Annotated in this window: 34 protein-coding genes; 19 read left to right on the forward strand and 15 right to left on the reverse strand. The window is 63.8% G+C overall.

What is annotated here, in order from left to right; genetic code table 11:
• Both KA184_03685 and KA184_03690 read right to left on the reverse strand, forming a co-directional pair.
• Window positions 1-1,034, reverse strand: a 1,034-nt coding sequence (locus tag KA184_03685) for a hypothetical protein (protein MBP8128657.1), incomplete at its 3' end; no start/stop codon positions are given.
• A gap of 414 nt (window positions 1,035-1,448) precedes the next feature.
• Window positions 1,449-2,279: a DUF998 domain-containing protein gene (locus KA184_03690; protein MBP8128658.1), complete on the reverse strand. Its 831-nt coding sequence runs from the start codon at window positions 2,277-2,279 to the stop codon at window positions 1,449-1,451.
• Window positions 2,280-2,648: 369 nt separating this feature from the next.
• Between KA184_03690 and KA184_03695 the strand changes: the two genes are divergently transcribed.
• The 3 genes from KA184_03695 to KA184_03705 all read left to right on the forward strand — a co-directional run bounded on the left by KA184_03695 (window position 2,649) and on the right by KA184_03705 (window position 5,859).
• Window positions 2,649-3,806 carry a hypothetical protein gene (locus KA184_03695; protein ID MBP8128659.1) on the forward strand — a complete coding sequence of 386 codons (1,158 nt, stop codon included), beginning with the start codon at window positions 2,649-2,651 and terminating at the stop codon, window positions 3,804-3,806.
• Between the two features lie 344 nt (window positions 3,807-4,150).
• On the forward strand, window positions 4,151-4,906 hold the full coding sequence (surE, locus tag KA184_03700; protein MBP8128660.1) for a 5'/3'-nucleotidase SurE: 756 nt from the start codon (window positions 4,151-4,153) through the stop codon (window positions 4,904-4,906).
• A 134-nt stretch (window positions 4,907-5,040) separates the two neighbouring features.
• Window positions 5,041-5,859 (forward strand): DedA family protein, encoded by an 819-nt coding sequence (locus KA184_03705; GenBank protein MBP8128661.1) that lies wholly within the window; start codon window positions 5,041-5,043, stop codon window positions 5,857-5,859.
• On the opposite strand, the gene KA184_03710 is transcribed toward KA184_03705, so the two are convergent.
• Together KA184_03710 and KA184_03715 are read right to left on the reverse strand one after the other, a co-directional pair.
• Entirely contained in the window at window positions 5,779-8,565 is a 2,787-nt protein-coding gene (locus KA184_03710) for a beta-propeller domain-containing protein (protein MBP8128662.1), read from the reverse strand. The two genes, KA184_03705 and KA184_03710, sit on opposite strands and share 81 nt — an antisense overlap.
• Window positions 8,566-8,744: 179 nt before the next feature.
• The gene (locus KA184_03715; protein ID MBP8128663.1) at window positions 8,745-11,171 is read right to left on the reverse strand and encodes a TolC family protein; all 2,427 of its coding nucleotides are present in this window, start codon (window positions 11,169-11,171) and stop codon (window positions 8,745-8,747) included.
• Between the two features lie 367 nt (window positions 11,172-11,538).
• On the opposite strand from KA184_03715, the gene KA184_03720 reads away from it, so the two are divergent.
• The 5 genes from KA184_03720 (at window position 11,539) to KA184_03740 (ending at window position 15,217) form a co-directional block, all read left to right on the forward strand.
• On the forward strand, window positions 11,539-12,846 hold the full coding sequence (locus KA184_03720) for a hypothetical protein (protein MBP8128664.1): 1,308 nt from the start codon (window positions 11,539-11,541) through the stop codon (window positions 12,844-12,846).
• Between the two features lie 117 nt (window positions 12,847-12,963).
• A complete protein-coding gene (locus tag KA184_03725; GenBank protein MBP8128665.1) occupies window positions 12,964-13,611 on the forward strand; it encodes an NAD(P)H-hydrate epimerase in 648 nt (215 codons plus the stop codon).
• Entirely contained in the window at window positions 13,611-14,189 is a 579-nt protein-coding gene (gene thpR, locus KA184_03730) for an RNA 2',3'-cyclic phosphodiesterase (protein ID MBP8128666.1), read from the forward strand. Before KA184_03725 ends, thpR begins: the two co-directional genes overlap by 1 nt.
• Window positions 14,164-14,511, forward strand: a complete 348-nt coding sequence (locus KA184_03735; GenBank protein MBP8128667.1) for a YggT family protein — start codon at window positions 14,164-14,166, stop codon at window positions 14,509-14,511. Before thpR ends, KA184_03735 begins: the two co-directional genes overlap by 26 nt.
• Before the next feature lie 82 nt (window positions 14,512-14,593).
• Window positions 14,594-15,217: a protein-L-isoaspartate(D-aspartate) O-methyltransferase gene (locus KA184_03740; GenBank protein ID MBP8128668.1), complete on the forward strand. Its 624-nt coding sequence runs from the start codon at window positions 14,594-14,596 to the stop codon at window positions 15,215-15,217.
• Between the two features lie 16 nt (window positions 15,218-15,233).
• On the opposite strand, the gene KA184_03745 is transcribed toward KA184_03740, so the two are convergent.
• From KA184_03745 to KA184_03770, 6 genes are all read right to left on the reverse strand, one after another.
• Window positions 15,234-16,337 carry a radical SAM protein gene (locus tag KA184_03745; GenBank protein MBP8128669.1) on the reverse strand — a complete coding sequence of 368 codons (1,104 nt, stop codon included), beginning with the start codon at window positions 16,335-16,337 and terminating at the stop codon, window positions 15,234-15,236.
• The gene (locus tag KA184_03750; GenBank protein ID MBP8128670.1) at window positions 16,322-17,491 is read right to left on the reverse strand and encodes a glycosyltransferase family 9 protein; all 1,170 of its coding nucleotides are present in this window, start codon (window positions 17,489-17,491) and stop codon (window positions 16,322-16,324) included. The genes KA184_03745 and KA184_03750 overlap by 16 nt, the downstream gene beginning before the upstream one ends.
• Window positions 17,492-17,571: 80 nt before the next feature.
• Window positions 17,572-19,650, reverse strand: a complete 2,079-nt coding sequence (locus KA184_03755; GenBank protein MBP8128671.1) for a glycosyltransferase family 39 protein — start codon at window positions 19,648-19,650, stop codon at window positions 17,572-17,574.
• A 141-nt stretch (window positions 19,651-19,791) separates the two neighbouring features.
• Window positions 19,792-20,208 (reverse strand): GntR family transcriptional regulator, encoded by a 417-nt coding sequence (locus KA184_03760; protein ID MBP8128672.1) that lies wholly within the window; start codon window positions 20,206-20,208, stop codon window positions 19,792-19,794.
• Between the two features lie 154 nt (window positions 20,209-20,362).
• Complete coding sequence (rsmI, locus tag KA184_03765) at window positions 20,363-21,103, reverse strand: 16S rRNA (cytidine(1402)-2'-O)-methyltransferase (GenBank protein MBP8128673.1); 741 nt, start codon at window positions 21,101-21,103, stop codon at window positions 20,363-20,365.
• A 35-nt stretch (window positions 21,104-21,138) separates the two neighbouring features.
• Window positions 21,139-22,137 carry a GHMP kinase gene (locus tag KA184_03770; GenBank protein ID MBP8128674.1) on the reverse strand — a complete coding sequence of 333 codons (999 nt, stop codon included), beginning with the start codon at window positions 22,135-22,137 and terminating at the stop codon, window positions 21,139-21,141.
• 158 nt (window positions 22,138-22,295) lie between these two features.
• On the opposite strand from KA184_03770, the gene KA184_03775 reads away from it, so the two are divergent.
• Together KA184_03775 and KA184_03780 are read left to right on the forward strand one after the other, a co-directional pair.
• Window positions 22,296-22,751, forward strand: coding sequence for an acyl-CoA thioesterase (locus KA184_03775; protein ID MBP8128675.1), 456 nt, complete (start codon window positions 22,296-22,298; stop codon window positions 22,749-22,751).
• A gap of 17 nt (window positions 22,752-22,768) precedes the next feature.
• Window positions 22,769-23,713 (forward strand): sugar phosphate isomerase/epimerase, encoded by a 945-nt coding sequence (locus KA184_03780; protein MBP8128676.1) that lies wholly within the window; start codon window positions 22,769-22,771, stop codon window positions 23,711-23,713.
• Between the two features lie 24 nt (window positions 23,714-23,737).
• On the opposite strand, the gene KA184_03785 is transcribed toward KA184_03780, so the two are convergent.
• From KA184_03785 to KA184_03805, 5 genes are read right to left on the reverse strand one after another with little or no spacing between them, the layout of a single operon-like run.
• On the reverse strand, window positions 23,738-24,466 hold the full coding sequence (locus KA184_03785; GenBank protein MBP8128677.1) for a hypothetical protein: 729 nt from the start codon (window positions 24,464-24,466) through the stop codon (window positions 23,738-23,740).
• Window positions 24,463-25,170 carry a hypothetical protein gene (locus tag KA184_03790; protein ID MBP8128678.1) on the reverse strand — a complete coding sequence of 236 codons (708 nt, stop codon included), beginning with the start codon at window positions 25,168-25,170 and terminating at the stop codon, window positions 24,463-24,465. The genes KA184_03785 and KA184_03790 overlap by 4 nt, the downstream gene beginning before the upstream one ends.
• A complete protein-coding gene (locus KA184_03795) occupies window positions 25,170-26,204 on the reverse strand; it encodes a hypothetical protein (GenBank protein ID MBP8128679.1) in 1,035 nt (344 codons plus the stop codon). The genes KA184_03790 and KA184_03795 overlap by 1 nt, the downstream gene beginning before the upstream one ends.
• Window positions 26,201-28,405 carry an MMPL family transporter gene (locus KA184_03800; GenBank protein MBP8128680.1) on the reverse strand — a complete coding sequence of 735 codons (2,205 nt, stop codon included), beginning with the start codon at window positions 28,403-28,405 and terminating at the stop codon, window positions 26,201-26,203. The genes KA184_03795 and KA184_03800 overlap by 4 nt, the downstream gene beginning before the upstream one ends.
• Window positions 28,402-28,773: an SCP2 sterol-binding domain-containing protein gene (locus KA184_03805; GenBank protein ID MBP8128681.1), complete on the reverse strand. Its 372-nt coding sequence runs from the start codon at window positions 28,771-28,773 to the stop codon at window positions 28,402-28,404. Before KA184_03805 ends, KA184_03800 begins: the two co-directional genes overlap by 4 nt.
• A gap of 337 nt (window positions 28,774-29,110) precedes the next feature.
• Between KA184_03805 and KA184_03810 the strand changes: the two genes are divergently transcribed.
• From KA184_03810 to KA184_03850, 9 genes are all read left to right on the forward strand, one after another.
• Window positions 29,111-30,184: a CofH family radical SAM protein gene (locus KA184_03810; GenBank protein ID MBP8128682.1), complete on the forward strand. Its 1,074-nt coding sequence runs from the start codon at window positions 29,111-29,113 to the stop codon at window positions 30,182-30,184.
• 11 nt (window positions 30,185-30,195) lie between these two features.
• Window positions 30,196-30,981, forward strand: a complete 786-nt coding sequence (locus tag KA184_03815) for a hypothetical protein (GenBank protein ID MBP8128683.1) — start codon at window positions 30,196-30,198, stop codon at window positions 30,979-30,981.
• A complete protein-coding gene (mqnC, locus tag KA184_03820; GenBank protein MBP8128684.1) occupies window positions 30,963-32,102 on the forward strand; it encodes a dehypoxanthine futalosine cyclase in 1,140 nt (379 codons plus the stop codon). The genes KA184_03815 and mqnC overlap by 19 nt, the downstream gene beginning before the upstream one ends.
• A 16-nt stretch (window positions 32,103-32,118) precedes the next feature.
• Window positions 32,119-32,919, forward strand: coding sequence for an ABC transporter substrate-binding protein (locus KA184_03825; GenBank protein MBP8128685.1), 801 nt, complete (start codon window positions 32,119-32,121; stop codon window positions 32,917-32,919).
• 50 nt (window positions 32,920-32,969) lie between these two features.
• Window positions 32,970-33,506, forward strand: coding sequence for a hypothetical protein (locus tag KA184_03830; GenBank protein MBP8128686.1), 537 nt, complete (start codon window positions 32,970-32,972; stop codon window positions 33,504-33,506).
• A 3-nt stretch (window positions 33,507-33,509) separates the two neighbouring features.
• Window positions 33,510-34,502 (forward strand): hypothetical protein, encoded by a 993-nt coding sequence (locus tag KA184_03835; GenBank protein ID MBP8128687.1) that lies wholly within the window; start codon window positions 33,510-33,512, stop codon window positions 34,500-34,502.
• A gap of 160 nt (window positions 34,503-34,662) precedes the next feature.
• Window positions 34,663-38,802, forward strand: a complete 4,140-nt coding sequence (locus KA184_03840) for a PD40 domain-containing protein (protein ID MBP8128688.1) — start codon at window positions 34,663-34,665, stop codon at window positions 38,800-38,802.
• 80 nt (window positions 38,803-38,882) lie between these two features.
• Window positions 38,883-40,481 (forward strand): hypothetical protein, encoded by a 1,599-nt coding sequence (locus tag KA184_03845; protein ID MBP8128689.1) that lies wholly within the window; start codon window positions 38,883-38,885, stop codon window positions 40,479-40,481.
• A gap of 177 nt (window positions 40,482-40,658) precedes the next feature.
• Window positions 40,659-41,797: SGNH/GDSL hydrolase family protein (locus KA184_03850; GenBank protein ID MBP8128690.1), on the forward strand; the 1,139-nt coding region annotated here is incomplete at its 3' end.

Here is a 41,797-nt window from a genome sequence, read left to right on the forward strand (position 1 = left end):
ACGGTTCCCTTCGTCGTGTAGCTGACCGCTTCGGAGGCGGGTCCGGTTGTGAACACGCTATATCCCGCGAGCGTGCAGTCTTCCAGGTCCACATGCAAGCGCCCGATATCCCGGTGGTTCTCCGTGCATATAATGCCCGTCGCTTTTCCGCCCATCTCGGGCTGCGTGAAATTGAGAACAATCATGCGGCAGTTGACGAATCGGGCGCGGGCGCAGTAACTCGCGTAGGACATCTGGACCGCGTTGTCAGGATGCACCATTGTGCAGTCTTCGTAAATCACGTGCGGCAACTCGGGCATCTCCTTCTCCCATCCCCCGACGAGCACGGCTGCCGTGTCGCCTACCCAGTCGAGCGCGAGGAAGTAACACCGGCGAAACACGCTCGGTTCGCCTTCCCGCACAACCGGATAGCATACGCCGCCGCCAAACGCGCGCCCCGTGCCCACACAATCCTCCACGACCACCGTGAACCCTTCGCCGCTCCTGTCGGTGAGGTCCCAGAAGAGGCCTGCGTCGCCGCCCGCGGTGTACAGGTTCCGCAATTTCCACCGGTCCCATATGATGCTCGAAAACGTCTCTTTGTTGTTGCCCGACGGCCAATGTGCGTTCGACGCCCGAATCGTACTCCACCAATCCCAGCTCTTGAAGCCACACTCCGGGTCGCCCGAATCGATCACGACCCACCCCGTCGCCCCCGACCCAAGCCGCCCGTCACGGTCGCCCACCAGTTCGTTGTACGCGCCCGCCGCACCCGTAAACGCGGGCGCCAGATTCGCCTCGATATACGTGTCGGGCCGAATCAGAACCCTGTGGCCCCCCTGCCCGTCAGGAACGGCGTCCAAACCGGCCTGAATGGTGTGGAATGCCCGCTCCCATGTGCTCCCGTCCGAATTATCGCCCTGTTTCGACACGTAGATGGCCGTGCCAGCACGCCCGGCGCAATCCGGCGAAAGCGGCTCCCCCGGCTCGGCACAGGCGCCCTGCGCGAACGCGGCACACAGAAATGCCAGTGCAACCAACGCCAAGGTCCTCATGAGACGGTCCTCCGCTTGTTCGATGCGGCCTATCTTATCACTCGAGGATACAGGGACGAGAGCGCTTCGCGAAACCAATCATGAGTCCGGCTGCATGCCGTCGCGAGTCATCGTTCCGGCACGGTGACTGGCGCCCTACCGGTTACGAGGCAATTCCGCGGGTTCGCTCAAACGCATCACGATGCTGCCGTTCCCGTGCGCGCCAGTCTCTTGCGGAGAAGAGTGCGGCCCCATGCGCCAAAGCATCAAAAACCTGACAAGAAGCGTCCTGGATGGGCCGGCCGTAATCCTGCACGGCCGGGCCGATGGCAAGCGTGCCGCTCCCAAGGGACCCGCATCGCGCCGGGTTCCCATGAGAACAGGGCCTGGTCCCCGGTCTGGGCGTGATGTTGAGACCGATGCCGTCCCGGCTCGTTACTCCGTGCAGCCCGCGGCCCCGGGGGCGTCCTCCCGCGCTTCCTGGCCGCCCTCGGGGGGCAATGCGGATGCAAACCAGATCACGAAGATTGTCAACGCCCAGATGGACACATGCTCCAACAGCGGGTAAGATTCCAGCCCGTGCACCGCAGCCTTCAAACAGGTCTCGATTTCGTTTCCAGACGCACGCGCGGCCGCGTGTATCGCCGCATAGACGGATGCCCATTCGATCTTTAAACCCACGGCCACAAACACCGGCACGCATAAGATGAAGGGCCCCACCAGTCTCAGATACGGGTGCGTACCCCGTTCCGCAAAGGTTCTTCTCTTGAGCTTGTCCCGAAGCAGCAGCGCGCCATGCCAGACCACGCCCAGCGAGAAGCCCACAGCAATCAGGACGGCCACATTTTCATGAATCTCCCGCCATTGCAGACTCCCGATAACGGTCCCGCGGGCATCCGGGAACAAGCCCGTCAGCACGATGGCGGCGCAGCCCACCAGGAAGAAGAACGCGCCCAGCCGCGCCCCCCGGCGCGAGACCTCCATGACCCGCCGGCGGATATACAGAATGACCGGGGTCATGGCCAGCCCGCAATAGACCATCGCTACGGAAAACAGCCAGAAGTACTCCGGGTTGTGCCGGTCGTCGAAACTGCCCAACGCGCTCAACGTGTGGGTTTTGACCGAATAGTCGTGCTCTGCCGGATATCCCAGCCACGCGCCAAACACCAACCCCCAGTACACCACTGCAAGAGCCGCCAGATGCCAGCGAATCTCCGCCGGCCTGTGCCGGCCCGACAAGAACCGTTTCACCGTTTCCATCAGCATGCCTCGCGTTTCAGAACATCGGCCCGCATAACATCTGCACTCATTGACCCGCCCAAGGATGTCATGGTTACACCCTCGAGCGGGTCTGGCCATAGAAGCCGGCGCCGGAATCGTGAGGTTCACAGGGGTACCCGATCAGAATTCGCAGTTTGACGACCGCCGCCCCGGCAATCATCCCGTGCGCCGCTTCTGCCCCGTGCTTCCTCGGGCGTGGCGCCAAGCGCGTGGTCACCCGAGGCAGGTTCTGCCCACATGAAAGAATCCGGGCTTGTACAACGACTATCCAGTCGCGGCGAGCCGCGGCCCATTCCGCGCATGGTGCTGAGAAAGTACAGGCACGCGCCAGACGCAGCGGCCGGGAGGAATCCCTTGGAATCACTGACCAGGATTATCGCGACCGAAACGGGGTGGAATGTGGAGCGGCTTGCCGCATTCGCCCGCGGCAATCTCGTTGAGTTGCGCATGCGCGGGGACCTCGCATTGTTGAATTACCAAGAAAACATCCCGAACGAATCATGGAATGATTTTAATCGTCAGTGCCGGGGCGTCATCCTGGACCGTTGCGCCCGAGAGGTCGTTGCCCATCCGTATGACAAATTCTTTAATCTGGATGCCCATCCAGAAACCGAATTCGGCGTGCTGCCCCTTGCCACCGGATACGAGATAGCCGAGAAATACGACGGCACTATGATTACCGCGTTCCGCTGGCAGCGTCAGTTGGGGTTCGCCACACGGGCATCCTTTGACAATATGCAGGCCAGACTTGCGGATAAGGTATATCGGTCGCGCTATCCGGGGATTGCGGACATCCCCTTCGAAGCCTATACGCCGGTCTTCGAGCTCATTGCTCCGGAGAATCAGCTGATTGTCCCCTGCGGCGAAACGGACCTGATTCTCACCGGCGTGCGTGACATGGCAAGCAACACCATGCTGCGGTACGGGGAAGTCGTCGCTTTCGCGCGCGCCTACGCGCTTCAGCCGCCAGCACTCGTGGAAGTGGATTTCGAGACGCTCTACTTGCGCGCAAGGGAAAACGGAAAAGCCGTGCTGGAAGAAGGTTGGGTCATCCGATTCGGTACGGGGCTGTATGTGAAGCTGAAGACCTGGCAGTACCTGACGCAACGGCACATTCAGGCGCTCGGGCTCACGGGGAGACAACTGCTCAAAACGTACTGCGCGTCGAGCGCGGATCAATGGGCGGCATTCCTGAGCGCGTTACCCGCCGGGACGCAAACAGCGGTGCGCGTTTTCGGCGCCGCGGTAGAAGAGAAGATTGGCGGCGTCGTGGACCAGGCCAAGCGGTATTACGGTCAGTTTTCCGGGATTGAATGCCAGAAAGACTTCGCATGCGCTATCCGGGAACAGGTTCCAAAGCAGTACGTGAATGTGCTGTTCCATCTTAGGACCGGGAAACCGCTGGAACCGCTGATCCGGAGAAATCACGAGACCTTCTTCCCGGATTGCGCGGGCATGGAGGCCGTAACGCCGGAGATGCTGAAGGAATGGGCGTTCCAGCAGAAGGACTGACGAAACCGCAGGCCATGCGCCGACCAGAACATGACGCCCAAACTCGGGGGAACCGTATCGGACGGCTCCCAGGCCGCCACCACCGCGGCATACAGTTCGAGGAAACGCGCGCACCCCTGCAACGCCAGTGTAAACCCCAATTGCGAATCCCACGGTATTCCGCGCATGGGATATTCCGAGGCGAGGCGCGGCAATCCCGGGCAGGTTCCCCGCCCATGCGCACGATCGCGTCCCGGTTTCCGCGAGATATTTGATTGGCTGCCGCCACTATGCTATAAAATGCACGCTCTGGCGGCGAAATGCGCCAATTCCAGTCGACGGTGCGGTTCTACAACGGGGTTTTCATGACCCAACCTCTGATTCTTGCCACGAATGACGATGGTATCCGTGCGCCCGGTCTCGAGGCGTTGGTCGAGGCGTTGCGTCCGCTCGGCGAAGTGGTCGTTTACGCGCCCGACCGGCAGCAAAGCGCCGTGGGTCACGGCGTTTCGCTGCACAAGCCGCTGCGTGTCGCGCCGCTGCGCGAGGGCTGGTTCATGGTGGACGGCACGCCGACGGATTGCGTCATGCTGGCCATACGGCGGCTGCTCGGGCGGCGCCCAAACCTCGTGGTTTCCGGAGTGAACCCGGGCGCGAACCTCGGCGATGACGTAACCTACTCCGGCACGGTTGCGGGCGCGTATGAGGGCATGTTGCAGCGCGTGCCCGCCTTCGCTATCTCAAACGTGGGCTACCGGCCGCAATACATTGAGACGGCGGCCGCATTTGCGGGCAAGCTTGCGCGTTACGTGCTCGACTGCGGCCTGCCCGAGGACACCGTGCTGAACGTAAACGTGCCGGACCTGCCGTACGGGCAATTGGCCGGCGCGGCAATCACGCGCATGGGCCGGCGGCATTATCAGGACGAGATCATCGAGCGCCGCGACCCGCGCGGCCAGATGTACTATTGGATCGGCGGGCCCGAACCGACGCATTACCCGGAAGAGGGCACGGATTTCGAGGCGATCGAGAAGGGCGTGATCAGCGTGACGCCGCTGCACCGCGACCTGACGCACCACGCGGCGCTGCACCGTTTCTATGACCCGAGGATTGAACTGTGATGCGCGCGAGCGCAATGAACACGGGCGGAACGCCCACGCCACGGGGCGCAACGCGGGCATCTCGCCCAAGCGCTGGCACGGTCCCCGCGTTCGCGGGGGAGCACGCCCCGGCCACAACAAGGAATTGAGAACACATGTTTGTCTTAATGCGGCGGGCCTATGACTGGGTCCTGAGCTGGGCTGGAACGCCTTACGGCGCTATCGCGCTGGCCGTGTTGTCGTTCGCGGAAGCGAGCTTCTTCCCGATCCCGCCGGACGTGCTGCTCATCGCGCTATGCATCGGCAGGCGCGAGAAATCGATGTGGTACGCGGGCGTGTGCGCAGCGGCTTCGCTGTTCGGCGGCATCTTTGGCTACATCATCGGCTGGGGCTTCTGGGAAGCCGCCGACCAGTTCTTCTACACCTACGTCTTCTCCGAGAGCAGTTTCGCCTCGGTACAGTCGTATTACCAACAATATGACTTCTGGATCGTATTCATCGCGGCGTTTACCCCAATCCCGTACAAGATCATCACCATCGCGGCGGGCGTATGCGAAATCAATCTCGCGATGTTCCTGGTCGCCTCCATCACCGGCCGCTCAATGCGCTTCTATCTCGTGGCGGGGCTCATCTACTACTTTGGCGCGCCGATCAAGAACTTCATTGAAACCCGCTTCAACACCCTCACCGTCGTGTTCGTGGTTCTGTTGATCGCGGGTTTCGCCGCGCTGAAGTACTTCCGGCACGATACGCCGGAGAGCACGCCGCCCGGTGAGCGGAACGTCCCCTCCGTTCAGGAACAGCAGCCCCCCGGGCCGCCGCACGCGCAAACTTCACATGCAGGGAGCCCTGGCGGCGAGAGCTTTGCGTTCCCGCCGCGGATGTTAGCTCGTTCAGCGCGCCAAACGCACGAGGCCCGAGTAGCCGAGCGGTACGTACGCTGTTGTCTCGCCGAATCGCGCGCGCAACGGTGAACTCATGACCTGCGTCAGATCGGCAAGCGCGCCGCCGTCGGCAAAATCATAGCGGGCCAGCGCGCGGCCGCCCGCGTCCACGTAGAGTTTCGCGTCATCCGCATCGGTCAGACGCACCCACCCGTCCGAGACTTTGATCTTCGGGCCCGCTTCGATATCGCCGCCTGCCGTGACTCGCAACCCCAGAACCTCGCAGGCGCTGCCGTACTGCTCCACATACACCCAGGCGCCCCGGGCCAGCAAGCTGTTCATGGAGCCGGGCAGCGCAAACGTGTCCAGCAGTTCCACCGCCTCGCCGCCATCCCAGCGCACGCACTTAACGCTCTGCGCGATGTCGCCGCTCAGTTCGTATTGGTAGTCGCGCACCAGGAGCAGGTCGCGGACCAGGTCATAATTCACATACTCGCCAGGCACATTCGCGGCGGGACCGGCCACCGGGGCCGCGATGTCCAGTTCGCGCATGAAATAGGCGGCAAGAGGCTGTCCAAAAAAGGTGGTGCCCGCCGTCTCCTTCGTGCTCAGGTACAACCGTTCGCCAACGCTGTTCAGGCTCACTACGAAGTCATAGGCCAGGCCGATCGTGCGCACCCACGCGCCCGACTGGAGGTCGAATACGGCGATACCCTCCGAGGGCTGACCGCCGCCAAAGACCACGTCATAAGAAGCGCTCGTGCATCGCAACGCAAGTTGGCCGCCCGTCTTGAAGACCGTTTCAGAAGGCTGATACCACGGATACCACCAATAGGCATACGGCATGCTCTTTTCCGTGGCGGAACCCGCGGACCCTTCCGCGGCGCCCGGCGCGTCCGCCGCGCCGTCGGCCATCGGGGGGCCGTCCCAGCCGTACCCCCAGCCCCAGAACGGAACCACATCGACACGTTGGTCGACGCGCACAACGGGCGTAGCCGGGTCGGTGCAATTCACGATAACCACACGGTAGAAGGAGGACGTTTCGTCCCAGTCCGTGGCCACCAACACCAATTCTTGCCCATAAACAAACGTATTCGCCACGTTGTAGACGTCGAGTTTGATTTCGCCCAAGGCCGCGCCCGCGGCGTCGACCGTGCGCACGGCCGTCGTGGCGTCGTCAAAACGCGAGACCACTTCCACGCCCAGGCCGTCGCTTAGTTCCTGAAAATCCGCCACGTATTCAGCCAGAGTAATGCGGTTCGTGACTTCCGGCGCGTTCGGGTCCGACGCATCGATAACGGCCAACTGCTCCGTCGTCACGCCATAGAAGGCGTCGCTATAGGCGAATGAGCGCAGGATCTGCCCGTCCACGTCCACGTAGCCATACTCTTCCAGGCTGCCGGGCGTCCAGCCCACGAACTGGAGCCGGTCGAACCCGCCCGCGCCTTCGCTCCACCCACTGAACGGCACGACGAGCATGTCGTCGAGCACGGTGAACGCCTTCACGTCTTCGAACGCGCTCGACCACGACCACCCCTCGCCGAAACTGACCGTGTCGACTTCCGCGGGAGCGGCAGGGTCGCTCACGTCATACATGCTGACCTTGACGCGGCGGCCGTCCACGTCGTCGACGCCCAGCGCAATCAGGCGGTCGCCCCGCGGTTCGATATGCGTGGACCAGCCCGGCACCTCGAGCAGACCCGCCACAACCGGGTTCGCCGGGTCTGAGAGGTCGAGCACAAACAGCGGGTCCTGCACGAAGTACGTTACGACATAGGCGCGCGGCCCATCGAAGCGGGTGGCGAACAGCGTTTCGCCCGCGGCGTCCGGGATAGTCGCTTGACCCATCACCAGCAGTTCATCCGGATTCGCCAGGTCCACGGTCGTTACGAAGACATCGCGCTGGGGCCACCAGGTATTCGAGACCACGCGCAGCACGCCATTGTACGCGTCCATCTTGAAACGGTCCGCCACCTGCCCGTGCACCTGAATGGCATCGCGCACCTCAATGAGCCCCGCCGGGTCGCTGATGTCAAGGTACGTGATGACCGAATCTCCCGTATTCCAGTCCGACGCAGCGACGAAAAGGGCGAAATTCGTCGCCTGAATCACGTCACCATAGCCTTCGAAGCTCATCTGGTCCGCTTGATAGATGTGTTCCGGGTCCGCCACATTGAGGCTGGTCACCCACGAAGAACTGCTTTTTGTTTTCATCACCACGTCGTCAACCCACGCCCATTGATACTCCGCGCTGATGGCGTACAGCACGTCTCCGACGAGCCGGCTGTCCACGAAGTCCCCCGCAAGGTCGAATTCCCCGATGATGGCTGGCTTCGACGGGTCTGCCACGTCGAGAACGTAGACCCGCGACTCTATGTCGTAACTCAAGGCATCTCCCACCGTCACCACGCCGCCCGCGTAGGCGACCAGCACATAGGCGCGGTCCCCGACCAGGTACAGGTCACGCGGATAACCGTACGTGGGCGCCTGCGAAACAAGCGTCTCGCTGTCGAGGTCGACGATGCTCAGGCCGCGGTACTGGTTGAGGACATACAGCCAGTTGCCGTCCCGCCGGATGACATCGGGCTCGACCACCTCCCGTTCGGCCTCGCCTTCCTCGCCCGAGGAATCATCCACGCCGCCCGGCTGACCGTAGGGCGGCCCGTCGGTCATGTTTGAATTTCGGTAGGGATCGGCGCTCAGGAAAGAGAAATGCTGCGGGTTCCACCAGGACGGACACCCTGTCAACACACCCACAGCGAACAGAGAGACCACAAGCACGCCACGGCATGACATGGCCAAACGCTCCCTTCGAGGGGCATGCTTCTTTCGACACGCCCCCGCAACGAACTGCACCATTATACACTACCTGCGGGGAAGCGGAACGTTTCATCGAATCCGCGGCCAAGGCGCCCCGTAGTCCGCAACACTGCCCGGCGACCCATCCCGGGGTAGCCCGGCGCCGCCCGGCCCCTTCAGGGCGCGGCGGGTGCAGCCTCGCCTTCCGCGAAGTAAGTGTCGATTCGCTCGCGCAATGATGCCCGCTCTTCGCCGCCCGCCATGAACCCGAAGTAGGCGATGGCCCGGTCGAGTTCCATCAGGTCGATGAAGAACTGGTAGATGGACCCGGCGGCCGCCAGTTCGGCGGTAAGCGCGACATTCTGCGCATCGAGCAAGTCAATCGCGGAAGCCCTGCCGCGCGCGTAGCTCTCGCTCACGAGGTCGAGGTTCTTGCGGGCCGTTTCCTTGCGCTCCTGCGCGCCCGCGATATTCATATAAGACGCGGCGGCCTTGTGCGCGGCAACGCGGATACGCTCCTCAATCTTCTCCTGCACGGCGCTGCGCTGCAGGTGCAATTCCTCGAGTTTTCTCTCTGCTCGAAGCCGCTCCGCTTTCCGCGCGCCCCCGGCATACAACGGCAGCGACGCATTCAACCCGATGGACCAGTCCGTGTCCTCCTCCGGCGCGGGCATGAAGAGTCCCGTCAGCGGCGACGCGTCCGCGCCCTCGCCGCCGAAGGCAAGATTGCGTTTTGCCTCAGCCTGTAACCCGACGGACGGAATGTAGTACGCCCGTTTGGTGGCGGCGAGAAAACGTTCCTGCGCGGCGATGCCTTCGTCCAGTTGCACGAGTTCCGGGGACCGGGTCAGTCCGTCGCGCACCATGAAATCGCGGAAGCGGTCGAAACTCCGGGGCCGGTCGAGATAACGCACCGCAAATTCGCGCACGGGCAACAGCAGTTCATCGTCGATGCCGACTTCCTGCGTCGTGAACCCCTCCTCCTGTGGCAGGTGCAGGATACGGTTGAGGTCAATCTCAGCGGCCTCGCGCATGGCTGTCGCGTTGGTCACTTCAATGCGCGCGCCCGCGAGCTCGCTCTCCCATCGGTAGACTTCGCCGGGACCCGCCGTGCCGACGTCCTGCCGCACTTTCGAGAGTCCGAGATGAGTGCGGGTCAGGCGCAGGTTGTTCTTCTGGATGCGTTCAAAGGTTTTCGCGCGCAGCACATTGAAGTACGCGACCGCCGCCCATTGCGTTATGTCCAGTTCCAGTCCCGCGTAATCCTGGCGCAACGCTTCCTGAAGCCGCCTCGATATTTCCAGATTCGCGTGGACCTTGTCATCGTACAGCAGTTGCTGCAGGGTAAGCGAACCCGTCCAGCTCCGCTCCGGCTGGTACGGCGTCGCCGTATCCTCGTCAATCATGATTCCCGTTGTAGACGCGCCCAGGTGCGGCTTCAGCAGGGCGCGCGCCGCCGCGATGTTCTGCGCGCCGCCTTCCACGGCCTGCTGTTTCGCCGCCAGCTCCAGATTCGCCGCCAGGGCCGTCTCGACCGCGCCGCGCAAGGTGAGTTCGCGCAGCGCAAGCTGAGCGTCCTCCTGATACAGGTTCGCTTCCGCCAGAGTCGCATATGTCGGCTCATAGCCAATGGCGCGCGCCGTCGCCATGTTCAACGAAAGCCGCCCGCCCTCCGGAAACGTGACGGGCAGGCGTTCCGGAGCTTCCCCGTCCAGAATCCGCTGCACGTACAGCGCCACGCGCCGCGCCAGGCGCGTGTCGTCCGCCCCGGGGTGCAAGGACAACAAGATGCCGCGGGCAACCTCGGCTTCGCCCAGCAACGAGAAGCTGGGCAGTCTGCGCTCAATCAATCCGCGCACCAAGGCTTCGAATTCCGGGCCGGGCATGCGCAAGAGCGGAGCCACGTATACGGCCTCCGTACCCTGCGGCAACGCCGCCAGCGCTTCCGATGCCGAGACGTCGACAGGGACCACCGCGATGTCCAGCCCCAGCCCTTCCGTTGCCTGCAGCGCATTGGCCGGAATCGCGGGAATACCCTCGATGAGTTCCCGCGCAGCCAGGACGGCGACCTTAGTGAACGGGACCAGGTCGCGGAACGCCTCCAGGTCGCGGCGCAACGGCGCGGGCATGGTCAGATACACCAGATTCCTGACTCCACTGGCGCCGCCGTCACGCGGCAGCCCCAGCAGTTCGCCGTCCACCACCCGCGCCGCGACCACCGGCTTCGGCAACGGCCCGCGCAACGACGCATTCGCCGAAGCCATGAGGCCTACAGCGATCACAATGTCCACCTTCGGTTCGCGCAGCAGACGGTCCAGGTGCGCCTCGACGCCCGCCATTGTCCAGTCTCCCTCCAAGGCATACGCCTCGGGGAAGGAAACGTCATAGGTCACCTCCAGCAGCGCTGGAATCTCCCGTTGCAGCGTGTCGCGCAGTTCCGCCCGCTCGACAGGACCGTCCGACACTGTCCCTATCGTCACGGGACGCGCCTCCGGCATCCACTCCGGCAAGGGCGGCAGGTCCACCAACCCCTCGACGAAAACACTCTCCGGGTTTTCGGGCGACGCGGGAACGGACGGTGTTTCGGGCAAGGGCTGCGCCAAGAGGGCAGCGCCTCCGAAGAGCAGGCAAACAACGGCGACAACGACAGCACCTGAGCGGCAGACACGCATCATGACAAGCTACCTCTTTCGGGAATGGGCCCATCCTAGCGCGGCGAGGCCGGAACAGTCCACCGCCATACCTCGCGCCCGGGTAAACATACGTTTGTTTGGATGCCAGGCAACGCGCATGCACGGCCTATTTCTCCGCATATTATGGTAAATCGTGATTTTTACAAGCAAACTGCGGCAGGAGAAGTCACGCGGAAACCCACACCGACAACTCACGCGTCTAAAATAGCCCGGGAATCGCCATTGCCATGGCCGGCGAATAGAAGAGACTGCCGGCCGCCGCTGGAGGGTCGAAAATATGGTTCGCGCCTTGCTTCCATTCCTTTTGCTCAGCGCCTTGGCGCGCGTCGCACCGGCGCAGCCGTTGACGCTGGAACAGAAGGCCGCCCTTTTTCAATACGATATGGAGGCGCGCTTCCTGTTCGACGGGCAAGCGTTGTGCAAGCTGAAACTGCCCGCGCCGCAGCGGGATTTCCCCGCGTATAACATGCCGGACAACGCCTATATGACAGGCATGTATCTTGGCGCTTTGTCCATGAAGTATGCCGTGACCGGGGCCGACGCCGACCGCATGGCGGCGCGGGGTTCCTTGCAGGCGCTGCATCTGCTGGCTACCGTCAGCGGCAAGCCGGGCCTGCTGGCCCGCGCGGCCTGGCCTGTGGACCGTCCCATGGATGACGACGGCGAGTGGCGCATTTCAGCGGATGGGAGATACAGGTGGCGCGGCGACGTGAGCACCGACCAGATGGACGGCGTCTTTTTCGGGTTATCGCTCGCCCATGACTTGATTGCGGACGAGGCAGACCGGGCGCTGATTGCGGCGGACGCCGCGGCGCTTGCGGACCACGTGCTCGAGAACGGCCTGCGCATCATCGACGCGGACGGCGAACCGACCACCTGGGGCAAGTACAACCCGCAGTATGCACGGCTGCTCGAACCGATGAACACAATCCTGCTGCTCCAGTTGCTCAAGGTGGCCCATCACGTCACGGGCGAGGCGCGGTTCGGCGAAGCGTACCGCACGTGGGCCATCGACAAGGGCTACGCGCGCACGGCGCTGCGCGCGCGAAGGTCGCTCGCGCCGACAGTCCCCGGCGCGGTAAATCACTCGGACGACGTACTCCTCTTTCTGGCCTATGAACCCTTGCTGCGCCTTGAGACAGATCCCGAGTTGCGCACGGCGTATCTGGAAAGTTTCCGCCGCTCGTGGGAGGGCGCGGGGCGTTTCCCCGGCATGAAACCCGAGGCAAATCCCCTGTACTCCTTCCTCGCCGCGAAATACCTGGACGACCCGTCTCAGGTGGCGCCCGGCATCGATACGCTCCGCTGGTTCTCCCTCGACATCAAGTGGAACCGTGATACCATCGCGCGTTACGAGCAGCAGTTCCATTTTACATTTGACCCCGCCGTGTGCAGCCCTGAGCCCGCGCCCAAAGCGCCGGTGCCCATTGATCGCCGCGAAAAGACCTGGTCCGCCTGGGTGCAAGACCCCTACAACAGCGCGGGGAATCGTTCGAACGAGGAACCCATCGAGTACAATGGCCACGACTACCTGCTCGCCTACTGGATGGGGCGACACCTTGGCTTCATTCGGGCCGGGGAATGACCTGGTTCGCCGCAATCGGCGCCGGTTCGCGGCAGATGGAACCGCCCCGCATGATTCAGGCAGTATCTTGCCCGGCTGGAATGGAATTCGCGAAGAGGGTTCCGGAGGCTGCAGGCCGTGCGAACATTGACAACGGCGCAAATTCGCGAGGCGGACCGGCGTTGTATCGAGGACATCGGCATCCCCGGCGCCGTATTGATGAATAACGCCGGCATGGCCGTTTACGGGCACTTGCCGCCAACCGGACCCGCGGGGATTGTGTGCGGCAAGGGCAACAACGGCGGCGACGGCTATGTTGTAGCGCGCCTCGCGCTGCTCGCGGGCAGAGATGCGCGCGTCGTGCTCGTGGCGCGGCCCGAACAGGTCGCGGGAGACGCCGCCACGTTTCTACGCGTGTTCCAGCGCCTCGGCGGCGTGGTGCAGGCCGTCGACGACGAGCGCGCCGCGGCACGGGCCGTACGGGGCCTGGCCGGGTGCGCGGTGCTCGTGGACGCCCTGCTCGGCACCGGGATCAGCGGCATTGTGCGCGGCCCCATCCGCGCGGCCATCGAGGCGTGGCCCAAGGCGCATACCGTTGCGGTGGACATTCCCTCGGGGCTCGACGCCGACACGGGCCAGCCTTGCGGCTGCGCCGTGCGCGCGGATGCCACGGTCACGTTCCAATTTGCCAAGCGCGGGTTTCTCGCGCCGGAGGCGCAACCCTATTTAGGGCGTCTTGTCGTGGCCGATATCGGCATTCCGGAATGCTGCGCGGAAGGGTTTTAATGCGCTGCTTTCTTGCGATAGCACTGCCACCGGCCGTGCGGCAGCACTTGGCCTCGCTGCAGGAGCGGCTGCGGCGCGCCCGGGCAAGCGTATCCTGGCCCCGGGCGGAGAACTTGCATCTCACGCTGCGGTTTCTGGGCGAGACCAGCGAGGAGCAGGCAACGGCAGTCTCGGACATCCTCGTTCCCGCGCTTGCCGCGTGCATCAGGCCCCAATTGGCCGTGCGCGGCGTGGGCGCATTCCCGCGCCTGGACCGGCCGAGCGTGATATGGACAGGCGTGGAAACGCCGGGCGCGGCGCTTGCGGCCATTCAGGCCCATTGCGAAGAGGCCGCCAGAACAGCCGGTTCAAAAGCGGAGAAGAAACCTTTTGCCGCGCACATCACGCTGGGGCGTGTGCGCGATCAGCGCCGTCTTCGGGAACTCGTCCGGTGCCTTCGCGGAGAACACGATTTCAGCGCGGGTGAATTTGCCCCAGTGGCTGTGACATTATTCGAGAGCGACTTGACGCCCGGAGGCGCGCTGTATACCCCCTTGCGAGAATTCCCGCTCTATGCAGCATCTGATGACCCTGAATAGCCTGCTGGCCACGGCGCAGCGCGCTTTCCCTCCGGAACTTGTGGAACCGGAACAGGTGGCCATCGCGCCCGCGGCCCAGATCATCAGCGCCATGACCGGGATTCTGCTCACGCTTTACATGATGGCGATATTGTTGCGCTGGCTCGGCCCCTGGCTGGAACTCAGCGATCGCGCTCTCTTGATGCGAGGGGCAGCCCGTATAACGGACCCTCTAATCAGACTGATGCGGCGGATCTTGCCGCCGATGGGACCCATGGATTGGGGGCCGCTGGCCGCGCTCGTGGTGGTCTGGCTGGTGCGGTTGCTCCTGGTCCGGTACTAATGCGCGAGCGGAACGCCGCATCGCGCATGTGGGGTAGTGCTGCCGTATGTTCCGAACGTCGCTGGATGCCCTGCGCGAGCAGATGGTCGAAACGCAGATCGCCAGGCGCGGCGTGCGTGCGCCGGAAGTGCTCGGTGCGATGCGGACCGTTCCACGACACTTGTTTGTGCCGGCGGAATACGAACGCGCCGCCTATGAAGACCACCCGCTCCAGATCGGCTTCGGCCAGACCATCTCGCAGCCCTACATGGTTGCGGCAATGACCGAACTGCTCGAACTGCGGCCCGAAGACCGTGTGCTCGAGGTCGGCGCGGGCTCCGGCTATCAGGCAGCCGTTCTGGCAACCCTTGCGCGTGAAGTCATCAGCATTGAGCGCCATCCCGGATTGGCGGAAAGAGCCGCGGACCGGCTGGCCGGGCTCGGCTACGACAACGCCGTCGTATACTGCGGCGATGGATCACTCGGCTGGCCCGACGAAGCGCCATATGACGCGATACTGGTCACCGCGGGCAGCCCGTGCATACCGCACGCGCTCAAGAACCAATTGGCGCCCGGCGGGCGGCTTGTTTGTCCCACAGGCTCTCGGGACGTGCAGCGACTTATCAATATCGTGCGGACGGAGACCGGTTTCACGGAAACGTATGGGATAAGCTGCATTTTTGTGCCGTTGATCGGGGAACAAGGCTGGCCCGAGGACACTTTCTGAGGCAGCATATGCCTGTTCAGATGGTTTTCACGCCCCCGCGCCGCCAGGTAGTCCAGCGCGATCCCACGAGATTCCACAACGGAAAGTTGAGACGCGGTTCGTAGTAGCAGACGTAGTAGTTGCGCGTGCACCGGTCGCAGTCGCGCAGTTCCCGCAGCTTGGCCTGATACTCCGGCGAGGCAAGCGTCTCCGCGACGGGGCGGCCGCTCCAGTCGAACCCGTCGGTCCAATTCATGCCTTCGAGGCAGGGGAAAAGGGCGTTCCCGTAACTTTCGAGGTGATGGCAGCCATAGATGCATGCCGCGCGGCGCAACAGGAGATTTTCCGGTTGCAGCATGAACGCCAGATAATTGCGCAAGAAGGTCTTTGAATTTACCACGTGCGGCGCCGCAATCAACTGGCCGACCGCGGCCGTCAGCGTCTGCTGTTCCTCGGGAGACAAGCGCCTGCGATAGGGGTCCGCCGGGTCCGTCACTTCGAGTCCGGGATGGTCGTTCTTGGGCTGCACCTTGATTTCCACGCCGAGCTCGCGCGCCAGGTTCACTACATACCGAGCATGTTGCGGTTCGGTCGGACTCAGGATGGTGTTCATGACGATGCGCGTGCGCGGCGCATGCGCCCGGACGCATTCGATCGCGCGCAGCACGCCGCGATAGGACCCTTCCATCCCGCGCACGACATCATGCACGGCTTCGGGACCGTCGAGGCTGAAGCTGATCTCAGAGACGCGCGCGTCGGCCAGTTGGTGTGCCCGGTCCTCATTCATCAAGTAGCCGTTGGACACGACGTGGGTGTAGAGGATGCCGCACTCTTTCGCGTAGCCGAGCAGCGGGATGGTGTAGGGTACGGCAAGCGGTTCGCCGCCGCTGATGGACAGATACACCAGCTTGAGCGCGCCAAGCTGGCGGATGCGTGCGCGGGCGTCCTCCTCGCGCACGGTCTTCGGCGGGCGCACACGCCAGATGTTGCAGAAATGACACTTGAGATTGCACGCGCTTGTGATGTAGAGGCCGCACGCGAGCGGCGTGGCCCGCCGGAAGAGCAGGTAGCGCACGTGCCAGCGCGCCATACGGTACGCGAAGGGCAGGAGCGGCATGCGCGGGATCAGGATTCGGAGCACGAGGCGCCCTCCAATGCTTCACCCGCGCCCGCGCGCTGCGCCGGAGCGCGCCGCAACAAGTCGTCAACAACGGGGAATACGTCCTCAGGGGAAATCGTCTTCAGACAGACATTGTTCGTGCAGCGCGTATCCTTCGAGTAGAACAGGTTCAAGCACGGGCTGCAATGGAGTTCCCGGTAGAACACGCGATGATGTTCGCCGACGGGGCCGTAGAGTCTTGGCGTTTCCGGGCCGAAGAAAGAAACGGTAGGTATGCCGCACGCCACCGCGAGATGCAACGGACCGCTGTCGTTGCCGATAAATAGGACGGCTCGACGCAGCAAGGCGGCCAATTCCTCGATGCTGAGATGGCCCGCCAGGTTGTGCACGCGGCGGTCCGGGAAACGTCGCGCCAAGCCGTCCACATAGCCGGATTCCTCCCCGGCGCCGATTAGGGCCACGACGAGGTGCGCGCCGTAAGGCTCCGCAGACAGCATCTCGCGGATCAGCCGCTCGAAATGGCCCAGGGGCCAGCGCCGATTCGGACACAGATCGCTCGCGTTCACGTTCGCAACCACGAGTAGATCATCTGCACGCAACCTCTCACTTTCGAGCAGCGCATCGACGCGCGCCAAGGCTTCGGGCCTCGGCCGGATGCCGCATTCGGACAGCGGCCGGTACGTCGCGGGGACGCCGAGCGGCGCGAGCATCTTCAGGAAAAGGCGCGAGATGTGCTGGGACACGTCAATAGCGATCATGTGGGTGAAAATCCAGTCGCGGACGCGCCGGTTATTGAAGAAACCGATGCAAACTGTGTGCGTCGTCCGCAGGAGCCGTGTAATCAACGCCACGTAGTAGGAAAAGAACTCGCAATCGAAGATGATATCGAAGCGTTGACGCCGCAGCCGAAGAATCTGCCTAATTGTCTCCGCAAGGAACACGAGAATCCCCTTGCGAAATTCGACCGTGGCCACGTCGTCGATCATGGGGAGCAGCCGGGCAGCACCGGCGTTCTGCGCAAACGTCAGCAGCGTGATGCGCGCATCGGGATGCGCTTCTTTCAGCGCCGCGAGCATCGGGCACATCTGGAGAATGCTGCCGAATCCGAAACACTTGATGGCCAGAATGGCGCGCGGCGCTTGGGGCGGCGTAGCCCGGCGTTTGCCTCCGAACATGGAAACGACGTCTAGCAACCGCAATCCGAGACACAACAGGAAGCCGCAATGAAGATCAATCTTTCGCGCCAGACTGACTCTCACGGGGTGCGATCCTCAGGCCCCTCCTGCGGGGTTATGCGCTGTACGGCCTGGACCCAGATTGCCATATCGCGCAGGTCAATGTGAAAACCGGCCGGCGCAGGGGGATTTACGTACCATCCCGCGGATGCGGCCTGGACGCCTGGCGGACATAATACCCGAAACTGGAACACGGCCCATCTGGGGCGCATTCCGTTCGATGAAGCGCTGGGCACGGCCCTGCGCCTGCTATCCACGATAGACCCGTGTGCATCAAAGAAGCGCAACGCCAGACCCGTATTTCGCAGGCTTACGTCGCCCCTGACCGCCGCGCGAACTGTAATCAGGTTACCCTCGGACACCGAAAACGGCGGCGAGTATGTCGCCCAGAATGCGTCCGGTTCGGGAAAGCGCACCCGAAGCGCGGAATGCCCCGGAGTTTGCTCACCTGCCGCCGCGGTCAGTTCGACGTGACCGGCGTCGCCGTCCATGGTCCACGGATGCAACCGCGCCAGCGGCGGCGCGGCCTGATCGACGCTGAACGGCGGAGCAAGCGTTCTTTGCGGGGTCCCCAACGCGAGCCACCCCTGATACAGCGCGCAGCCGCGGTACGAGGCGGCCGGTCGCATGGCGTGCGCGCCGGAAATCTGCGGCAACTCGGCCAAATCGGGCGGCGACGCGATCCACCAGAGTCGGCAGCTTTCGGGCGGCTCGGGACTTGGCCGGAGGACGGGGAACACGTAACGCGTCAGGTAATGCTCGACGGGCGCGGGCAACTGCTGATCAAAACCGACAACATCGTCATCCTCCATGTGTACGGCGAGGAAGCGAGCGGCGGACTTGCAGTCCGCGAACACACACGTGAGCCAGGTTGTCCCGCGGGGGAAATCCCGGACGTAGAAATGGGCCGTCGCCGCACAGTATAGGCCGATGAAGACGCAGGCCGTCGCCGTGCGCAATCCCGAGGATGACGAGACCAAAAAGCCCGGAATGCGGGCAAGCGCCCACGCCAGCGCATCGATGCAGGCCACGACCCCGGCGGCCAGCGCTATGACGAAGAATGGCAATAGAAACAAGGTGTAACGCGGTTCCGGCTTGAGGTCCACGACGAGCAACGCCGCAGCCGGACACGCCAATGCAGCAAGGAGAATGCCTGCCCCGAATCGCCTGCGCGCGAGCGCCGTAAGGAGACCGAACAGAGCGAGCGCCGCGGCACACCAGAAGGCTATGCCGACAAGGCCGGTAATCGATTCGGCGAATCTGTCGAACGGATGCCAGACAGACTGTTCCGCGCCGGACAAGAAGTTCAGGAGGTCTTCGGGCCACGCGCCGTGGAAGATGCGCCGCCATAACCCGCGATGGAGCGAAAAGACAGGAAGGTAGGCGATACATACAAGCGCCAGGCCTATGCCAAGTGCGGCCGCTGTAATGGCGGCGCGCCCGAGCGCCTGAATGGGTCGTGACCGGCCCGCCAGGCATACCCCCGCCGTGAACGCGACAAGGACCGCGGCCCAGGCGCTGAGCAGGACAAGGGAGGAGAGGTGCGTGAGGCCCATGACGAATGTGCAGAGCGCCAGTGCGGCCAGTCTCGGCACCGTGGGTCGATCAAGGCAGAGGTAGAGCAAGAGCGCGGAAGCCAGTGCGCAGAGCATGACCAAGGTGTAGCCGCGCGCGCTCATGGAATACGCGACATGATAAGGGGCCCAGGCAAGCAACGCCGCCGCAACAAGTGCGACGGCGCGGCTGTTGAGCAAAGTCCGGCCCGCACCATACACCGTTGGAATAGCGGCTAACCCAAACACCAGGGCGGGAAGCTGCAGCACCCAGTCCCGTTCGCCGAACGCCAGATACGCCAGCCACATCAGGAATGAATAGACCGGGTGGTTCGTCGAAAAGTACGGCTGAAGAAAGATGCCGCGCCACCCTTTCCTGACGAAAAGGTCGAATGCCACGGCTTCGTCCGGGGTGATGCAGTAGTCCCAGCCTTGAAGTCGGAGCAGGAGGCCGAATAACAGGATTCCGCACAGCAAGGCGCGCGTGGCATGGCGTTCAGCATGTGGAGTACTGTTCGCCATGTGATTGTTATGCGTCGCGCCCAAAAGACGGGGCTCCCGCGTGGTTATCGGGCGGCATTGTCCCACACTTGCGTCGGTAAACGGAAACCGCGGCCCTGGAGACCGCTGCGCGTCCGCCTCCAGGGCTCATTCATTGTCCGTTCAGTCCGGGAACCCCGGCGGGTCTTACTCGGCGGCCAGGTACGGCTGCGGTGCGGTCTCGATCGTCTGGGATACGATCTTGCGAATATCCGCGGCGGGCAGCCCGCAAGCGATGCACTCCGCCACCGCTTCCTTCAGGTGGCTGCGAACGGACGAAAGAGCGCGATCCCGGCAAATCCTTGTTGCCTTTTCGGAGATGGTGACGCCGACGCCGCGCCGGGTGTGCACCACTTCCAGCAGTTCCAGGTCCCGATAGGCCTTCGTTACGGTGTTGGGGTTGACATCGAGCATGTTGGACATCTCGCGCACCGAGGGCAGCAGATCTCCCGCCTTCAGTTTGCCCGACGCCACCGCGAATTCAATCTGATTCTCGATCTGCACGTAGACGGCAATCGCACTGTCCAGGTTGATGGAAAAGGGCGCTTCTTCTTTGTTCGCCATGTCCTCAGACTCCTTTCTTCCTGTTGTCCCCAACGAAGGCGGGTTACCTTCGTTGACCCATACACCTCTTCACCTTAAATTGCTTACGGGCTCGCTGCGTAACTACCTCGCCACCTTTTGCCGCACACGAACGCCAGAATTGCCTCACCCTCAGTCACTCCTCCGCCGGTCGCATGCCCCCCTGAAAACCTGCCGCGCCGACCGCTCTTTCAAACTTCGGGTGGCGCCCCGCCACGACCAACGTCGTTTCTCCTTTCACTTCATGAGTATCATACCATTTTTGAAGGTCGGAAAGATAGCCCCTGCGCGCCTGTTCGAATTTTTTCGTAAGCTCCACGCAGACCGCGGCGCAGCGGTCGCCCAATATTTCATGCGCCGCGCCCAGCAGCGCCGCCAGGCGGAACGGCGACTCGAAGAAGACCAGCGTATGAGGAGAGTCTCGTTCCATTTCGAGAAAACGGGCACGCGCACCGGGCTTCCGCGGCGGAAATCCTTTGAATGTGTAACTGGATGTCGGCAACCCGGAGACAAGCAACGCCACATGCACCGCGCTGGGTCCGGGTACTGCCACAATTTCGTGGCCGGCCTCGATGCTGGCACTGATCACGCGGTAGCCCGGGTCGCTGATGCCCGGGCAACCACCCTCGCTGCACAGGGCTACGGCAACACCCGCGTCGAGCAGGCCCAGAATCCGCTTGGCCGCGTGTTCCTCGTTATGCTCATGACACGAAAACCACGTCCTGGGCCGCGGGATGTCATAGCGCTCGAACAGGCGCGGCGTCACGCGCGTGTCCTCGCACGCGACCGCGCCCACCTCTCCCAGCACGCGCACGGCGCGGAAGCTGAGGTCTTCCAGGTTGCCGATCGGCGTCGCAATAACGTAAAGCGTGCCCACGTGCGTCTTCCCCAAGCCCAGATTCGCGCTGGAACCTAGGCTTCGATTTGCGGCTTGAAAACGGCGATGTCCGCCTCTTGAAAAACGCTGACCAGGCGCCCGAACATCGTTTCGTCTTCGTAGGTTCCCACAATAGCTCCGCCGGAACCCGCGAATTTCGCGTGCGCCCCTACGCTGCGCGCGCGCTCGACCATGTCGACATTGCGCGGGTCCAACTTATAGATCGAACGACGGCGCTCGAAGTTCGCATCCATAAGCGGCCCAATTTCGCGGCCGCGCCCCGCCAGAATCAGCGCGCGCGCCTCCGCGGCGTAGCCGGCGAAATCTTTCATCGCCTGCACCAATTCCGGGTCGCCGCGCAGCCAGCGCTCGCGGATGTTGTTATGGAACGTTTCCGAGCCTTCTCCAAGGTCCCGCTGATACGCAACGAACAGCGGCGGCAACAGACGGCAGTCGATCTCTTCATAGACCCCGTGCCCCTGACTCTCCATGATTGTCCGGTCAAAGTCCATGTACACGCAGCCTTCGTACACCTGAATGACCCGGTCCTGAAGGCCCGCGGAAATGCTCAATTCCTCCGTCTCGACGCTCAGTATCAGGTTAGGCAGTACTGCCTTCGGTATCTCGACCTCGTAGTACTCCATGAGGCAGCGCAACGTCGCCGTAACCAGCGCGCTCGAGCCCGCCAGCCCCAGGCGCCGCGGGATGGTCGACCGGTAGCGGACCGAGAAGCTCTTGGGCGCCAGCGCCAGCTTGTGCTGGTCACAGTATTCCACGAACTTGCGTATCGACGCCTTCATCAGGCGGATGCCGCCATAGTAGCCATTCGCCTTGACGTCCCGCGCCAGTTCCCGGACGGAATCATAGCGTGACCGGTCTTGAAAACTGGGCACAATCTCGACCTCGGGATGTTCGTACAGGCTCACCTTCGCCGAGAAATCCCGGATCACAAAGCTGATAGTCTTGCCGAAGTAGCCGTCTGACGGATTTCCAATCAGCCCGGCACGGGCATACGCTACCGCTTCACATGCCATCCGCATCTCCTTGAAAATGGAAGATTCTGAGCATACGAAAGCGTTAACGGCAATGCAAATGCACCGGATTTGCCCCATTTTGCCCAGGTAACCCGCGTTTGGTGGCGCGGCAAGTCGCGATCGTGATATGAAGGGTGCTCCAATCGGAAGAGGTTCTTATGGTCGGCGGAATACTGAACGGTTTCGACATCGTGACACGGCATCTCATCATGGAGAAGGACCTGAACGCTGAAGGGCATCTCTTCGGCGGCGCAATGCTGGCCTGGCTCGATGAGGCGACGGGCGTCTACGTCATGGAAAAGATCGGCTACCCGGATTTTGTCACGGTCGGGCTGGACGACGTATATTTCAAGGCGCCGGGGCACCGCGGCGACGTCATTACCATCTACTGCAGGATTGTGAAGACCGGCGCTTCGTCCATCACGGCGGAGACCAAGGCGGTCAACCACGAATTGCGCACGGGCGTGGACCGCGAGATCATCACCTGTCATTTCACGTTCGTGTGTCTCAAAGACCACAAGGCATATCCGTATTTCAAAAGTCCCGAGTACCGGAATTGGTTGAAACGGCAGCAGGCCGCCGGCCGCCCGAAAACGCGGCGGCGCGCCCCGTGAGGACCAGGAGACCCCTTATGACAACCGTAATGAATCGTCGAGGCTTTCTGTGCGCCGCGGCGGCAGGCGCGGGCGCGGCCGTCACCTCCAGCGCGCTGGCCCAAACGCCCGCGCAGCGCTACCAGGAGTCGATCAGCCCTTGGCCTCTTGCGCTCAACGCAAGCACAATCCGGCCCACGCCGCCGCTGGACAAGATTCGCGTCGCCGCGGAAACCGGGTGGGATGCCATCGAGCTGTGGATCAACGATCTGGAGCAAATCGAAGACGAAGGCGGCAACCTGAAGGATGTAGCCAAACAAATCCAGGACCTCGGCCTCTTTGTCCCGAACATCATTGGCCTGTGGGACTGCCTGCCGCCGACGCCGGCAGCCTTCAACGAGTCCCTCGTGAAGACGCGCGAGCGCATGTGCCGCGCCGCGGATATCGGCTCGCATTTCGTCGCGGCCATTCCGTCGCCGGACCGCCCCGATTTCGACCTGAAATGGGGCGCGGAGTGTTACCGGCGCCTGCTTGATATCGGGCGCAACGACTACGGGATCACCGTCGCGTTCGAGTTTGTCGGGTTCATGAAGGGCGTACACCGGCTCGGTCAGGCTGCGGCCATTGCGCTCGACGCGGACCACCCGGACGCCTGCCTCATCTGCGACACGTTCCACTTGTACCGGGGCGGCTCGGGATTCCACGGCATACGGCACGTCGCACCCACGCTTATCGCCAATTTCCATTGGAATGACATGCCCGCGGACGTGCCCCAGTTCGAGGGCAAAGACGAACACCGCCTCTATCCCGGCGAGGGTATCCTGCCGCTGAACCAGGCGCTGCAGGACCTGAAGGCCATCGGTTATGCGCGCACGCTCTCGCTCGAACTGTTCCGCCGCGAGCATTGGGAACAAGACCCGAAGGCCGTGGCCGAGACCGGTCTACGCAAGATGCGAGACAATATTGCCGCCGCGGGCGTATAAGAGGGCTCGGGGCGGGGCGCGCCCTTAGCGCGCCTCGGCCCCCGTTCCGGATACGCCGTATTTCGCGAGTGCGTCGCGCGCCGGGCGGCATTCCGGATTAATGCGCAAGGCGTGACGCCAGTCTTGGACAGCCGCCACGGTGTGGCCCGCCTGTTCGTGGGCCAGCCCGCGCAACAGCAGCGCCTGCTCGTTATCGGGGTCCTTCGCCACAATAGCATCAAGCAATGCGATGGCCTTGATGGGGTCGCCGCCCTGACTGCGCTCCGCAAACACGAAGGGCTTCACTTCGGTGAGCCGCGCCCTCAAGTTATCCGGGTCCAGTTCCAGCGCCCGGGCAAGCGCCGAGTCCATCAGTTTCCGGTACTTCTTCGCCTGGTAACCGGTGCGGATCATGACGCCGTACACGTCCGCGCGGATCCGCTGCGTTTCCGACGTTTCCGGCAGTCCATCGAGGCATCCGAGGGCTTCCCCGGCCGCGGCGTCGATCTGTGCGCCCAGCGCGCGCCGCGCCGCGCGGTCTTCCGGCGGCAACGCTTCAAATTCGATGCGCCGCAATTCCGCGAGCAGCAGCAGGCTGCGCACGAACCACTCCCTCCGCGCCGGGTCGGCCAGCGCTTCCGCGTCCGCACGCTGCGCCTCAACCAGCGCCGCTGCCGCCGCGGCGTCATAACGGCATTGCGCGTCGCGCAGGCCGTCCTCGACCGCGCCCGGACTCGCCGGTTGCGTCAGCAGCAGGACAAGCAGCGGGATCATGACGGGCGGCTCTCCGCACATCCGGCAAACAGGCAATCGGCGACGGCCTGAAACAGGCGCTCTTCTTCACGGCGGAAGAAGTGGTCGCATCCATCCAGTTTGCGGTATGTCTTGGGCGGCTGCAACGCCGCATATTCGTCAAGAAATGATTCCAGCGCGAATGCGAAATCATCTTCGCCAAAGAAAAAGCACTTGGGCGCTGCGCACGCGCGAAACGCCGCCAGCGGCACGCGGCGCACGGGCGGGCTGACGCCGATCACACAGGCAGGGTCCGCAGCCGCGGCCAGCATGCCCGCGATCACCGCGCCAAGCGAATACCCGATAATGACCCGCCGCGCGCCGGGCAGCCACCGGCCCAGCGCATGGAACGCGCCCGCCGCATCGGGGAGCAGTTCTTCGTAGCGCTGCCGCGCTTCCATTTCGGCGAAATGGTCGAAGACACTTTCGCCGGGCCGCAGCCGGATTTCGCTCGCGCCCACGCCGCGGTAATTGAAGCGCAGGCTCAGCGCGCCCGCGGCCGCGCCGCGCCGCGCGAGATGGCGCACGACGTTATTGTCCATCGTGCCGCCCATGTGCGGGTGCGGCGCGAGGACCACGAACGCCGCGCGCGGCACGCTCGTCTCGGGATAGGCCAGCACGCCTTCAAGCCGCAATTCGCCGGCGTCGAAAACGGTCCGTTCTTCAACGAATTCCCGTTCGCTCATCAGTAGAGCCCGATGTTCTGGTTCGGCGCGTCCGCGGGCAGTGGGTCGCGCACGCCCTCGCGCTGGAATCCCGGCGCCTGTATTTCATGAATCACGGGCGCGGCCTCGTCGCGTTCGATAACATTCGGCAATAGCGCGCTCTCGTCCAGCCGATGGAAACGCACGCGCCCGCGCGCCGCGCCTTCCGGCGCGTCCACGCGCAATACCAGTCGATGACCGTAAGGGTAATACTCGGGCGGCGCGTCCGGGTCATACTTCAGTTGCGGGCACATACCCGCGAGGCTGTTCCCGTATCCCGACAACGCCACCGCGTTCGGGAACCACGCCGCCGTCAGGTTCTTCCGGAATTCGGTGTCCAGCGCCATGCCGCCCAGATGGATGCCGGTAATGGCCTCGCGCAGCGGCTGTTCCAGGCGCTCGCCCAGCACGCGCAGCACGGGCGGCGTCGCGAAGAGCACGCCGATATGCTGGGATCGCAGCACGGCTTCGGCTTGCGCCAGCACGTGGTCCAGGTAACGGGTCCGGGCAAGCGAGTCCCCCGGCAGCCGCCGGGCCCAGCGGGGGTCGAAATCGACCATGAATGGGTCGACGGACCCCATGGCGACGGCGCAGGCGCGCGCGGCCTTGCCGATGATGTGCGGGCCCGACGGCCCGATAAACAGCCAGTGCACGTTGCGCGGGAACCGCACCCGCGCCGCGGCTTCGAGAAATGGCGCGATGAACGCCGCCTCGAATTCGTCCTTGCGGAATGCCGTTCTCTTGGGCGGCCCCGTGGTCCCGCCGGTCTCGGTCGTAATGAATTCAGGCAGGCGGTCGTGAAATCGCCGGGGGATAAAGTCCTCGATCGGGCGCTCCGCCAGCAGCCCGGCCGGCATGGGCCCAAAGCGGTCGAGGTCTTCAATACTCGTCACGTGCCGGCGCGGGTCGAAGCCCAATTCCGGGGCGCGTTCGAGCCAATAGGGCGCCCCCCACTTCGGATCGAAATGAAGTTCCATGATGCGGGCAAGATGGGCGCGCATGGGACCCGTGTTCATGTTGCCTTGTCCCCATACCGGAAAATCAGCGCCGGCGTCATTACCAGGTCGGCGGCCAGCGCCGCGATCATCGCCGCTCCGGCCAGCAACCCGAAGTATTGTATCGGCACGAAGGTCGACGCGCACAACGCGAAGAACCCGCAACACGACGTAACCGTTGCGATAACCATGGCGGGAGCCACGTGCCGCAGCGTGGTGCGCAATGCTGCTTCCTTCCCGGCTCCTGCGCGGCGGTCCTGCCGGTAGGCCGTGACCAGGTGCGCCGTGTTGTCTACGGCAATGCCGACGGCCACACTGGCCATCATGACCGTAGCGGCGTCGAGAGCAATACCGGCCGCGGCCATAATCGCAAATGCCGCGAGCACCGGCAAAAGGTTCGGCGGGATCGCGAGCAGCGTCAGCCGCCAGGAGCGCAACCCGGCCAGGATGCACAGGAAGACGACCACAAATGCCAGGCTGAAACTCCGTAACTGCATGAGCACGAGGTTAAGTTGGGCGTGAACCAGTCGCGGAACCATACCCGTCACGCATCCCGTCAAGGGCCGCGGCAGCGCGTCCATGGCCCGTTCCGCCGCGCGCAGTATTTCCAGGAATTGCGGCGACGCCATGACACGCACCAGCACCGACAGGCGGACGGCCCGGCCCTCGCTGGTCACAAACCGGGCCAACTGCGCGCGGCCCGCATCATCAAGCCCGGCAAGCAATTGCCCCGCTGCCGACTCGTCTTCCGGCAGCCGATAGTATCCGGAATCGGGGGCGTGGTCCCACTGATTGAGCTTCTTCAGCAGGTCCACCGGCGATAACACGCGGGCCACGCCCGGCACGGCCTCCAATTGCCTGGCCGCGCCGTCGAGCGCACCCCACACGCCGCGGTCGAGCCAGCCATCCGGCGCATCGACCAGCATCTCGATCGTGTAGAATCCCGTCAGCCGTTCGCCGACAAACCGGTAATCGCGCACCGCAGGCGAATCGGCCGGCAGGAACGTGAGCGGGTCCGCTTCCGTGCGCACCCAGCACACGGCAATCAATGAGGCCGTTCCCAGCACCCCGCCCGCGATGAGCACCATGCCCGAACGCCGCGAGGCAAGCCCGGCCAGCGCGTCCGTCCAGCCCCCGACGCGCGTCCGCGGCGAGTGCGCGGGCACGCGCAGCCACCGCGCCAGCAGCGGCGCGACCCCGAGGCTGACCGCCAGCGACACCATCATGCCGAGCGCCGCGAATACCCCGAGTTCGCGGACCGGCTCCATGTCCGCCGTGAGCAACGCGCCGAACCCGCACGCGGTCGTGACCGCGGCGATTGTGCAGGGCAACGCAGTTTCGCGCAAAGCCCTTTCCATCGCGGCGCCGGATGTTGTGCACTCAGGCCGGTGGTGCTGATACCGGCGCAAGATATGCACGACATTCGCGAGCGCAAGCACCCAGAGCAAGGCAGGCAGCACGGACGTGACCATGTTCATGGACCGGCCGGAAAGGCCCATCGCGCCCAGGGTGAGCACAAGCGAGAGCCCGGCGCACGCACCACAAACCACCGTCGCGCGCACGGACCGGAATTGCAGCGCCAGCACAAGCGCGGCGCATACCGCGGCAATAGGGAAAATGCGAGCCGACTCGCGTTCCGAGGTCTCATCTAATACGGCATTCAAGGCGGGCGAACCTGCAAGATGCACCCCATAGCCGTATTGCCGCAGCGGTTCGACGGCTGTCTCGATAGCATGCACCAGTTCGCGCCGGCCCAGCGGTCCGGCGGCCGGAGCCGCTTCAATGAATATTCCCGCCACGGAGCCGTCGGCGGAAATCACGAAGTCCTGAAAAAAGGGTGTCGCGAGCATGTCTTCGCGGAACGCATCCAAATCCTCCGCGCCGAAGAAATCCCGGTATACGGCCGGCACCCCCCAGACCCGCAGCACGCCCGCAATCCCCTCAATCCGTTCAAGCGCGGCGACCTGCGCATCTAGGCCCGGCTCATCAAGTATTTCGCGCCCCGCGTACGCGACGAGAACAAATTCGTCGCTGCCGAAGAAGCTGCGGAACCGCTCATACTGCCGCGCGGCGTCGCCCTCGGGTTCCAGCCACCGCTCCAGCCGGTTGTCAATGCCCACACGGAACGCGAGGGGAACCGCCGCGACGGAAAGCAAGAGCAACGTGTAGCCTGCAAGGTCCAGGAGGCGTCTGCCGGGGTGAGGTTTCGCGCGCGCGCTCATGGCATATACGGAAACCGCTGGAAGAAGGGCGCGAGCACCGTACTCAGTTTCAGCCCCATCTCGATGTCGCCCTCCAGTTGGATGCGCATGTCGAAGAAGGCTTCCTGCGGCGCAATGTGCCCCGCAACGACCTCGAGCAGCGTGCCCGCGTCCAGAGTGAAGCGGCAGACCGGCTCCGGTTCGTCAGGACCAGCCTGAACCAGCCGTCCCTCCTCCACCACCAAACGCCACGGCGCACCGGCCCCGTCGCTAACCGCGATCTCGAAGCAGACAGAAAGCGTCTTCAAGTCCTCGAGCAGCAATTGGCCATGGATGCGCGGCAGGAATTCGGTGAAGTAACGTTCTGCGCCTGCGATCGTGTCCGCCATGTAGACCAAAGATCCTTCCATACTGCCGCGGAGCCTGGAGAGACGCGCGGCAAGACGCATATAACACACTCTCCGTCCCAAAACGAAATCCGTTGCCCGGTGAAGATCGCGCAAAAAACGCTTCTTCCACCGCACGTTGCGCCGGTTTGCCGGTATGCCGAAAGGCTTGCATCGTTTAATGGAAACAGTCCCTGCAGCACGGTTCCAGGGAATTTTCCCGCTCCGGGATCGTGTTTGCGTGGAGTGAGCCTGAGTCGGACCGGGGGAGCGCCGGGTGAACGCATGTCAGCCTGCTCAGGTTGACCGGACGACGGCCGCCGCCGCCAGGAAATAGCATATGACACCAGAAGAAACGGAACCACCGGGGCCTAGACTCCGCCGCGAAGAGGCGTTGACGCTCCTGCGCCAAACGCCCCTGCTAGAACTGGGCCGCCGTGCGTTCGACCGGAAACGGGCGCGTTACGGCGACTGCGTGACATATGTGCGCAACCGTCACGTTAATCCCACTAATCTCTGCGTTTATTCCTGCAAATTCTGCGATTTTGCCGCAAAGAAGGGTGATGAACACGCCTATTTGCTCTCTGAAGAAGAGGTTCTGGGCAGCCTGGCCGACCCGGACCTCCGGGAAACGCACATCGTCGGCGGTTTGTGGCCCAAGTGGGGTTTCGACCGCTCGATCGCGCTGGTGCGCCGCATCCGGGCTGCGCGGCCCGACCTGTACATCAAAGCGTTTACCGCCGTCGAGGTTGCCTATTTCGCGCGGATGGAGCGTACCGATGTCGAGTCCGTGCTCCGCGCCATGATCGACGCAGGGGTGGACCTCATGCCGGGCGGAGGTGCGGAAGTGCTCAGCGAGCGAGTTCACAGAGAACTCTTCCCGGACAAGATCGGGCCCGAGGAGTGGTTGAAGATCCACGAGAAAGCCCATTGCCTCGGTCTGCCCAGCAACGCGACGCTGCTTTTCGGCCACACCGAGACCGACGAGGAGACCGTGGACCACCTGCTTCGAATTCGTGACCTGGAAGACCGCGCTCCCGGCTTTCAGAGTTTCGTTCCGCTTGCGTATCAGCCTGGCACAACGCAGGTCGCGCCCCGGCCGGCGAGCGCGCCGCGATGCCTGCGCATCATGGCTTTGGCGCGGCTGGCGCTCGATAACGTGCCGCATATCAAGGCCTATACGCCGGCGCTGGGCGTAGAGACGGCCGTGGCCGCGCTCACGTTTGGCGCGGACGACCTCGACGGCACGCTCGGACAGGAACGCATCATGCAATTGGCCGGAACCGCATCCCCGGCGTCGCTCACGGCCCAACTCATGGACCGCATGATCCGCCAGGCGGGGCAAGCCCCCGTCGAACGCGACGGCCTGTTCCGTCCGGTGCGCGGGGAAACCGCTCAGCTCGTTTCCGTCTAAAGGACCACGCCATGCTACGCATTGCCCGCATAAACAACCTTTCCGCGCGTCCGTACGCGTTGGTTCCGCCCGCGTTTCCCGCGGACGTGATGCCGTGCACGCCGACGGAGGTGTACAGCCGCGCGGTGCGAGGCTACTGCGATGTGGCGCTGATGCCGGTGGCGCGCCTGCGCGAACTGCAGGACCGGTTCGAGCCCTTGGGCCCTTACGGCATCGCCGCGCGCGGGCCCGCCCACAGCGTGGCAGTGTTCTCGAAGCTGCCGCTTGAACATGTCGTTGCCGAAAGACGGCCGGTCCACGTGACGCAGAAGTCGCAGACGTCGCGCGAGTTGTTTGCCATCTTATGCCGCCACAGCATCGGCTGCGAACCGGTACTTACGATCCGGTCCGAGGAAGCCGACGCCCGGCTGCTCATCGGAGACGAGGCGGCGGACACGGCGCGGGAAGAATCTCGTTGGCCACACCGGTGCGACCTCGGCCAATGGTGGTTCGACATCATGGGCCTGCCCTTCGTCTTTGCGCGCTGGGTAGTGCGGCGCGACTTGCAGCGCGACGAGCGCCGCCTCGTGCGGCAGTGGCTGGAAGAAACAACGGTTTTCGCGGCGTCGCCGGAGGGCATGCGGCATCTGGCGGAGGCGGGGTTCCCGAACCTGACCGGGGCCGCTGCGGCCCGGCGGGCAAAGGAATACTACACCAGTATTCACGCGAGGTTGACGTTCTACGATCTGCACGGACTGAGCGTCTTTCTGCGCTGCCAGGAAGCGCGGGAGCAGGAACAATGGGTCAAGAGCGCATAGGGGCCCGCGAAGCCTTGTATTTGCTGCAGGACGCGCCGCAGTTGACGCTGATGGAGCAGGCGGACGCAGTGCGCCGCGCGAAACATCCGGGCAACGATGTCACGTTTGTCATCGACACAAACCCGAACTACACGAATATCTGCGTGACCGGCTGCGCCTTTTGCAGCTTCTACCGCAAGGAAGGCCATCCGGATGCATACACGCTGACGCCGGAGCAGGTGGCGGAGAAGGTCGCGCGCGCCCAGGCTTGCGGCGCCACCACCGTCCTGTTACAGGGCGGTCACAATCCCGCGCTGCGCTTCTCGTACTACCTCGGCCTGATTGCCGAAATTCAAAAGGCCGCACCAGGCATTCACCTGCACCTGTTTTCGCCGCCGGAAATCGCGCACATCGCCGAAACAAGCAACATGGCCTGGGAAACCGTGCTGCGCGCGTTCTGGGACGCAGGCATGCGCACCATGCCGGGCGGCGGCGCGGAAATCCTCGTCGATGAAGTGCGGCGCGGCGTTTCGCCGAAGAAGATTTCGAGCGATACGTGGCTGGACATCATGCGCACGGCGCATCGTGTCGGCTTGAAGACGAGCGCCACCATGACCTACGGCCACCGCGAATCGCCGGAGCACATCATCGAGCACCTGATGCGCCTGCGCCGTTTGCAGGACGAAACGGGCGGTTTCTACGCCTTCATCCCCTGGAGTTTCAAGCCCGGCCATTCGCCGCTGCGGCGGCTGGTCGGGGAAGAGGAACTGCCCAGTCTCTACGTGCGCGTGATTGCCGCCGCGCGGCTCGTGCTCGACAATGTTCCGCATATCCAGGCCTCGTGGTTCGGCGAAGGCTGGCGCGCGGGCCAACTGGCGCTGCATGCGGGCGCGGACGACTTCGGCGGACTGTTGCTGGAAGAACACGTGCTGCAACAGGCGAAGCATGGGGTAGCCACGTCCCTTGAAGCCCTGCTGACGACGATCCGCGACGCGGGCTTCACGCCCGTCCAGCGGACGACTGCTTACGACATCCTGCGCCGCTTCGACGATCTCCCAAACGCCTTTGCGGGACCGCTTTCCTGCGCGCGCGGCAACGACGGCGCACCGCGGCTGGATACGGCGCTCGCAGGCGCGGTCTGAGAAGGAAACGTCAAGAATGCAATTGCGTATTGGACACAGCCCGGACCCGGACGACGCGTTCATGTTCTACGGTTTTGCCTCGGGGCAGGTGGCCGTACCGGGTTACGACATCGAGCACGTGCTCGGCGATATCCAGTCGCTCAACGAGCGCGCAGCGAGCGGCGACCCGCTCGAAGTGACCGCCCTGTCGCTGCACGCATTTCTCCATCTTGAAAATCGCTATGCACTGCTCGAAGTGGGAACGAGCGTAGGCCGCCGTTACGGTCCGCGGCTTGTCGCGCGGCATGCCGCGCCGATCGAAGCACTCGCAGGCAAACGCATCGCGTTGCCGGGGCCAAAAACCACGGCCACGCTCATCGCACGCGGATTGCTGCCGCCCTTCCATGAAATTCACATGGACTTCATCCACATCATGGGCGCCGTCGCGTCCGGCGCGGTGGACGCGGGCGTAATCATTCACGAAGGGCAATTGACCTTCGCCGAACACGGGCTTGCGCTGCTGGCCGACCTTGGCGAACTGTTCGCGCATCGGCACAACGGCCTGCCGCTGCCGCTCGGCGTCAATTGCGTGCGCGGCGACCTCGCGCCGGAGCTGCGCGGCGCCATTGCGCACGCCTATCGCAGGTCCGTCGAAATCGCGTTAGCTCAGCGCAGCGCCGCGGTCGAGTACAGCCTCAGGTTTGCGCGGGGGCTTTCCCGGGAATTGGCGGATCAATTCGTAGGGATGTACGTAAATGAGGACAGCCTGGCGTTCCACGACGAATTGCGCGAGGCCGTTCGGGTCATTCGCGAGCAGTACCTGCGCTCCGCCGCATGATTTGGGGCACAGGCCGTACACGAACAGAACAAGACAAGGATAAGGAGCAAATGGAACAACCGAGAATATTGACGAAGAAAGAAGTGGTCGACGCCGTGCGGCAAAGCGAGTGCTTCAAGGCCGAGGCAGCTTACGCCGCGCGCGGCGGATACAAGACGCTGGCCGGCCCGCGATTGTACAAGGAACTTGAAGACGAACAGGTGCGCGTGGTTTTTCCCACGAATACGGCGAACCTCGAAGAAGGCTCGGTAATCGCGATTACCTGCCTCTTCGACCGGAAAGAGAACGTCAACATATACGGCCACACCATTTGCGCGGGGCCGGGCGTCAACGCGCTGTTGCGCGCGATCCACGCCCCGCTCGGCAAGGCCACGCCCCAGCCCGGCGAGGCCGGCGAGAAGGCCGTACTGCATTTCGTGGCCTGGAAACAGGCGGCGTGGGGCAAGTTCCTCAACGACGAACTCGAATACGGCAACCGGAAAGCCTCTGAAATCTGGATTCGCAGTTTCTGGAAAGCGCTCGACCGCATGTTCGGCGGAGGCGTGCTGATGAACGTGCCGGATGACTTCCACTGGAAGGAAAATTGAACCATGAAGAACACCGTCTACTGCCTGCTCTTAGCCTTGACCGTCCTGTCCGGATGCATGACCACCGGGGGCGGCAACCGCGAACTTGATACGCGCGGGCCCGTTTACGTGTACACCGCGGCGGACGATGGCAGCCGTTTCGCCCAGTACGCGCCCGTGTTTGTCGTCGAGCACGCGGAGGACGATTACAACCGCATCGGCACGCCTGCGGCACGCCTCAAGGACGGCGGCGAGGAAGATGTCTACGTTGATGCGGCGCGCCCGGCCATCTATGTCGAGGAACAGGAATTCACCGCGGAGCACGGGCATTACACGAACTTGGTTTACCGTGTGCATTTCGAGGAAAGCCCCTTCAGCTTCGGCAACTTCAACCCGTCCGCCGGCAAGAACGTCGGGCTGATGGCCGTGGTCACGCTGGATGACTCGGGCAAGCCCGTGCTCATCAACACGGTGCATACCTGCGGCTGTTATCACGCGGTGATCCCCACCAGCTACCTGCCTTCGGACGCGTTGCCGCAAGACTGGAGCGCGGAAGAGCTTGCGAACTATGGCGAGCGGCTTCCCGGCATCGTTCAATACCCGGAATCATTCGACACGTCGGTGCGGCCCATCTTGTACCTGCGCGCGAAGACGCACCGGGTCAAGAACCTCGCCGCCGCGCCGCTTGACGTGGCTTTCGCGCAGGGCGAAGTCGTGCTGGCTCCGCTTGCGCCCATGGACGCGCTTAAGCACCTGGCCCTGGGCGACGGCAAGGAAACCTCCTTCTACTACGAAGAGGGCGACAAGAAGGGCCTGGTCAAGGGCGCGCGCAAACCGTGGGAGACGGCCTTGCTCGGGCTATGGGTCCAGGACAGCCGCGTCGGCCAGGACCGCGAATTCGGTTCGCAGGAAGAAACCGGACAGCTCTTCTACACCACGCTTAACCCGAACAAGAAAGAGGCGTCCGACATGGCGGACTATCCGGCGTTCCTCTCCCTCAACGGCTGGCATATGTGATTTTCATAACGCTTGCATTCGCGCTCCGGGCTGCGTTCGTGGCCCGGCGCGCTTTCTTATTTGCTCCAACGGTGCGAATGCTCCACAATGAAGCGGGTGCCCGGACGAACCATTGCCAAGACGCCGGCCACTTTGGAAATGGACTGCGGAAATTAAACACATGAGACGATATGCGCCGTGTTGGTGGGCCTTGTTGTTCGGTTTGGGACTAATCTTAGCGACCCGTGCGGCGCAGGGCGCGGCGCCGGACCAGGACGGCGCGTTGGGGCGGGCGCTGGACGCGCGCAACGGCGCGCTCGTGACGCCGATGGACGCGGCTTACAGCAGCGGGCCGATTACCGTCGAGTGCCGCGTCAAGCTGTTCGGCAACGCACAATACAACATCCTGGTGGCCAACGAGACCAAAGCCTCGGCGACGCATTGGGAAATCTTCACAACGCCGGGCGATGGCACGCTGCACGCCTACGCGCCGGGCCACGCTCCCGACCACGCGCATACCGGTGTGCCCATCGTCGACGGCAAATGGCATTGGGTGGCGATGGTGCTTGAAGACGAGCGCATACGTCTTTTCGTCGATGGAACCGAGGCATGCAGCGTGGCGGGCGCGGTCACGAACACGGCGCGGACGCCCGGGGTGCTGGCTATCGGCGGTCTGGCGGAAGGCGGCTTCGGCTGCAACGGTCTGATCGACGAGGTGCGCATTTCGGCGGTCGCGCGGGAGATCGGCGCCGCGCCCGCCGGTCAATTCGCGCCCGACGCATCCACGCTGGCCCTGTGGCACTTCGCCGCGGATGCCGTGGGCAAGGACGCATCGGGACGAAACCACAACGGCGAGGTCAGACCGCCCCGCGCTTCGTACACGGCCAGCGGTATCGAGATTCCCGGCGGCATGCCGGCGGCGCTGCAGCCCTTGCCGCCGCCGGAGGATGCCGCGCCGTTGCGCACGGCGCTCGCGGAACTGGCGGGACGCCTGCGCCTTGAAACCGTGGACGCCCACGCGATAGACGACGCCGTGCTGCGGCAATGGAGTCATGATTTCGCGTGGGAGGGCAAAAAAGAGTATCCCGAGTCGCGGCCCGGCGGCCCGGACACGGAGAAACTGCGGCGCGAGGCGTATGACGCGCACGCGCTGGTGCTCGATTCGGACGGAGGCCCCGTGGGAACGGCGCTGCGGCGCGCGGGCGCGCTTCTGGACCGCCTTGCCAGCTTGGACGGCGCTCAGAACCGGGCCGCGCAGGCACGGGACCTCGAAGCGCTGCGCGCTGCGCGCGCCGCAGCGAATCCGGCACCGGATTCGCCCGAATACAAGGCGTATTACCTGGCCGTATGCGCGGTCCGGCGGCAGCTCGCGCTGAGCAATCCGCTCCTGGATTTCGACGCGATCCTGTGCGTCGGGCGCGGCACGTTCGAGGGCTCGGTCCGTTCGAATCCGCAGACCGCCGACTCGCAGGGCGGCCATTTCGTCACGCAGTACTTCGGCTTCAACGCGCTGCCCGGCGGCGGCCTCTATATCGTCCGGAACTACAAAAGCGCGCCGGAGGTCGTGAGTGTGCTCGCCGGTTCCGTGGTCCAGAATGGCCGGTTGAAGGGGAAAAGGCTTGACTACGGCGCGTTCGCCACGCCCGACCTCTCGTACGACGGGAAGACGATCGTATTCGCCTGGACCGAGAACCGCGAGCACAAGTGGCTCTTCTCGCGCAGGACCAGCTTTCACCTTTTCCGCGTCGACGTGGACGGGTCGAACCTCGTGCAGTTAACGGACGGCCCCTACAACGACTTCGACCCGTGCTGGCTGCCCGACGGCCGGATCGCCTTCGTCTCCGAGCGGCGCGGCGGCTACATCCGCTGTTTCGACGCCTACCTGAAGGTGCGCAGCTACACGCTTTTCTCGATGCGCGACGACGGCAGCGGCATCGCGCCGCTCAGCTACTTCGAGACCAGCGAATGGAACCCCTCGGTCAACAACGAAGGGCAGCTTGTCTACACGCGCTGGGATTACGTGGACCGCGAGAACTGCCTCGGCACGCGCTTCTGGGTCAGCAACCCCGACGGCACGAATCCGCGCGCCCCGCACGGCAACTACCCGCTCCCTTATCATACCTTCCCGGACCACACGCCCTGGAGAGTCGAGAACGGCCGCGAATGGGACAGCCGGTTCGGCGCGCCGCTGGTCGAGATGGGCATCCGCGCCGTGCCCCATTCGCCGCTTTACATCTTCACCGCGGCGCCGCATCACGGCTCCGTTTACGGCTCGCTGTGCATGCTCGACCTGCGCCGGGAAGACGACCGCCACATGTCTCAGGTCAGGCGCATCACGCCGTACGAGCCGTTTCCCGAAACGGAGACACCGGGCCGCCGCCATTATCGTTACGGCACGCCGTGGCCGCTGAGCGAGGATTTCTATCTCTGCAACGAGTGGGAGAACCTGGTCCTGCTCGACCGCTACGGCAACAAGGAACTCCTGTGCGGCTTCCGCGCATTGCCCTGCGCGCAGGACGAGCGGCTCCGGCTCATTGACCCGATTCCGCTACGCCCGCGCCCGAAGCCGCCGGTCATTCCCTCGACGGCACGGCGTGCGCAGGACGGCCCTGGCCCGCGCGCCACCATCGCCGTCATGAACGTGTACGAATCTGACCTGCCCTTCCCCGACGGCGCCAAGGTCAAGTGGCTGCGCGTCGTCCAGAATATCCCGAAATCGAACCACGCCATGGGCGAGCCGATGATCGGTTACGAGCGCGAGAATACACCGCGCATCCCTCTGGGTATCGTGCCCGTCGAGGAAGACGGCAGCGCCTATTTCGAGGCCCCCGTCGCCAAACAGTTGATCTTCCAGGTGCTTGACGAGCACTTCATGGCCGTGCAGTCGATGCGGTCCTCGGCGTTCGTGCATCCGGGCGAGCAGGTCTCCTGCGAGGGCTGTCACGAGAACACGCACCAAGCCCCGCGGCGCAGGGGCGCGCCCCTCGCCTTGCGCCGCCCGCCGTCGCTACTGCAGCCCGAGTGCGGCCCCGTGGAACCGGTCAGTTACTATCGTCAGGTCAGGCCGATCTTCGAGCAGCGGTGCCTCCCCTGTCACCGCGAGAGGAAGCAGGGCCCGCAGGACATGAGCTACGAGGCGCTCAAGGAGGATTACACCTTCTGGTTCTCCGGCGCGATGTTCACCGACATGACCACGGCTTACAGCGGCGTACATGGCGGATCGCGCACGATTCCGGGCCGGTTTGGCGCGCGCGCGTCCAAGATCGGCCAGGCGCTGCTCAGCGATGCGCATCGCGCCGCCGTACCGCCCGAGGAACGGCATCGGGTCATCGTCTGGCTTGACTGCAACTCGCTCCGGTTGGGCGCGTACACCCGCGAAGACGCGCAAATGAAGGGCGAACTGGTCTGGCCCGCGCTCGACGTCGATCCGGCGAACGTGCTCGGTATCGACGGGACGGAGCCGGGGTTGCGGGCGCAATTCTGGCACGAAAACACGTATGGACCCTTCGCCGCGCTCGTGTCCGAACACGCCCACGACCGCGTCGTGCTCCTCGACAAGTCCGGCGCGGCCGTCTGGGAATATGCCGTGCCGCATCCGCAGGATGTATGGATGCTGCCCAACGGAAACATTTTGACCACCTATTATCAGGGCGTGCGCGAGGTCACGCGCGACAAGCAGACAGTCTGGGAATACCGCACCGAAGCACCGAACGAAATCCCGAACTGCCAGCCGTTGCCGAACGGCAACATCCTGATCGGCGTTGTCGGCGAATGCCGCCTCATCGAGGTAAACCGCGCCGGGCGGATCGTGCACGAGGTCCCGTTATCCACGACCGAGCAGACGCCGCACGCGCAATTCCGCATGTGCAGGATGACGCCCGGGGGCACCTATCTCGTGCCGTTCACCGCAGAGGGCGCTGTACGCGAATATGACCGCGGCGGCGCCGTCATCCGCGAGTTCCCGCGGCGGCCTGCGCCCGTGTGCGCGTTGCGCCTCGAAAACGGCAATACCCTGATCAGCGCCGACCGCGCCGTGACCGAATACGACCGCGATAACCGCATCGTCTGGGAATTGCTCGAACATGAAATCCCCGACATCCGCGTCGGCGTCTTCGCGGGCATCCAGCGGCTGCAGAACGGCGACACGGTCGTCTGCAACTGGAACACGCAGGATACCGAGGAACAGACCGGCGCCCATATCTTCGAAGTCACCGACGACAAACGCGTCGTGTGGCAGGTCATGGGCACGCACATAGGCCAGGTTGCCCAGTGTCAAGTCCTCACAGATGACCTGTCGGCCCCGCTGCCGCAACTGCGATAGGCAGATTCGAGCGTTGATGATGTGCATGGCGCTGTGATGATCCCCGGCCGCCGTGGTACTGTGGCGAAAAGGTTCCACCCATGCCGCGCATGACCGGACAATGCAAGAGATGCACAGGGGCCGTCCGCTGGGCCGTTCTGCTGGCGCTGAGCGCGTGCCCCTCGCCCCCGCCGGAGCCGCCCGCGCGCGCGTCGCTACCGCTCATCGTGGGCATGGAATATGCCTTCCCGGGGCTCGCCGGGGAACTCACGGGGACACGCATGCCGGGCGTGAAGTTCTTCCCGTCGCTGTTCAATTGGGGCGAGATGCAGGCGACCGCCGAGAGCGCGATCGATTTCCGCCTGCTGGACCGGCTGGTGAAGGAGTACCAGGACGCGGGCTTCTCCGATTGCATGGTTGCGCTGCACTCGAAATGCCCGTGGGGTTCGGTCCAGGGGAATCCGCTGGCGCCGGACCCGAATTACGCGCCGAAACCGGAATATCAAGACGAATATGCCGCGTGGGTCCAGGCCGTCGTGGAACGCTACGACCATGACGGCGTCCAGGACATGGACGGACTGTCCCGCGCGATCCGGTATTACGAGATGGGCACCGAGTTCTCGACGTATGAGCCGGAGCCGGTCGCCGAGTATCTGGGCATGTTGGCGATGGCCTATGCCGCGGCGCACGCCGCCTTCGCGGACGCAATCGTGATGAACGCCGCTTTTCTGACCACAACGGCGTTCGTCCATGATCCGGGGCCGGAGGAATACGAGGAGGCCTTCGCGCAGGTCAGTGCGCGCATTATGTACCACTCGCTCGAGGACATCCGCGCGGTCCTGGACCGCCCGGACCTGTTTGACGCCGTCAATTTCCACGCACTGGCCTCGCCGCTGGAAATCGAGGCCACCGCCGCGTGGCTGCGCTACGAAATGGGCCTGCGCGGCTACGACAAGCCGCTGGTCATTTCCGACACGTCGCCGAACCCCCTGATCGGATGGGGGGCGGCCACGGTCTGCAATACTTTGCCGCAATGGATGGGGCTGGTTCTTCCGCCTGCAACGGAGGCGGACCGCTGCCGTCTGGCCGATTTCTTCACGCTCCTCATCGACAAGGACCAGCCGACCCTCGACTGGACCTACGGCCAAGTCGCCCGGGACATGGCCAAGATGATCGTGATCGCCGCCGAACAGGACATCGCGTTCCTCAACACTTCGTTCATGGAAGACTTTGTCCAGATGCAGGCGCCTGCGTTCCAGGCGGCCGCGGGCCTCAGCGCGTGGGGCGGAATGGCCACGACGACGTTCAACGTGGTCACGCAAGAACACACTATCCAGGAACTGCGCCCCCTCTACTACGCCATCAAACAAACCGTCGACCGGCTGGACAAGAGCGTGCTCGTCGAGCGCGTCGAAACGGACGATGCCGATGTCCGCCTCTATCGCGTGTGGCAGACCGGCAGCGTCATCGCGCCGGCGCTCTGGACCGCGTGGTACGAACCCGGCGCGCTCTTCCTCCCGGGCGATGAGGAACCCGAGGTCACCCTGTCGCTGGACGTGCCGGCGGCGTCTGTAGTCGTCGAGGAACTCGTCTCCGCCGCCAATCAGCCGCCGCTCTCCTACACTGTCCCCGCTTCAGGCGGCACGGTCGAAGTGATGCTGCGTTCCACGCCCGTGTTTATCCTCCCCGCCGGGGCGTGAACGGTTCAGCCCCACCCGCTCTCAATTGTAATCCCACAATCGTTTTGTGCTTCTTTGGTATTCGCGCCGAACCTGTGGTATAACTTCGATGATCGTGCCGTCCGTTGTCGAAGACGCATGAGGGTCCGTGACAGGCACCAACAACAGCGCTTCAGGCGTAATGCCGGGGGATTCCAAATGGAATCGTTTTGTATTACCAAATCTGGATTGCAGAGTGTCATTCGCCGCGTCCGTCTCTTGTTGATTCCCGGATTGCTGGCCGTCTGGAGTCTCGCGGCCGCAGCAGCGACTCCGCGTATTCTGTACGTCGGCGATAGCTGGACCGCCTATCCGTGGCAACAGGACCCGCCCGCGCTGCGCGACGCACTGGACGAATATGGATTGGGTCAGTACGAGGAAAACGGCGACTTGGCGCTGTATCGCGCGACAGCCGCCGACTGGGACACAGCGGACCCCCTCGCCCAGATAACGGCCAAGCTCGTCCAATACCCGACGATTGACATCATACACATCAGCCTTGGCGGCAATGACATCAATATGGGCTGGCGCGACGCGGCGGACAAGGAAGCCTTCCTCGACGTCACGGCGCAGCATATCCGGAATATCGCCCTGCACTGTCTGAACGTGCGGCCCAATGTGCGCGTGGCCATTTCCAGCTATGACTACCTGAACATCTCCGAGGGGTTCACCTATAACGAATACGGCCTCGTCACCGGTGCCGACATGGGCGTCACGCTGGCGTATGTCCTGTACGGGTTCTCGGTGCCCGTCACGGTCCTAGACGTGTTGAACAATCAGAACACGATGAACGATGTCTTCATCGGCCTGGAACAGCGCAAGCTCAACGTCGCGCGCGAGCTGGACCGTGTCGCCTATCTGCACCATTTCGGCCTGATGCAGGCGGCCTACGGCATCCCCAGCTTGGGCATCCCGCCCAATGTGCCCGACGGCCTCCCCGACGGCCCTTCTAACGACTACGCGGACTTCCCCGGCGGTAATCGCGACCTCTTCAGCCCAAAGGAAGCCATGGTCAACTCCGATGACGGCATCGACCCGATTCACTTGAACGAGGGCGGATTCCTCTGGCTGATGCGCAATGCGATTCTACAGGTGTATTACGCTTGGCTGATAGACTCCATCCCGCCATCGGTCAGCGGCGTCGCGCGCGCGGCGGGCGCCGCGAACCCGACCTACGCTGATGCGGTGGACTTCACCGTGACGTTCTCCGAACCCGTCACCGGCGTGGACAACGCCGATTTCGCCGTGGACGCCGGCAGCGGCATCGCGGGCGCTGCGATTGCCGAAGTGCAGGGCAG

The sequence above is a fragment of the Candidatus Hydrogenedentota bacterium genome (genome assembly GCA_018005585.1).
Lineage (GTDB): Bacteria > Hydrogenedentota > Hydrogenedentia > Hydrogenedentales > JAGMZX01 > JAGMZX01.

Excerpts from the sequence above, each read along its gene's own strand:
- KA184_03835 (MBP8128687.1), top strand. The coding sequence starts at position 33,510 with ATGAAGAACACCGTCTACTGCCTGCTCTTAGCCTTGACCGTCCTGTCC.
- KA184_03805 (MBP8128681.1), bottom strand. The coding sequence starts at position 28,773 with ATGGCGGACACGATCGCAGGCGCAGAACGTTACTTCACCGAATTCCTG.
- surE (MBP8128660.1), top strand. The coding sequence starts at position 4,151 with ATGACCCAACCTCTGATTCTTGCCACGAATGACGATGGTATCCGTGCG.
- KA184_03825 (MBP8128685.1), top strand. The coding sequence starts at position 32,119 with ATGCAATTGCGTATTGGACACAGCCCGGACCCGGACGACGCGTTCATG.
- KA184_03760 (MBP8128672.1), bottom strand. The coding sequence starts at position 20,208 with ATGGCGAACAAAGAAGAAGCGCCCTTTTCCATCAACCTGGACAGTGCG.
- KA184_03770 (MBP8128674.1), bottom strand. The coding sequence starts at position 22,137 with ATGGCATGTGAAGCGGTAGCGTATGCCCGTGCCGGGCTGATTGGAAAT.
- KA184_03795 (MBP8128679.1), bottom strand. The coding sequence starts at position 26,204 with ATGAACACGGGTCCCATGCGCGCCCATCTTGCCCGCATCATGGAACTT.
- KA184_03780 (MBP8128676.1), top strand. The coding sequence starts at position 22,769 with ATGACAACCGTAATGAATCGTCGAGGCTTTCTGTGCGCCGCGGCGGCA.
- KA184_03790 (MBP8128678.1), bottom strand. The coding sequence starts at position 25,170 with ATGAGCGAACGGGAATTCGTTGAAGAACGGACCGTTTTCGACGCCGGC.
- KA184_03785 (MBP8128677.1), bottom strand. The coding sequence starts at position 24,466 with ATGATCCCGCTGCTTGTCCTGCTGCTGACGCAACCGGCGAGTCCGGGC.
- KA184_03840 (MBP8128688.1), top strand. The coding sequence starts at position 34,663 with ATGAGACGATATGCGCCGTGTTGGTGGGCCTTGTTGTTCGGTTTGGGA.
- KA184_03750 (MBP8128670.1), bottom strand. The coding sequence starts at position 17,491 with ATGTTCGGAGGCAAACGCCGGGCTACGCCGCCCCAAGCGCCGCGCGCC.
- KA184_03740 (MBP8128668.1), top strand. The coding sequence starts at position 14,594 with ATGGTCGAAACGCAGATCGCCAGGCGCGGCGTGCGTGCGCCGGAAGTG.
- KA184_03830 (MBP8128686.1), top strand. The coding sequence starts at position 32,970 with ATGGAACAACCGAGAATATTGACGAAGAAAGAAGTGGTCGACGCCGTG.
- KA184_03735 (MBP8128667.1), top strand. The coding sequence starts at position 14,164 with ATGCAGCATCTGATGACCCTGAATAGCCTGCTGGCCACGGCGCAGCGC.
- KA184_03690 (MBP8128658.1), bottom strand. The coding sequence starts at position 2,279 with ATGCTGATGGAAACGGTGAAACGGTTCTTGTCGGGCCGGCACAGGCCG.
- KA184_03815 (MBP8128683.1), top strand. The coding sequence starts at position 30,196 with ATGCTACGCATTGCCCGCATAAACAACCTTTCCGCGCGTCCGTACGCG.
- KA184_03845 (MBP8128689.1), top strand. The coding sequence starts at position 38,883 with ATGCCGCGCATGACCGGACAATGCAAGAGATGCACAGGGGCCGTCCGC.
- KA184_03775 (MBP8128675.1), top strand. The coding sequence starts at position 22,296 with ATGGTCGGCGGAATACTGAACGGTTTCGACATCGTGACACGGCATCTC.
- KA184_03810 (MBP8128682.1), top strand. The coding sequence starts at position 29,111 with ATGACACCAGAAGAAACGGAACCACCGGGGCCTAGACTCCGCCGCGAA.
- thpR (MBP8128666.1), top strand. The coding sequence starts at position 13,611 with ATGCGCTGCTTTCTTGCGATAGCACTGCCACCGGCCGTGCGGCAGCAC.
- KA184_03800 (MBP8128680.1), bottom strand. The coding sequence starts at position 28,405 with ATGAGCGCGCGCGCGAAACCTCACCCCGGCAGACGCCTCCTGGACCTT.
- KA184_03710 (MBP8128662.1), bottom strand. The coding sequence starts at position 8,565 with ATGTCATGCCGTGGCGTGCTTGTGGTCTCTCTGTTCGCTGTGGGTGTG.
- mqnC (MBP8128684.1), top strand. The coding sequence starts at position 30,963 with ATGGGTCAAGAGCGCATAGGGGCCCGCGAAGCCTTGTATTTGCTGCAG.
- KA184_03720 (MBP8128664.1), top strand. The coding sequence starts at position 11,539 with ATGGTTCGCGCCTTGCTTCCATTCCTTTTGCTCAGCGCCTTGGCGCGC.
- KA184_03705 (MBP8128661.1), top strand. The coding sequence starts at position 5,041 with ATGTTTGTCTTAATGCGGCGGGCCTATGACTGGGTCCTGAGCTGGGCT.